The organism is Streptomyces sp. NPDC059695 (assembly GCF_042733785.1).
GTDB lineage: Bacteria > Actinomycetota > Actinomycetes > Streptomycetales > Streptomycetaceae > Streptomyces.
Map to the genome: position 1 here is coordinate 22,730 of NZ_JBHWFF010000004.1, position 55,648 is coordinate 78,377.

The 55,648-nt window shown below is 73.2% G+C and carries 51 protein-coding genes (1 of these 51 only partly in view); 25 read left to right on the forward strand and 26 right to left on the reverse strand.

Annotation, left to right across the window (positions count from 1 at the left end; translation table 11 throughout):
* Nucleotides 1-9 precede the first annotated feature (9 nt).
* The gene (locus ACFV2S_RS06815) at nucleotides 10-3,957 is read right to left on the reverse strand and encodes a peptidase C14 caspase catalytic subunit p20 (RefSeq protein WP_385554907.1); all 3,948 of its coding nucleotides are present in this window, start codon (nucleotides 3,955-3,957) and stop codon (nucleotides 10-12) included.
* 58 nt (nucleotides 3,958-4,015) lie between these two features.
* Here ACFV2S_RS06815 and ACFV2S_RS06820 point away from each other — a divergent pair, with 58 nt between their 5' ends.
* On the forward strand, nucleotides 4,016-5,008 hold the full coding sequence (locus ACFV2S_RS06820) for a translation initiation factor 2 (protein WP_385554909.1): 993 nt from the start codon (nucleotides 4,016-4,018) through the stop codon (nucleotides 5,006-5,008).
* A 96-nt stretch (nucleotides 5,009-5,104) separates the two neighbouring features.
* Here ACFV2S_RS06820 and ACFV2S_RS06825 read toward each other — a convergent pair whose 3' ends face one another.
* Nucleotides 5,105-6,148: a hypothetical protein gene (locus ACFV2S_RS06825; protein WP_385554910.1), complete on the reverse strand. Its 1,044-nt coding sequence runs from the start codon at nucleotides 6,146-6,148 to the stop codon at nucleotides 5,105-5,107.
* A gap of 102 nt (nucleotides 6,149-6,250) precedes the next feature.
* On the opposite strand from ACFV2S_RS06825, the gene ACFV2S_RS06830 reads away from it, so the two are divergent.
* Nucleotides 6,251-6,673: a VOC family protein gene (locus tag ACFV2S_RS06830; protein WP_385554912.1), complete on the forward strand. Its 423-nt coding sequence runs from the start codon at nucleotides 6,251-6,253 to the stop codon at nucleotides 6,671-6,673.
* Here the strand turns inward: ACFV2S_RS06830 and ACFV2S_RS06835 are convergent.
* The gene (locus tag ACFV2S_RS06835) at nucleotides 6,601-7,347 is read right to left on the reverse strand and encodes a DUF6597 domain-containing transcriptional factor (protein ID WP_385554914.1); all 747 of its coding nucleotides are present in this window, start codon (nucleotides 7,345-7,347) and stop codon (nucleotides 6,601-6,603) included. The two genes, ACFV2S_RS06830 and ACFV2S_RS06835, sit on opposite strands and share 73 nt — an antisense overlap.
* 137 nt (nucleotides 7,348-7,484) lie before the next feature.
* Nucleotides 7,485-8,609: a YihY/virulence factor BrkB family protein gene (locus ACFV2S_RS06840; RefSeq protein ID WP_385554916.1), complete on the reverse strand. Its 1,125-nt coding sequence runs from the start codon at nucleotides 8,607-8,609 to the stop codon at nucleotides 7,485-7,487.
* 17 nt (nucleotides 8,610-8,626) lie between these two features.
* On the opposite strand from ACFV2S_RS06840, the gene ACFV2S_RS06845 reads away from it, so the two are divergent.
* Complete coding sequence (locus tag ACFV2S_RS06845) at nucleotides 8,627-10,264, forward strand: acyl-CoA dehydrogenase family protein (RefSeq protein WP_385554918.1); 1,638 nt, start codon at nucleotides 8,627-8,629, stop codon at nucleotides 10,262-10,264.
* 322 nt (nucleotides 10,265-10,586) lie between these two features.
* Nucleotides 10,587-11,879 (forward strand): GAF domain-containing protein, encoded by a 1,293-nt coding sequence (locus ACFV2S_RS06850; protein ID WP_385554920.1) that lies wholly within the window; start codon nucleotides 10,587-10,589, stop codon nucleotides 11,877-11,879.
* Between the two features lie 25 nt (nucleotides 11,880-11,904).
* Here the strand turns inward: ACFV2S_RS06850 and ACFV2S_RS06855 are convergent, their stop codons facing one another.
* Complete coding sequence (locus ACFV2S_RS06855) at nucleotides 11,905-13,008, reverse strand: hypothetical protein (protein ID WP_385554922.1); 1,104 nt, start codon at nucleotides 13,006-13,008, stop codon at nucleotides 11,905-11,907.
* 224 nt (nucleotides 13,009-13,232) lie between these two features.
* On the opposite strand from ACFV2S_RS06855, the gene ACFV2S_RS06860 reads away from it, so the two are divergent.
* From ACFV2S_RS06860 to ACFV2S_RS06915, 12 genes are all read left to right on the forward strand, one after another.
* Nucleotides 13,233-13,802, forward strand: coding sequence for a GNAT family N-acetyltransferase (locus tag ACFV2S_RS06860; RefSeq protein WP_385554923.1), 570 nt, complete (start codon nucleotides 13,233-13,235; stop codon nucleotides 13,800-13,802).
* A gap of 179 nt (nucleotides 13,803-13,981) precedes the next feature.
* The gene (locus tag ACFV2S_RS06865) at nucleotides 13,982-14,065 is read left to right on the forward strand and encodes a putative leader peptide (protein ID WP_310591794.1); all 84 of its coding nucleotides are present in this window, start codon (nucleotides 13,982-13,984) and stop codon (nucleotides 14,063-14,065) included.
* A gap of 136 nt (nucleotides 14,066-14,201) precedes the next feature.
* Entirely contained in the window at nucleotides 14,202-15,899 is a 1,698-nt protein-coding gene (locus tag ACFV2S_RS06870) for a nitrite/sulfite reductase (RefSeq protein ID WP_385554925.1), read from the forward strand.
* Entirely contained in the window at nucleotides 15,896-16,075 is a 180-nt protein-coding gene (locus ACFV2S_RS06875) for a hypothetical protein (protein ID WP_385554927.1), read from the forward strand. The genes ACFV2S_RS06870 and ACFV2S_RS06875 overlap by 4 nt, the downstream gene beginning before the upstream one ends.
* Nucleotides 16,072-16,779, forward strand: a complete 708-nt coding sequence (locus ACFV2S_RS06880; protein ID WP_385554929.1) for a phosphoadenylyl-sulfate reductase — start codon at nucleotides 16,072-16,074, stop codon at nucleotides 16,777-16,779. The genes ACFV2S_RS06875 and ACFV2S_RS06880 overlap by 4 nt, the downstream gene beginning before the upstream one ends.
* Nucleotides 16,776-17,342, forward strand: a complete 567-nt coding sequence (gene cysC / locus ACFV2S_RS06885; RefSeq protein ID WP_385554931.1) for an adenylyl-sulfate kinase — start codon at nucleotides 16,776-16,778, stop codon at nucleotides 17,340-17,342. Before ACFV2S_RS06880 ends, cysC begins: the two co-directional genes overlap by 4 nt.
* The gene (cysD, locus tag ACFV2S_RS06890; RefSeq protein WP_385554933.1) at nucleotides 17,339-18,277 is read left to right on the forward strand and encodes a sulfate adenylyltransferase subunit CysD; all 939 of its coding nucleotides are present in this window, start codon (nucleotides 17,339-17,341) and stop codon (nucleotides 18,275-18,277) included. Before cysC ends, cysD begins: the two co-directional genes overlap by 4 nt.
* On the forward strand, nucleotides 18,277-19,617 hold the full coding sequence (locus tag ACFV2S_RS06895; RefSeq protein WP_385554935.1) for a sulfate adenylyltransferase subunit 1: 1,341 nt from the start codon (nucleotides 18,277-18,279) through the stop codon (nucleotides 19,615-19,617). The genes cysD and ACFV2S_RS06895 overlap by 1 nt, the downstream gene beginning before the upstream one ends.
* Before the next feature lie 212 nt (nucleotides 19,618-19,829).
* Nucleotides 19,830-20,969 carry an aliphatic sulfonate ABC transporter substrate-binding protein gene (locus ACFV2S_RS06900; RefSeq protein ID WP_385554937.1) on the forward strand — a complete coding sequence of 380 codons (1,140 nt, stop codon included), beginning with the start codon at nucleotides 19,830-19,832 and terminating at the stop codon, nucleotides 20,967-20,969.
* 45 nt (nucleotides 20,970-21,014) lie between these two features.
* Entirely contained in the window at nucleotides 21,015-21,809 is a 795-nt protein-coding gene (locus ACFV2S_RS06905) for an ABC transporter ATP-binding protein (RefSeq protein WP_383791199.1), read from the forward strand.
* Complete coding sequence (locus ACFV2S_RS06910; RefSeq protein ID WP_385554940.1) at nucleotides 21,796-22,683, forward strand: ABC transporter permease; 888 nt, start codon at nucleotides 21,796-21,798, stop codon at nucleotides 22,681-22,683. Before ACFV2S_RS06905 ends, ACFV2S_RS06910 begins: the two co-directional genes overlap by 14 nt.
* A gap of 11 nt (nucleotides 22,684-22,694) precedes the next feature.
* On the forward strand, nucleotides 22,695-23,429 hold the full coding sequence (locus ACFV2S_RS06915; protein WP_385554942.1) for a sirohydrochlorin chelatase: 735 nt from the start codon (nucleotides 22,695-22,697) through the stop codon (nucleotides 23,427-23,429).
* 57 nt (nucleotides 23,430-23,486) lie between these two features.
* Here ACFV2S_RS06915 and ACFV2S_RS06920 read toward each other — a convergent pair whose 3' ends face one another.
* From ACFV2S_RS06920 to ACFV2S_RS06945, 6 genes are all read right to left on the reverse strand, one after another.
* Nucleotides 23,487-24,059 carry a TIGR03086 family metal-binding protein gene (locus tag ACFV2S_RS06920; RefSeq protein WP_385554944.1) on the reverse strand — a complete coding sequence of 191 codons (573 nt, stop codon included), beginning with the start codon at nucleotides 24,057-24,059 and terminating at the stop codon, nucleotides 23,487-23,489.
* A 77-nt stretch (nucleotides 24,060-24,136) separates the two neighbouring features.
* Entirely contained in the window at nucleotides 24,137-24,772 is a 636-nt protein-coding gene (locus ACFV2S_RS06925) for a DsbA family protein (protein WP_385554946.1), read from the reverse strand.
* Nucleotides 24,773-24,846: 74 nt separating this feature from the next.
* Nucleotides 24,847-25,407 carry a DUF1697 domain-containing protein gene (locus ACFV2S_RS06930; protein WP_385554948.1) on the reverse strand — a complete coding sequence of 187 codons (561 nt, stop codon included), beginning with the start codon at nucleotides 25,405-25,407 and terminating at the stop codon, nucleotides 24,847-24,849.
* 140 nt (nucleotides 25,408-25,547) lie between these two features.
* Nucleotides 25,548-26,840 (reverse strand): ABC transporter substrate-binding protein, encoded by a 1,293-nt coding sequence (locus ACFV2S_RS06935; RefSeq protein ID WP_385554950.1) that lies wholly within the window; start codon nucleotides 26,838-26,840, stop codon nucleotides 25,548-25,550.
* Entirely contained in the window at nucleotides 26,837-27,679 is an 843-nt protein-coding gene (locus ACFV2S_RS06940; RefSeq protein WP_385554953.1) for a carbohydrate ABC transporter permease, read from the reverse strand. Before ACFV2S_RS06940 ends, ACFV2S_RS06935 begins: the two co-directional genes overlap by 4 nt.
* Nucleotides 27,676-28,662: a carbohydrate ABC transporter permease gene (locus ACFV2S_RS06945; RefSeq protein ID WP_385555277.1), complete on the reverse strand. Its 987-nt coding sequence runs from the start codon at nucleotides 28,660-28,662 to the stop codon at nucleotides 27,676-27,678. The genes ACFV2S_RS06940 and ACFV2S_RS06945 overlap by 4 nt, the downstream gene beginning before the upstream one ends.
* Before the next feature lie 95 nt (nucleotides 28,663-28,757).
* On the opposite strand from ACFV2S_RS06945, the gene ACFV2S_RS06950 reads away from it, so the two are divergent.
* On the forward strand, nucleotides 28,758-29,615 hold the full coding sequence (locus tag ACFV2S_RS06950; protein WP_385554954.1) for a phosphotransferase enzyme family protein: 858 nt from the start codon (nucleotides 28,758-28,760) through the stop codon (nucleotides 29,613-29,615).
* A 46-nt stretch (nucleotides 29,616-29,661) separates the two neighbouring features.
* Complete coding sequence (locus ACFV2S_RS06955) at nucleotides 29,662-30,492, forward strand: alpha/beta fold hydrolase (RefSeq protein WP_385554956.1); 831 nt, start codon at nucleotides 29,662-29,664, stop codon at nucleotides 30,490-30,492.
* On the opposite strand, the gene ACFV2S_RS06960 is transcribed toward ACFV2S_RS06955, so the two are convergent.
* The 4 genes from ACFV2S_RS06960 to ACFV2S_RS06975 form a co-directional block, all read right to left on the reverse strand.
* On the reverse strand, nucleotides 30,489-31,214 hold the full coding sequence (locus ACFV2S_RS06960) for a 3'-5' exonuclease (RefSeq protein ID WP_385554958.1): 726 nt from the start codon (nucleotides 31,212-31,214) through the stop codon (nucleotides 30,489-30,491). The genes ACFV2S_RS06955 and ACFV2S_RS06960 overlap by 4 nt on opposite strands.
* Before the next feature lie 86 nt (nucleotides 31,215-31,300).
* Nucleotides 31,301-32,623, reverse strand: a complete 1,323-nt coding sequence (locus tag ACFV2S_RS06965; protein WP_383791229.1) for an SAV2148 family HEPN domain-containing protein — start codon at nucleotides 32,621-32,623, stop codon at nucleotides 31,301-31,303.
* A gap of 121 nt (nucleotides 32,624-32,744) precedes the next feature.
* On the reverse strand, nucleotides 32,745-34,094 hold the full coding sequence (locus tag ACFV2S_RS06970; protein ID WP_385554961.1) for a copper amine oxidase: 1,350 nt from the start codon (nucleotides 34,092-34,094) through the stop codon (nucleotides 32,745-32,747).
* Nucleotides 34,095-34,147: 53 nt separating this feature from the next.
* Entirely contained in the window at nucleotides 34,148-35,008 is an 861-nt protein-coding gene (locus tag ACFV2S_RS06975; protein ID WP_385554962.1) for a Tat pathway signal sequence domain protein, read from the reverse strand.
* Between the two features lie 138 nt (nucleotides 35,009-35,146).
* Between ACFV2S_RS06975 and glgX the strand changes: the two genes are divergently transcribed.
* On the forward strand, nucleotides 35,147-37,267 hold the full coding sequence (glgX, locus tag ACFV2S_RS06980; protein WP_385554964.1) for a glycogen debranching protein GlgX: 2,121 nt from the start codon (nucleotides 35,147-35,149) through the stop codon (nucleotides 37,265-37,267).
* On the opposite strand, the gene ACFV2S_RS06985 is transcribed toward glgX, so the two are convergent.
* A complete protein-coding gene (locus ACFV2S_RS06985; protein WP_385555279.1) occupies nucleotides 37,242-38,474 on the reverse strand; it encodes an MFS transporter in 1,233 nt (410 codons plus the stop codon). The genes glgX and ACFV2S_RS06985 overlap by 26 nt on opposite strands.
* A 90-nt stretch (nucleotides 38,475-38,564) precedes the next feature.
* Between ACFV2S_RS06985 and treY the strand changes: the two genes are divergently transcribed.
* Both treY and ACFV2S_RS06995 read left to right on the forward strand, forming a co-directional pair.
* Nucleotides 38,565-40,892, forward strand: coding sequence for a malto-oligosyltrehalose synthase (gene treY, locus ACFV2S_RS06990; protein WP_385554966.1), 2,328 nt, complete (start codon nucleotides 38,565-38,567; stop codon nucleotides 40,890-40,892).
* Nucleotides 40,893-40,924: 32 nt separating this feature from the next.
* Nucleotides 40,925-41,494 (forward strand): hypothetical protein, encoded by a 570-nt coding sequence (locus tag ACFV2S_RS06995; RefSeq protein WP_385554968.1) that lies wholly within the window; start codon nucleotides 40,925-40,927, stop codon nucleotides 41,492-41,494.
* Here the strand turns inward: ACFV2S_RS06995 and ACFV2S_RS07000 are convergent.
* From ACFV2S_RS07000 to ACFV2S_RS07010, 3 genes are all read right to left on the reverse strand, one after another.
* Nucleotides 41,472-41,960 (reverse strand): hypothetical protein, encoded by a 489-nt coding sequence (locus ACFV2S_RS07000; RefSeq protein ID WP_383785023.1) that lies wholly within the window; start codon nucleotides 41,958-41,960, stop codon nucleotides 41,472-41,474. The two genes, ACFV2S_RS06995 and ACFV2S_RS07000, sit on opposite strands and share 23 nt — an antisense overlap.
* Before the next feature lie 99 nt (nucleotides 41,961-42,059).
* Complete coding sequence (locus ACFV2S_RS07005; protein ID WP_385554970.1) at nucleotides 42,060-43,100, reverse strand: cytochrome P450; 1,041 nt, start codon at nucleotides 43,098-43,100, stop codon at nucleotides 42,060-42,062.
* A gap of 220 nt (nucleotides 43,101-43,320) precedes the next feature.
* Nucleotides 43,321-43,869: an FHA domain-containing protein gene (locus ACFV2S_RS07010; protein ID WP_383785029.1), complete on the reverse strand. Its 549-nt coding sequence runs from the start codon at nucleotides 43,867-43,869 to the stop codon at nucleotides 43,321-43,323.
* A gap of 213 nt (nucleotides 43,870-44,082) precedes the next feature.
* Here ACFV2S_RS07010 and ACFV2S_RS07015 point away from each other — a divergent pair, with 213 nt between their 5' ends.
* Complete coding sequence (locus tag ACFV2S_RS07015) at nucleotides 44,083-45,072, forward strand: GNAT family N-acetyltransferase (RefSeq protein ID WP_385554973.1); 990 nt, start codon at nucleotides 44,083-44,085, stop codon at nucleotides 45,070-45,072.
* A 60-nt stretch (nucleotides 45,073-45,132) separates the two neighbouring features.
* Complete coding sequence (gene treZ / locus ACFV2S_RS07020) at nucleotides 45,133-46,884, forward strand: malto-oligosyltrehalose trehalohydrolase (RefSeq protein WP_385554975.1); 1,752 nt, start codon at nucleotides 45,133-45,135, stop codon at nucleotides 46,882-46,884.
* 28 nt (nucleotides 46,885-46,912) lie between these two features.
* Here treZ and ACFV2S_RS07025 read toward each other — a convergent pair whose 3' ends face one another.
* From ACFV2S_RS07025 to ACFV2S_RS07040, 4 genes are all read right to left on the reverse strand, one after another.
* Complete coding sequence (locus ACFV2S_RS07025; protein ID WP_385554977.1) at nucleotides 46,913-48,055, reverse strand: aminopeptidase P family protein; 1,143 nt, start codon at nucleotides 48,053-48,055, stop codon at nucleotides 46,913-46,915.
* 93 nt (nucleotides 48,056-48,148) lie between these two features.
* Nucleotides 48,149-49,108, reverse strand: coding sequence for a hypothetical protein (locus ACFV2S_RS07030; protein WP_385554979.1), 960 nt, complete (start codon nucleotides 49,106-49,108; stop codon nucleotides 48,149-48,151).
* A 49-nt stretch (nucleotides 49,109-49,157) separates the two neighbouring features.
* Nucleotides 49,158-50,039: a LysR family transcriptional regulator gene (locus ACFV2S_RS07035; protein WP_385554981.1), complete on the reverse strand. Its 882-nt coding sequence runs from the start codon at nucleotides 50,037-50,039 to the stop codon at nucleotides 49,158-49,160.
* A 4-nt stretch (nucleotides 50,040-50,043) separates the two neighbouring features.
* Complete coding sequence (locus ACFV2S_RS07040; protein WP_385554983.1) at nucleotides 50,044-50,568, reverse strand: tetratricopeptide repeat protein; 525 nt, start codon at nucleotides 50,566-50,568, stop codon at nucleotides 50,044-50,046.
* A gap of 96 nt (nucleotides 50,569-50,664) precedes the next feature.
* Here ACFV2S_RS07040 and ACFV2S_RS07045 point away from each other — a divergent pair, with 96 nt between their 5' ends.
* Nucleotides 50,665-51,396 carry a hypothetical protein gene (locus tag ACFV2S_RS07045; RefSeq protein ID WP_385554985.1) on the forward strand — a complete coding sequence of 244 codons (732 nt, stop codon included), beginning with the start codon at nucleotides 50,665-50,667 and terminating at the stop codon, nucleotides 51,394-51,396.
* 123 nt (nucleotides 51,397-51,519) lie between these two features.
* Here the strand turns inward: ACFV2S_RS07045 and ACFV2S_RS07050 are convergent, their stop codons facing one another.
* The 3 genes from ACFV2S_RS07050 to ACFV2S_RS07060 all read right to left on the reverse strand — a co-directional run bounded on the left by ACFV2S_RS07050 (nucleotide 51,520) and on the right by ACFV2S_RS07060 (nucleotide 55,151).
* Nucleotides 51,520-51,942, reverse strand: a complete 423-nt coding sequence (locus tag ACFV2S_RS07050; protein WP_385554987.1) for a hypothetical protein — start codon at nucleotides 51,940-51,942, stop codon at nucleotides 51,520-51,522.
* A gap of 94 nt (nucleotides 51,943-52,036) precedes the next feature.
* The gene (locus tag ACFV2S_RS07055; RefSeq protein WP_385554989.1) at nucleotides 52,037-54,247 is read right to left on the reverse strand and encodes a hypothetical protein; all 2,211 of its coding nucleotides are present in this window, start codon (nucleotides 54,245-54,247) and stop codon (nucleotides 52,037-52,039) included.
* 268 nt (nucleotides 54,248-54,515) lie between these two features.
* Nucleotides 54,516-55,151, reverse strand: a complete 636-nt coding sequence (locus ACFV2S_RS07060) for a nucleoside/nucleotide kinase family protein (protein ID WP_385554991.1) — start codon at nucleotides 55,149-55,151, stop codon at nucleotides 54,516-54,518.
* Between the two features lie 153 nt (nucleotides 55,152-55,304).
* Between ACFV2S_RS07060 and ACFV2S_RS07065 the strand changes: the two genes are divergently transcribed.
* Nucleotides 55,305-55,648, forward strand: the 5' portion of a protein-coding gene (locus ACFV2S_RS07065; RefSeq protein WP_385554993.1) for a VOC family protein. Its footprint extends 67 nt past the window's final position; the window shows 344 of its 411 coding nt (coding positions 1-344); its start codon is at nucleotides 55,305-55,307; its stop codon lies off the right edge, out of view.

Consider the following 55,648-nt stretch of genomic DNA (forward strand, 5'->3'; position numbering starts at 1 on the left):
CGGGGGCGTTCAGGCACTCCCCCCACCCCGCCCCCCCCGCCGGGGGGGCGGCGCGGCCCGCCCCGCCGCCCCCCCCCCCCCCCCCCCCCCCCCCCCCCCCCGGGGGGGCCCCGCGGCCGGGTCGCCGGCCAGGCTCAGCGCGCGGGCCGGCTGGCCCGCGTCCCCGCCGAGCGGGATGTCGCGGTGGGTGACCACCGACAGGTTGCCGTCGAGCCGCCACAGCCGTACGGTCCGGCCTGCCGCTGCGGCCACGGTCCAGCCGTCCGCGGCCCGCACCGCGGCCACCGCCGTCACCGTGGATCCGTCGTGGCCGAGCTCCACGGCCGGCAGGGCGGCCGGGGCCCCCTGCTTCGGCCGGGAGATCCGTATCCGGTCGTGCCAGGCCCGGCACAGCAGCGGCGGACCGTCCGGCGCGGCGGCCAGGGCGAGGACCGGGCGCTCGTTGCTCGGCCGGCGCTGCGTCCCGTAGCCGGCCTCCAGCGCGGGGACCACGTCCACCACCCGGATGTACGGGCCGTCGGCGACCGCGAGCAGTCCCTGTCCGTCCGGTTCGAACGCCATGGCACCCTCCCGGGGGGCGTTCAGAACGAGCGTGGCCTCGCGTCCGGACCGGCCGACGGACCAGATCCGGACGGCCACCTCCTCGTATCCGGCGAGCAGCGTCTCGTCGCCGTACCGTCCGAAGGCCAGGCCGCGCGCGTTCGACGGGTACGTCCCCGCCTTCTCCACGACCGGCGGGCCGGACACGGCCTCGCACCGCCAGACGTACACCGCCGTCCCGTCGGCCACGGCGAGGAAGCCCTCCGTGGGCGAGACCGCGAACGCCGCCGCGTCCAGCGCCGGTGCCGCCAGGGTCACACCGGGATCGGTCCGGGACGCGCGCAGTCCGCCGTCACCGTTGCGGGCGCGGTCCACCTCGAACAGCTCCACCCTCGCGTCCCCCGCCGCCAGGACGAACATCCGCGGACCCAGCGTGAGGGCCGCGAGCTGCCGGACGTCCGCCGGACGGACCTCCTTCAGCCGCACGTCCAGGTGCGTGCCGCTCTCCCAGAACCACACCCACACCCGGTCGCCGTCCGCCGCCAGGGCCGCACGCCCGCCGTCCAGCTCGGCCACCGACAGGGCGCGCACCGTGCCGCCCCACGCGTACTCCTGATCGGGCGTCCGGGAGCTCCCGCGCCAGAAGTACACGGCCTGATCGTCGTGGGCGACGGTGGCCCAGCCGGCTCCCGCTCCCACTTCTCGTACGGCGCTCAGCGGGCGTCCGCGCTCCCCGCCGGTCCGGGGCAGCCGGCGGGTCAGCAGCCGGGCGCCCGAGCGCGGGTGCAGGACGTGGATCTCCCCCAGTCCGCCGGCGGTCAGGGTGTCCGTGCGGGTCAGCCCCACCGTCCCGGTCCCGGCGCGCCAGCTCAGCGCCCGCGCACCGCCCGAAGGGGCCGCGCGCCGCCACTCCGGGGGGTCCGGCGGGACGTCGGTCCAGTACTCCTGCCAGGGCAGGAAGCCTTCGGTGCGCCGGAGCGTCCGGTACGTCCCGTCGCGGTGGCTGACGAAGGCGGTGGCGCTGAGCAGGGCCTTGCGCTCCAGGAGGACGGACGGCGGCAGCGGGCCGGAGACGCGGGGGAAGGCGTTCGCGACCCTGCCGTACAAGGCGGCGCCGTCGCAGTCCCGGGCCAGGCCCGCCGCGAGCGGCAGCATGACATCGGGGTTCGTGCGCAGGAGGAATCCCACGTCCTCGAAGAGCTCCCGCAGGGCGTCCGGCCCCACCTGGGCGGCGTGGGCGCCCAGGTATTCGAGCGTGTACTCGTCGGCACCCGCCCAGTCGCCGCCGGCCCGGGCGCGCAGCACGTCCAGCACCTTGCGGTGCGCCTCCCGCGCGGGCAGTCCGGCGCCGGAGAGGAAGAACGCGCCGTAACTCGGATGGGCCAGCTGATAGCGGATCCGCCCGGCCGTGCGCCGCGCGCCGTCCTTCTGGGTGGCGACGATGCCGCCGTCGGCACTGCGGCACACCTGGCGCAGATCCTCCGGCGTGAGCTCCGGTGAGCCGGTGTCGCGCAGCCCGTTGGCGAGCGTCAGCCAGGCCGCGTCCGGAGTCAACCCCGGGCCCTGGATCACCGCGAGGGCCCGCAGCACCTCGTGGGCGCGCCGTGCGCCGGGCTGCTCGCTCAGGTGGCGCGTCTCCTCCGCCAGGCGGGTGCGCAGGTCCATGCCGCCGTCACGGGCCGACGCCAGCAGTTCGGCGTCGGCGGCGACCGTGGTCCGCCGGGCGAGTCCGGTCGCGACCAGGCGCGCCAGCAGGAACGAGCCGCCGCTCTGCGCCGCGACGAGCTCCGCCGTCCACTCGCGGTCCTCCCGCCGCGCCTCACCCCGGTACGGGGAACGCCCGGTGTCCAGGACGGACAGCATCATGCCGGTGATGCTCGCGCGTGCCTCGTCGTCGTCCCCGAGGACCACGGGTTCGACACTGAGCTCCAGGGTGTCCAGGAGCGACTCCTCCTCCGCGGGCGCGGTGTTGCGCCTGCGGGGCTGGGTCCTGGTACCGACGATCACCCGCACACCGGGCGTGTTCGCCAGGGGTCCCAGGACGTGCCGGGCGATCGCGTACGCCTGGTCCGGGAGTGCCTCGTCGAGCGCGTCGAACACCAGGTTCACCGAACCCGCCCGGGTGACCAGCTCCCTGAACGCGTCGGTGAACCTCTCCGACGTCACCGGCTCGTGCGGCAGCGGCGGCGCCCCGTCGATGTCCGCCAGCACCTCCCGGAGATGCGCGGCCAGCGAGTGGGCGGACTGCCCCCGGCAGCTCAGCGCCGCGTGCACGGTCCCCGCCCGGGGCAGCGTCGCGGGGTCGAGGTCCTGGCCGAGGGTCTCCCGCCAGCTCGGCAGGGAGGTGAGCGCCAGCCGGCCGAGCAGCGCCGTCTTCCCCGTGCCCGCCAGGCCCGTCACCGCGAGCAGACCCTTCGGGTGGGTGTCCATCCAGCGCACGATGCGGCTCAGCGCGTCCCGTCGGCCTGCGAAGTGCCGGCTCAGATGACTGTCGTCCTCGAGACCGAACTGCTCCGCCTCGATCCAGGGCTTCCGGCGCGAGAGCACGGCCGGCGTGTACACGGGCGGGTCGGACTGGCGGAAGTGGGGGTTGTCGAGGAAGTCGTTGGGGAGTGCCCGGACCTCGCGGCAGTCCGGTCGCTGCGCGGGTTCGTCGAGGCCGTCGTCCGCGGCCCGCGCGTCCACGGCGCGGCAGAGATAGGGCAGCGGCAGATACAGCGCGGACGGCTCGAACGGGCGGGCCTGGTCGTCCGCCACGAAGTCCGGCTTCGCCAGGGCCTCTTCCAGCCATGTCACCCAGCGTCCCGCCGGCACCTGCGCGTCCGCCCCCGACGTGCCGATGACGGCGAACCCCTTCCGCCGGCTCTCCCGTGCCCGGGTCACCGAGGGGTGCCGCTCCAGGTCGACGGCGTGCCGTACGGCCTCGCCCAGGGAGTTGTAGCTCTGCGAGGAGCAGGCGTCGATGATCAGCAGGGTGTCCGACTCGTACTCCGGCCGCAGCAGCGTTCCGACCAGCTCGACGAGGGAGACGGCCCGGGCGGGGTCGAACGTTCCCGACTGCCAGGAGTCGGCGCAGGCGAGGAAGTAGCCCTCGTCGCCGCGCTGGACGCCGTGCCCCGTCCAGTAGAGGGTCTTCCTTCGGGCCCCGTCGGCCAGGAACTCCTGCAGTCCGGACCACAGTTGCTGCCGGGTCGCTCCACCCCTGTCGACCTGGAGGGTCTCCCCGAACCCCAGCCCCTCCCGCATCGTCTCCGTGAAGCGGTCGCGGATCTCGGCCAGTTGCGGGCGGCGCAGCCTCCGCCGCTCCTCCGGGTCCGGATGGAGGTACTCCGGTACGGCGACGGTGCCCACCAGGGAGGAGGATCGCCGCTCGGCCTTCAGTAAGGACAGCCGCCCGTCCGAGCTGTTTCGTACCATGAGACCGGCAGCACCCCCCCGAGTGTCCATCACGGCTTGTTCAACAGTGGAGTTGGCGATGCGCGACAGGTTCACGGTAGTCGGCCGGGCGACGGGCTGTCATCTCTTCGAGGGTGACGGGACCCGGCCCATCGACGAGGAGAACGTCCACGTCAAGCACACGTCGAAGCGGGTGCAGTTCCCCGAGGAGATCGCCGCCTGGCGGCGGTCCATCGAGGCGGAGGAGGAGCGCAAGGAGGCCGGCGGTCTGCCGCACCGGTGGAACAACGCGCGTTTCGCGGTCGAACGGGTCGTGGTCACCCGTACGCATCTGTCCGAGGAGCCCGTGGTGTCGCTCGCCCTGCGGGACGCCGACTACTTCGACTTCCTCACCACCTCGCTGAACCTGGACAGCCGGCCGCAGCGCAACGGCCTCACGCTGCGCCAGCAGTACCTGGACGGCAGGGACCCGGTCGACGCGCCCTCCTGGATGAGCTGCAGCTTCGGCGTCAACGTGGCCCTGGAGACCGGCAGGGACGGCAAGATGCTGTTCTCCCGGCGCAGCGCCCAGGTCGCCGGGCCGAACAGCGCGCGGTGGAACTCCTCCGCCAACGAGGGCCTGGCCAGGCAGCACGACCTGCCCCCGGACGGCAGCCCGATCAGTCTGCACGCGGTGGCGCGCCGCGCCCTCTTCGAGGAGCTCGCCGTGCACGACGGGGACGAGGTCCGGGTGGAGCTGCTCGGGTTCGGGCTCGACCTCGTCAACCACCAGTGGGCGGCGTTCTTCCGCGCGGTGGCACCCGAGCTCGACGAGCCGGAGCTGCGTCTGCGCTGGACGCGCGGCGTCACCGACAAATGGGAGCACGACCGGTTCGCGTTCGTGGACGCGGATCCGGAGGCGGTGCTCGGCTTCCTCGCGGACGAGCCGGAGGAGCGGTGGACGCCCTGCGCGCCGGCCCTCTTCTACCTCGCCCTGGTACGCGGGGCAGTGGAGCGCGCCGGCGGTGACCCGGCCGGCCGGGTCACGGTGGAGCGCGCCGAGCGGAAGGTCATGTCGGACCGCGGTCTGTGAGCGGGGAGAACGCGACGGATCGGTACGGGAAGGGTCGGCACAGGGCGGGTCGGTACAGAACGGGTCGGTACTGGACGGGTCGGGACGCGGCCCTGTTCAGGCCACGGCGAGCAGGGTCACGAGCACCGTCGTGAGCACCCCGGTGACCAGCAGGGCGGGGGTGCCGGGGGCGGGGGCCCGGAGACGCGGGGCGGAGGCCGGGTCCCCGGCGGCGGCGCGGGCGCGGGCCAGTGCGGCGGCCGGCGGGTCCTGGGGCAGGTCGACCAGCCAGGGGCGGCGGGGGTCGTGGCGCACGAGGGCCGCGCGGTGGACACGGACGTCCTGGAGGTCGAGGGGGTGCTCGACCTCGATCCGGTACGGGGCGCCCCGCTCGGGCCGGACGGTCAGGTCGAAGACGAAGGCGGTCCCCCGGGTCCCGAGGGCGTTCAGGAGGGCCGGCGCGTGGGCGGCCCGCCTGGCGGGGACGGGGCCCCCGGCCACCCCGGGGCGGTGGCCCAGCCGTGCCCGGCCGAGGGCGACGAGCAGGGCCACGGTCCCGTTGAGGCCCAGCATCATGATCCAGCGCGGCCCGTCGAGGGCGCCGAGGACGAACCCGGTGGCGGCGAGGGTTCCCGGGACGGCGGCGAGCAGGGTGGCCGGTGCGACGAGCAGGCGCAGCAGAGCGGGGAGCGCGGGGCGGCCCCGCGGGTGCGGGCTCTCCCGGTCCTCGTCCCGGTCCTCTTCCCGGTTCTCGTCCCGGTTCTCGTCCCGGTCCTCTGCGGGCCCGCGGCCGACCGCCCGGACCGCGCCCGTCAGGACGAGAGCGACGCCGAGCGCGGCGAGGCCGTACGCGGCGAGGAGCGCGTGGTCGTCCTCCCGGCGGACGAGGAGCCCGAAGGCGGCGAGGAGCGCGGCGAGACCCGCGCCGCCGACGCCCAGGCGGGGGGCGGCGAACACGGTGGCGAGGACCGCCGAGACCACCGCGAAGGGGATCGCCGGGCCCGCGAGGTCGTTCGTGCCGCAGCCCTCGGAGTCGCAGTCCCAGCGCACGCCGGAGTTCTCGGTGGCGTACACGTGGAAGAGGTACCAGGTCTGCCAGAACAGCAGGACGGCCGCCGCGGCCCAGGGCCAGGACGTCCGTCCGTACGCGCGCGTGGTCATGGGCCCGACCGTAGCCGCCGGGGCGGGCGGTACGGGAGGGGACCGGGCGCCGCGTCCGATTCGTACAAGACCGGCCGTGGCCCCCGTGCCTACCGTGCGGTCATGGACACAGCACCGCGCATCACTCCCCGTTTCGACCTCGTCGGCCTCGTCGTCTCCGACATGGCCGCCTCGCTCGCCTTCTACCGGCGCCTCGGTCTGGACGTCCCGGCCGGGGCCGAGTCCGCCCCGCACGTGGAGGCGGCCCTGCCCGGCGGGCTGCGGATCGCCTGGGACACGGAGGACGTCGTCCGCTCCTTCGACCCCGGGTGGACGCGCCCGTCGGGCGGGAACCGGGTCGAGCTCGCCTTCCGCTGCGGTACGCCGGAGGAGGTGGACGCCGTGTACGAGGAGCTGGTCGCCGCCGGGCACCGGGGGCATCTGAAGCCCTGGGACGCCGTGTGGGGGCAGCGCTACGCGGTGGTCCTCGACCCGGACGGCAGCGGGGTGTCGCTGTTCGCCGACACTCCCGCCGAGAGCGCGTAGGCGCCGAGGGTCGTGCCGGCCAGGGCCCGGGTCTCGCGGGCGAGGTGGGCCTGGTCGGCGCAGCCCGAGCGCAGGGCGGCCTCCGCGTACGGCACCCCGGCCCGGACCAGGGCGAGCGCGCGCTGGAGGCGCAGCACGCGGGCGAGGGTCTTGGGGCCGTAGCCGAAGGCGTCCAGCGAGCGCCGGTGCAGCCGGCGGACGCCGAGCCCGACCTCCTCGGCCGTGTCGGCGACCGTCCGCCCGGCCGCGAGACGGGCCACGACCGCCCGCAGCTGCGGGTCGGGCGCGCGCACGTCGCCGGCCCTGCGCAGGACGAGCTCCTCCAGGGCCGCGGCCGGGTCGGGCGCGTCCGTGATCCGCTCGCCGAGCCGCCGCGCCTGCGCCCCGTCCCACAGCGCGCCGAGGGGGACGCGCCGGTCGCGGAGCTCGTGGGCGGGGACGCCGAAGAAGCGGGGGGCGTCCCCGGGGGCGAAGCGGACGCCCGCGTACCGTGCGGCGAACTCTGCGGGCACGTACGCGCGCGTGTCGGGTCCGGCGACGAGGAGGTGGCCGTCGGCCCAGATCAGGTCCATGCAGCCGTCGGGCAGCACGGACCGCCGCTCCGCGGGTCCGGCGACCGCGGTCCGGGTCCACAGCACGGCTCCGTCGAGCAGGGCGGGGCGCTCCGCGTACATCCTTCGAGCCTACGCGGGGACAGCGAGGCCCTACGCGGGGAGAGGAGGCCCTTGTCCGAGGAGAGGAAGGCCCTGCGCGAGGAGAGGGAGGCCCTGTCCTCGGAGAGGGGCCCCAGCCGTACGCGGGGAGCGTGAGCTCAGTCCTTCTCCCAGCCGGAGTGGAGCCGGGACTTCACGTCGTCGGGCGGGAGGAACCTCGACCAGCGCTCGGGGAACTCGGACGGCATGTCCGGGTCGTCCTCGTCGACGTCCTCCGCCTCGGCGCGCACCCGGGCGACGAGCTCGGCGGCCTGGACGGCACGGGCCCGCTCGTTGGCCTCGCGGGCGGCGGCGGTGGCGACGGACGGCCAGACGCGGTCGATCGCGGCGTTGACCGCGGCCCCGACGAGGACCGCGAAGGCGGAGATGCCGATCCAGAGGAGGACCGCGATGGGGGCGGCGAGGGAGCCGTAGATGGTGGGTCCCTCGACCTGGCTGGTCAGGTAGATCCGCAGCAGGAAGCTGCCGAGGACCCACATCCCGAGCGCGACGAGGGCGCCGGGGATGTCCTCGATCCACGGCGATCTGACGGGCACGGACACGTGGTAGAGCGTGGTGAGGAAGGCGATGGAGAGCAGGATGACGGCCGGCCAGTAGAGGACGGCGACCACCTCGGTGCCCCAGGGGACGAGTTCGACGACGCGGTCGGGGCCGACGACCGCGAGCGGCAGGACGACGGCGCCGAGGAGCAGCGCCACGACGTAGAGCAGCAGGGCGAGGAGCCGGGTCTTGACGATGCCGCGGTGCCCGTCGAGTCCGTACATGACGGTGATGGTGTCGATGAAGACGTTCACCGCGCGCGACCCCGACCAGAGGGCGATGGCGAAGCCGAGCGAGATCAGGTCGGGACGCTTCCCCTGGGTGATGTCGTCGAGGAGGGGTTCGGCGATCTCGTGGACGCCCCGGTCGGAGAGGACCGTGCCGGCCGCGTGGAGGATGTTCTCCTGGATGCTGGCGACGGTGTCGGTGTTGGTCCAGTCGTCGGCGTAGCCGAGGACGGCGATCAGGCCGAGCAGCAGGGGCGGCAGGGACAGCAGGGTGAAGAACGCGGCCTCGGCGGCGAGCCCGAGGATCCGGTACTCGATGCACGAGTTGACGGTGTCCTTGAGGAGCAGCCAGACCATCTTCCGCTTCGAGACGTTGCGGTAGAGGACGCGCGCGCGGTGGAGCCTGCTCCAGGGCCGACGCTCGGGCCGATCGGGTGTTTCTCTTGCTGCCTGCACCTGCTTACCGTATCGGCATGGCAGCGAGCACCCACACCGTGACCAACCAGGCTCCGCCCCTGGTGGGGTACGACGTCTTCACGAGCGACCCGGCGCTGGCGGAGGCGGTCGAACGGCACCTCGCTCCTGACCTCCTCGCGGAGGCGCGCGAGGAGCTCGCGCTGCTCGGGCGGGCGTCCGGTTCGGCGCAGGTCCGGGAGTGGGGTGAGCAGGCGAACGCGCATCCGCCCCGGCTGCGGACCCATGACCGGTACGGGCACCGGATCGACGAGGTCGAGTTCCATCCGGCCTGGCACCGGCTCCTCGGGCGGTCCGTGTCCGCCGGGCTCACGGACGCGTGGGGCCGTCCGGGGGGTCATGTGCGGCGCGCCGCCGGGTTCCTGGTGGCCTCGCAGGCGGAGGCGGGGCACGGCTGTCCGGTGTCGATGACGCACGCCGCCGTGCCCGCGCTGCGCGCCGAGCCGGAGCTCGCGGAGGTCTGGGAGCCGGCGGCCCTCTCCCACGTGTACGAGCGGGAGCTCCGGCCGGTCGCGGAGAAGCCCGGGGCGCTGCTGGGCATGGCGATGACGGAGAAGCAGGGCGGCAGCGACGTCCGGTCGAACACGACGGAGGCCCGCCCCCTCGCGGCCGACGGCGAGTTCGTCCTGACGGGTCACAAGTGGTTCTGTTCGGCGCCGATGTCGGACGCCTTCCTGGTCCTCGCGCAGGCCCCGGCGGGTCTGACGTGCTTCCTGGTGCCGCGGGTGCTCGCGGACGGCTCGCGCAACGCCTTCGCGATCCAGCGGCTCAAGGACAAGCTGGGCAACCGGTCGAACGCCTCCGCGGAGGTGGAGTTCGACGGCACGACCTGGGCGCGCCGCGTCGGCGAGGAGGGGCGCGGGCTCCGGACGATCATGGGCATGGTGGCGGCGACCCGGCTCGACTGCGTGCTCGGTTCGGCGGCGCTGATGCGGCAGGCGGTGGCACAGGCCGTGCACCACGCCTCGTACCGCTCGGCCTTCGGCGGTCCGCTCGTCGACAAGCCCCTGATGCGGAACGTGCTGGCCGATCTCGCCGTGGAGTCGGAGGCGTCGACGGTCCTCGCGATGCGGCTGGCGGCGGCGTACGACGCCGGCACCCCGGAGGAGTCGGCCCTGCTCCGCATCGCCGTTCCGGCGGCGAAGTACTGGGTGACGAAGCGGTGTGTGCCGGTGGTGGCCGAGGCGCTCGAATGCCTGGGCGGCAACGGGTACGTGGAGGAGTCGGGGATGCCCCGGCTGCTGCGGGAGTCGCCGCTCAACTCGGTCTGGGAGGGCTCGGGGAACGTGCAGGCGCTGGACGTGGTGCGGGTGCTGCGGACCGAGCCCGCCGCGCTCGACGCGCTGCTCCGGGAGGTGGGCGCGGCCCGGGGCGCCGATCACCGGCTCGACCGGGCGATCCGGGCCCTGCTCGTCGAACTCGCGGACCTGGAGGGGGTCGAGGCGCGGGCCCGGCGGCTGGCGGAGCGGATCGCTCTGGTGCTCCAGGGCTCGCTGCTGGTGCGGTGGGCTCCGCCGGAGGTGGCCGACGCGTTCTGCGCGGCGCGGCTCGGCGGGGACGGCGGCGCGGCGTTCGGGACCCTGCCGCACACGCTGGACCTGCGGGCGCTGGTGGAGCGGGCGCGCGTCGGGGTCTGAGCCGGCGGCCGGTCCGGCGCGGGGGCGGTGTGCACCGCGGTGAGGCTGAGCCGCGCGTACCAGGGGTGGGCCTGAGGGGTGTTCGTGTCGGTCAGGCCGGTACGCGCGGAAAAGCGGGGGTGGTGCTGCGCCGACACGGCACCACCCGCCGCTCGCACCACCCTCGTGCAGGGGGCGGCCGTTCGCCAGAGTTGCAAAGGGTTGCAGGATTACCCGAACCGGGCCTCGCCGGGCGGTCCCGGACGGCACGATGGGCACCGACACTCCGGACATCTGCCCTGTGCAGAACCGATTCAGCACCCCGGGTGGCTGGGAGAGACCGATGAAGAACACGCAGCTCGACATGAAGCGGCTGGCCGCCATGGACGCCGCTCAGGCCACCCGGCTGCTGCACCGGGTGCGCGAGGAGACCCTGGCGGGCCGCCGGCCCCCGATCGCGCCCCGCCCGGTGATCGACGCGTCCTGGCAGCGGATGGCCCGGCTCGGCCTCGACCCGGACCAGGGCACGAGCACCGTGCTGCTCCGGCGCGACGAGCTGGAGCAGCGGCGCCGGACCACGCTGCTCGCCGAGGTGATGCAGACGCTGAGCGGCGGGCTCGCCGGCATCGCCGACGCCTCGCTCCAGATCATGGTGGTCACCGACGAGTACGGCCGGGTGCTGTGGCGTCAGGGAAACCTCGCCGTGCTGCGACAGGCGAGCTCCATCTGCCTGGAGGAGGGCGCGGCCTGGACCGAGCACGCCACCGGGACCAACGCGGTCGGCACGGCGCTCGCCATGGGCCGGGCCGTGCAGGTGCACTCCGCCGAGCACTACGTGCAGGCCCTGCACAACTGGACCTGCGCCGCCGCTCCCGTGCACGATCCGCGCGACCAGCGGCTCCTGGGCATCCTCGACGTGAGCGGTCCCGCGTCCAGCTTCCATCCGGCGATGCTGGCGCTGGTCGGCTCGGTGGCGCAGCTCGCCGAGGCCGAGATGCGGGAGCGGCACCGCCGATCCGTCGAGCGGCTGCGGGCGGTGGCCGCGCCCATCCTGTGCCGGGTGGGCGGCCGGGCCGTCGCGGTGGACGCGCACGGCTGGACGGCGGCCGTGACCGGACTCGCGCCGGTGGACCGGATCGTGCTGCCCAAGTCCTTCCGGGCCGGGCGGGTCTGGCTGCCCTCGCTGGGCGTGTGCGCGGTGGAGCCCCTGCCGGGCGGCTGGCTGCTGCGGGTCGAGGAGGAGGCACGGCCCGAGGAGCCGGGCGCGCAGGAGCCGAGCCGGGTGGTCCTGGACCTGAGCCGGCCGCGCCGCTGGACGGTCGCCGTCTCGGGGGTGGCGGGCAGCTGGCAGCAGGAGCTCAGCCCGCGGCACGCGGAGCTCCTCTACGTCCTGGCGCTGCACCCCGACGGACGGACGGCCGCGGAGCTGGCGGACGACGTGTTCGGGGACCGTACGAGGACGGTGACCGTACGGGCGGAGATGTCCCGGGTGCGGCGGAACCTGGCGGGGGTCCTGGCCCACCGCCCGTACCGCTTCCGCGAGGAGGTGGCGGTGGAGGTCCTGCGCCCGGACCGCCCGGAGGACCTGCTGCCGCACTCCACCGCCCCCGCGGTCCGCGCCGGGCACCCCGCCTGAGCGGCGGGGCGCGCCCGGACGACCTCTAGGAGGCGAGCTTCCGGAAGAGGAGGCGGATCTCGTCGTCGTCCGCGACCAGCGGCAGGGTGTCGAAGTACAGCTCCCACTCCCCGCCGGGTCCGAAGCGCTCCACGATCCCGAAGGGGATGCCGGTGCGGGTCCGGTCGCCGTCGCGCACGGAGGCGGTCCCGTGCCACTCCACGTAGGCGGTGGTCTCCCCGACGGCGACCTGGCCCGCCCTGAGGTCGAGGTCGGCGGTGGCGAAGAGCCGCTCCAGGTAGGCGCGCTTCCCGGCCTCGGACACGAGCGGCGCGGCGAGTCCGGGCCCGCCGAGCCGCGCGCCCCCGACGCGGGCGAGGAGGGCGTCGGCGTCACCGGCGTTCCAGGCGGCGAGGCGCTCCCGCGTCTCCCCGGCCCGGGCCCGGAAGGCATCCCGGGCCCGCAAGGCGTCCCGGCCCCGGGGCGCGGCGCCCTCGGCCCGGCCGGCGTCGCGGGGCGATCCCGCGTCCGTGACGCCCGCGAAGAGCGGGGCGGGCGCCTCCCCGGGCAGGGTGTCGCGGAAGAGGACGGCCCGGTCGTAGTAGCGGCGGGCCTGGAGGGTGCGCCCCTCGTCGCCGAGGACGTTCCGCGCGATCTGGGGATAGGCGACGGTACGGCCCTTGAGGGTGACCTCGTTCCACTGCCCGAACATCACGGTGCTGCCGTCGGCGACCACGTCCGTGCCCCGGTAGGTCAGGCTGGGCACGAGGCCCAGGGAGCCGGTGATGGAGGTGCCGATCGGGGTGTGGCCGCGCTGCGCGGCGCTCCCGGCCTCCCAGAGGGTGGCCTCGGGGTCGAAGATGTCGAGGTAGGCGCGGACCCGCGGGTGGGTGAGGTCACCGGGCGCGGGCGGCGTGCCGGTGGCCATCTCGCCGAAGGTGATCTGCCTCTCCAGGAAGGCGCAGGCGTTGGGGGTGACGCGGCCTTCGAGCCGCTCGACCTTCTCCCGTGCCGCGGGGCAGTCGCCCCGTGCCGCCGTGGCCGCCCCGCCCGGCAGCGCCTCGGCGGTCGTCACCGTGACCGCCGCCGCTCCCGCGACGATCGCCGTCGCCATCGCGATGCCCGCACGACCGCGCCGCCCCTTACCCATGCCGTACCCCTTGTGTCGTCGCTCGCCGGGTGCGGCCCTGTGCCGTCCCGGTGCGCTCACCCTGCCGGGAGGGCGGTGCGGGGGTCGATTACCTCCGAGGTCATGTGCCCCGGAGGCCGGCCGGCGGGGAGCGGGGCGGGCGGTGCGTGTCCGTATGACGGACAGCGTGTCCGCCGGTACCGAACGGGGTGGGAATCCGGCGCTCCACATGATGCGATGACCCCATGAGCATCACTCTCACCACCTGGTCCCTCGAACAGACCTCGCCGTCCGATCTCCGCCCCTCGCCCGCCCCGGAGGGCGACGACATCACGATCGCGCGGGCCGCGGTCCCCTCGCCGGAGTACAGCCGCTTCCTCTATACGGCGGTCGGCGGCGACATCCGGTGGAACGACCGCCTGCCGCTGACGTACAAGCAGTGGGAGGAGATCGTCGAGAAGCCGGGCGCCGAGATCTGGGTGGCGTACGACCGGGGGACGCCGGCCGGGTACGTGGAGCTCGACCCCCAGCCCGACGGCGTCGTCGAGATCGTCTACTTCGGCCTGATCCCCGCCTTCCGCGGGCGCCGGATCGGCGGCCACCTGCTCTCCTTCGGCACCGCGCGCGCCTGGGACCTGGCCGAGCGCTGGCCCGACCGGGAGGCCACGAAGCGGGTCTGGCTGCACACCTGCTCGCTCGACGGCCCGCACGCGATGGCGAACTACGAGCGGCGCGGCTTCCGCCTCTTCGACACCAAGGTGGAGGAGGTCGAGGAGTCGGAGACCCCCGGCCCGTGGCCCGGCGCCCACGCCTGAGCCACGCACCGCACCACACGCTGCACCACGCCCGGGCCGTGCACCGCGCCCGCCGAAGGGGCCCCGACCGGGGCCCCTTTCGCGTGACCTGGAACACACCGTCTCATTTAGCGAGACATCTATGTCCGCATCCTGGACGATGCTGGACTGGGTCCAAAGTCCCGTGACACGCTTCCGTCATGTCTGGAACTGGAATTGCCTTGGTGAGTCGGCGGCACGTCGACCTCGGCCGCATGTCCAGCGCCATCTGTCCGGCGCGCTGAGAGAACCAGCACCGCCGCGATCTCCTCACAGCCCGACTCTGCCCCATCCTGCTGCGCACTGACGCGCCACCCTCTGACCTGAGCGTGAGTGTGCAGGTCAGAGCCGCCCTCTCGCAGTCCCGAAGGACAAGACGCCATGGCCGCCACCCCGGAAAACCCCACTCCCGCCGCCGCCCGCCGCAAGGCCGGGCGCCACCGTGGCGAGGGTCAGTGGGCCGTGGGGCACTTCACCCCCCTGAACGGCAATGAGCAGTTCAAGAAGGACGACGACGGTCTCAATGTACGGACACGTATTGAGACGGTCTACTCGAAGCGCGGCTTCGACTCCATCGACCCCAACGACCTGCGCGGACGCATGCGCTGGTGGGGCCTCTACACCCAGCGCAAGCAGGGTCTGGACGGCACCAAGACGGGCGTGCTGGAGCCGGAGGAGCTGGACGACGAGTACTTCATGCTCCGCGTCCGCATCGACGGCGGCCGGCTGACCACCGAGCAGCTCCGGGTGATCGGCGAGATCTCCGAGGAGTTCGCCCGTGGCACCGCGGACATCACGGACCGGCAGAACGTCCAGTACCACTGGATCCGCATCGAGGACGTCCCCGAGATCTGGAACCGCCTGGAGGCGGTCGGCCTGTCCACCACCGAGGCCTGCGGCGACACCCCGCGCGTCATCCTCGGCTCCCCCGTGGCCGGCATCGCCGCCGACGAGATCATCGACGGCACCCCCGCCATCGACGAGATCTACCGGCGGATCGTCGGCAACAAGGACTTCTCCAACCTGCCCCGCAAGTTCAAGTCCGCGATCTCCGGCTCGCCGCTGCTCGACGTGGCCCACGAGATCAACGACATCGCCTTCGTCGGCGTGGAGCACCCGGAGCACGGTCCCGGTTTCGACGTCTGGGTCGGCGGCGGTCTGTCCACCAACCCGAAGCTCGGCGTCCGACTCGGCACCTGGGTCTCCCTCGACGAGGTCCCCGACGTGTACGAGGGCGTCATCTCGATCTTCCGCGACTACGGCTACCGCCGGCTGCGCAACCGCGCCCGCCTGAAGTTCCTCGTCGCCGACTGGGGCCCGGAGAAGTTCCGCCAGGTCCTGGAGGACGAGTACCTGAAGCGGAAGCTGACGGACGGCCCCGCCCCCGAGCAGCCCGCGGGCCGCTGGCGCGACCACGTCGGCGTGCACCGGCAGAAGGACGGCCGCTTCTACGTGGGCTTCGCGCCCCGCGTCGGCCGGGTCGACGGCGCCACCCTGACGAAGATCGCCGAGGTCGCCGAGGCGCACGGCTCCGGACGGGTCCGCACCACCGCCGAGCAGAAGATGCTCGTCCTCGACGTCGAGGAGGCGCAGGTCGAGTCGATCGTCTCCGCCCTGGAGGCGCTGGACCTGCGGGTCACCCCCTCGCCGTTCCGTCGCGGCACGATGGCCTGCACCGGCATCGAGTTCTGCAAGCTGGCGATCGTCGAGACGAAGGGGCGCGGCTCCTCGCTCATCGACGAGCTGGAGCGCCGCATCCCGGAGTTCGACGAGCCGCTGACGATCAACATCAACGGCTGCCCGAACGCCTGCGCCCGCATCCAGGTGGCGGACATCGGCCTCAAGGGCCAGCTCGTCCTGGACGACGAGGGCAACCGCGTCGAGGGCTACCAGGTGCACCTGGGCGGCGCGCTGGGCCTGGGGGCCGGCTTCGGCCGCAAGGTCCGCGGCCTCAAGGTCACCGCGGCCGAGCTCCCGGACTACGTGGAGCGGGTCCTCACGCGCTACCAGGCGGAGCGCGAGACCGGCGAGCGCTTCGCGACCTGGGCGGCGCGTGCCTCCGAGGAGGCGCTGTCATGAGCGAGCGAGCCGCACCGTTCCACTGCCCCTACTGCGGCGACGAGGACCTGCGTCCGAACGAGCAGGGTCACGGCGCCTGGGAATGCGCCGCGTGCAGCCGAGCCTTCCAGCTGAAGTTCCTGGGGCTCCTGGCCCCGGCGACTTCGGAGAAATCCCCTGGGAGGGAAGCGATATGACGATCACTCAGGACGCGACCGCGGCCGACCTGAAGGCACTCGCCGAGCAGGCCGGCCGTGATCTGGAGGACGCCTCCGCGCTGGACATCCTCCGCTGGGCCGTGGACACCTTCGGCGACCGCTTCTGCGTCACCTCCTCCATGGAGGACGCGGTCGTCGCCCACCTCGCCTCCCGGGTCCGCCCCGGGGTGGACGTCGTCTTCCTCGACACGGGCTACCACTTCGAGGAGACCATCGGCACCCGCGACGCCGTGGACGCCGTCATGGACGTCAACGTCATCACGCTGACCCCGCGTCGGACCGTGGCCGAGCAGGACGCCGAGCACGGTCCGAGGCTCCACGACCGCGACCCCGACCTGTGCTGCGCGCTGCGCAAGGTCAAGCCGCTGGAGGAGGGGCTCACCGCGTACGGCGCGTGGGCCACCGGCCTGCGCCGCGACGAGTCCCCGACCCGGGCGAACACCCCGGTCGTCGGCTGGGACGAGAAGCGGCGGAAGGTGAAGGTCTCCCCCATCGCCCGCTGGACGCAGGACGACGTCGACGCGTACGTCACGGAGCACGGTGTCCTGACCAACCCGCTGCTCATGGACGGGTACGCCTCCGTCGGCTGCGCCCCCTGCACCCGCCGCGTCGAGGAGGGCGAGGACGCCCGCGCCGGACGCTGGGCCGGACGGGCCAAGACCGAGTGCGGGCTGCACGGATGACGGACACTCAGACACCCCAGGAGAACCACGTGACCGGTGCCACCATCTGGCTCACCGGCCTGCCCAGCGCCGGCAAGACCACCATCGCGTACGAGCTGGCCGGCCGCCTCCGCGACGAGGGCCACTCCGTCGAGATCCTCGACGGCGACGAGATCCGCGAGTTCCTCTCGGCGGGCCTCGGCTTCAGCCGCGAGGACCGGCACACCAACGTGCAGCGGATCGGCTTCGTCGCCGAACTGCTCGCCTCGCACGGCGTGAAGGTCCTGGTCCCGGTCATCGCCCCGTACAACGACAGCCGCGAGGCGGTCCGCAAGCGCCACGGCGCCGAGGGCACCGCCTTCGTCGAGGTGCACGTGGCCACCCCCGTGGACGTCTGCTCCGTCCGTGACGTGAAGGGGCTCTACGCCAAGCAGGCCGCGGGCGAGATCAGCGGCCTCACCGGCGTCGACGACCCGTACGAGGCACCCGAGAACCCCGATCTGCGGATCGAGTCCCAGAACCAGACCGTGCAGGAGTCCGCGGCGCAGCTCCACGCGCTGCTCACCGAGAGGGGTCTGCTGTGACCACCACCGTCGCCCACGCCCACGACGCCACGGACAGTCCGTTCGCGCTGTCGCACCTCGACTCCCTGGAGTCCGAGGCCGTCCACATCTTCCGCGAGGTGGCGGGCGAGTTCGAGCGGCCGGTGATCCTCTTCTCCGGCGGCAAGGACTCCATCGTCATGCTGCACCTGGCGCTGAAGGCCTTCGCCCCGGCGCCGGTCCCCTTCACGCTGCTGCACGTCGACACCGGGCACAACTTCCCCGAGGTCATCGAGTACCGCGACCGGGTCGTCGCCCGGCACGGCCTGCGGCTGCACGTGGCCTCCGTGCAGGAGTACATCGACGCCGGCAAGCTCCGCGAGCGCCCGGACGGCACCCGCAACCCGCTGCAGACCGTCCCGCTGACCGAGGCGATCCAGCAGCACCGCTTCGACGCCGTCTTCGGCGGCGGCCGCCGCGACGAGGAGAAGGCCCGCGCCAAGGAGCGGGTGTTCTCGCTGCGCGACGAGTTCTCGCAGTGGGACCCGCGCCGCCAGCGCCCCGAGCTGTGGCAGCTCTACAACGGCCGGCACGCCCCGGGCGAGCACGTCCGCGTCTTCCCGCTCTCCAACTGGACCGAGCTGGACGTCTGGCAGTACATCGCCCGTGAGGGCATCGAGCTGCCGGAGATCTACTTCGCCCACGAGCGCGAGGTCTTCGCCCGCAGCGGCATGTGGCTGACGGCCGGCGAGTGGGGCGGCCCGAAGGACACCGAGACGGTCGAGAAGCGGCTCATCCGCTACCGCACCGTCGGCGACATGTCCTGCACCGGCGCCGTCGACTCCGACGCCACGACGCTCGACGCCGTCATCGCCGAGATCGCCGCCTCCCGCCTCACCGAGCGGGGCGCGACCCGCGCCGACGACAAGATGTCCGAGGCCGCGATGGAAGACCGCAAGCGCGAAGGGTACTTCTAATGAGCACGTCCACCGAGCAGTTCGCCGACGTCTCGGCCACCACCCTGCTGCGCTTCGCCACCGCGGGGTCCGTCGACGACGGCAAGTCCACCCTGGTGGGGCGTCTCCTGCACGACTCCAAGTCGGTCCTCACGGACCAGCTGGAGGCCGTCGAGGCCGCGTCCCTCAAGCGCGGGCAGGAGGCGCCCGACCTGGCGCTCCTCACCGACGGTCTGCGGGCCGAGCGCGAGCAGGGCATCACGATCGACGTGGCCTACCGCTACTTCGCCACGGCCCGCCGCCGCTTCATCCTCGCCGACACCCCCGGGCACGTGCAGTACACCCGGAACATGGTCACCGGCGCCTCGACCGCCGAGCTGGCCGTGGTCCTGGTCGACGCCCGCAACGGTGTCGTCGAGCAGACCCGCCGGCACGCCGCCGTCGCCGCGCTGCTCCGCGTCCCGCACGTGGTCCTGGCCGTGAACAAGATGGACCTGGTCGAGTACCGGGAGCCCGTCTTCGCCGCGATCGCCGAGGAGTTCACGACGTACGCCTCCGAGCTCGGTGTCCCGGAGATCACCGCGATCCCGATCTCGGCGCTCGCCGGCGACAACGTCGTGGAGCCGTCCGCGAACATGGACTGGTACGGCGGCCCGACGGTCCTGGAGCACCTGGAGACCGTCCCGGTCAGCCACGACCTGACGGCCTGCCACGCCCGTTTCCCGGTGCAGTACGTGATCCGCCCGCAGACCGTGGAGCACCCCGACTACCGGGGCTACGCCGGTCAGATCGCGGCCGGTGCCTTCCGGGTCGGCGAGGAGATCACGGTCCTGCCGTCGGGCAGGACGTCGACGATCGCCGGGATCGACGCGCTGGGCGAGCCCGTGGACATCGCCTGGGCCCCGCAGTCGGTGACGATCCGGCTCGCCGACGACATCGACATCTCGCGCGGCGACCTGCTCGCGCCGAGCGGCGACGCCCCGGCCACCAGCCAGGACGTCGAGGCGACGGTCTGCCACGTGGCGGACCAGCCGCTCGCCGTCGGCCAGCGGGTCCTGCTCAAGCACACCACGCGCACGGTCAAGGCGATCGTCAAGGACATCCCCTCGCGGCTGACCCTGGACGACCTGTCCCAGCACCCGAACCCCGGGCAGCTGGTCGCCAACGACATCGGCCGTGTCGTGGTCCGCACCGCGGAGCCGCTCGCGCTCGACGCGTACGCGGACTCCCGCCGTACGGGTTCGTTCCTGCTGATCGACCCCGCGGACGGCACCACGCTCGCGGCCGGCATGGCGGGCGAGTCCTTCGCCACGACCAGGGCCGTCGCCGCGGTCGACGAGGAAGAAGGGTGGGACTTCTAAATCATGGTCACCGACATCTACTCCACCTTCGCGAAGGAGGGCGGCCGCGTCGGCAGCGGCACGCTCGGCAGCGGCCAGGGAGGGGTGGCGCGATGTGCGCGATGACGTACGCGCACCGCATGCGCGCCCTCACCCCCCACGAGCCGTACCCGCCCCTGCTCCACCGCCGAAGACGTGTGTCATGAGACCACGTACCGAGAGGAAAGCCTCGCGTGTCTGCCAACGGAAACTCCCGCACCACCCGTAACACACTGCGCCGCAGCATCGTCGCCGCCGCCGCGCTGCCGCTCCTGGTCGGTGCCCTCGCCTCCTGCGGCTACGGTTCCGACGCGAAGAAGGACGAGTCCGCGGACAAGAAGGCCCCCGTCGCGGCCGACGCGAAGAAGCTCTCCGCCTCCGAGGTCCGGATCGGCTACTTCCCCAACCTGACGCACGCCACCGCGCTGATCGGCGTCCAGGACGGTCTGATCCAGAAGGAACTGGGCGGCACCACGCTGAAGCCGCAGACCTTCAACGCCGGTCCCTCCGAGATCGAGGCGCTCAACGGCGGCTCTCTCGACATCGGCTTCATCGGCCCCTCGCCGTCCATCAACGCGTACGTCAAGTCCAAGGGCAAGAACCTGCGGATCATCTCCGGCTCCGCCTCCGGCGGCGTGAAGCTGGTCGTGAACAAGGACAAGATCAAGACCCTGGACGACCTCAAGGGCAAGAGGATCGCCACCCCTCAGAAGGGGAACACGCAGGACGTCGCGCTCCTCAACTGGATCGCCGAGAAGGGCTGGAAGGTCGACCCGGAGTCCGGCAAGGGCGACGTCTCCGTCGTCCGCACCGACAACAAGGTCACCCCTGACGCCTTCAAGTCCGGCTCCATCGACGGTGCCTGGGTGCCCGAGCCGACCGCGTCCAAGCTGGTCTCCCAGGGTGGATCCGTCCTCCTGGACGAGACCAGCCTGTGGCCCGACAAGAAGTTCGTCATCACGAACGTCATCGTGTCGCAGAAGTTCCTCTCGGAGCACCCGGACGTGGTCGAGGCCGTGCTGAAGGGCACGGTGAAGACCAACGCGTGGATCACCGCCAACCCGGACAAGGCGAAGGCCTCCGCCAACGCCGCCCTGAAGGCGCTCAGCGGCAAGGCCCTGGGCGACAAGGTCATCGACCCGGCGTGGCCGAGCATCGCGATCACGAACGACCCGCTGGCCGCGACGCTGAAGACCCAGTCCGAGTGGGCGGTCAAGGCCGGACTGATCGAGCAGCCCGACCTGGCCGGCATCTACGACCTGACGCTCCTCAACAAGGTGCTGAAGGCCGAGGGCCAGCCCGAGGTCGCCGACGCCGGCCTCGGCGTCAAGTAACACGCGCCACGTCCGAGAATCCGTAACCCCCAGGAGGTGACGACCATGGCCACCACGCTCGCCAAGGCTGCCGACGGCACCGTAGCGGAGCAGACGCACGCCGCCCGGATCGAGCACGTCTCGAAGTCCTTCTCCGGCCCGGCCGGTACCCAGCTCGTCCTGGACGACGTCACGCTCGACGTCGCGCCCGGCGAGTTCGTCACCATCCTGGGGGCCTCGGGGTGCGGCAAGTCCACCTTGCTGAACCTGGTCGCCGGACTGGACCGGCCGACCCAGGGGTCCATCGCGACCCCGGGCGGCCGGCCGGCCCTGATGTTCCAGGAACACGCCCTCTTCCCCTGGCTCACCGCGGGCAAGAACATCGAACTCGCCCTGCGGCTGCGCGGGGTGCCCCGGGCCGAGCGCCGGGCGGAGGCCGAGCGGCTGCTGGAGCTGGTCCGGCTCGGCGGCGCGTACGGCAAGCGGGTGCACGAGCTGTCCGGCGGCATGCGGCAGCGCGTGGCCCTCGCCCGGGCGCTGGCCCAGGACAGCCAGCTGCTGCTGATGGACGAGCCGTTCGCCGCCCTGGACGCCATCACCCGTGACGTGCTGCACGGCGAGCTCACCCGCATCTGGGCGGAGACCAACCTCTCCGTCCTGTTCGTCACCCACAACGTGCGGGAGGCCGTGCGCCTCGCCCAGCGCGTGGTGCTGCTCTCCTCCCGGCCCGGCCGGGTGGCCAAGGAGTGGACCGTGGACATCCCGCAGCCCCGCCGCATCGAGGACGCGGACGTGGCCGAGCTGTCCCTTGAGATCACTGAACACCTGCGTGGGGAGATCCGCCGCCATGGCCAGCACTGACACCGCCGCGACGGTCAAGAAGGACGACCTCGCCGGTCTGGAGGCCGGACTCGACGCCCTGGACGCGGTCGAGATCCGCCGTACGCCGGTCCGCGAGGTCCTCGTCAAGAAGGTCCTCCCGCCCACCCTGGCCGTCTTCCTGGTCCTCGCCGTCTGGCAGATCCTGGTCTCGGCGAAGATCACCGACGAGACCAAGCTGCCCGCACCCTCCGCGGTGTGGGACGGTCTGGCCGACATGTGGCTCCAGGGCACCCTGATCGAGGTCATCTGGACCAGCGTGTCCCGCGGCCTGGCCGGCTTCCTCCTCGCGCTCGCCATCGGCACCCCGCTGGGTCTGCTGGTGGCCCGGGTGAAGTTCGTGCGCGCCGCGATCGGCCCGATCCTGTCCGGCCTGCAGTCGCTGCCCTCGGTGGCGTGGGTGCCGCCGGCCGTGCTCTGGTTCGGTCTGAACGACGCGATGATGTACACGGTGATCCTGCTGGGCGCCGTCCCGTCCATCGCCAACGGTCTGGTCTCCGGCGTGGACCAGGTTCCGCCGCTGTTCCTGCGGGCGGGCCGCACCATGGGCGCCACCGGCCTCAAGGGCACCTGGCACGTGGTGCTGCCTGCCGCGCTGCCCGGCTACCTGGCGGGCCTGAAGCAGGGCTGGGCCTTCTCCTGGCGCTCGCTGATGGCCGCCGAGATCATCGCCTCCTCGCCCGACCTGGGTCTGGGCCTGGGGCAGCTGCTGGAGAACGGCCGCAACAACATCGACCTGCCCGGCGTGTTCCTGGCGATCCTGCTGATCCTGATCGTCGGCATCGCCATCGACCTGCTGATCTTCAGCCCGCTGGAGCGGTGGGTGCTCCGCAGCCGCGGGCTCCTGGTGAAGTGAGCCGACCGACCATGAACCGCCCCGTCCTCCTCGTGATCGCCCACGGCAGCCGCGACCCGCGGCACGCGGCGACCGTCCAGGCGCTGGTGCGCCGGGCCGGTGCGCTGCGGCCGGGGCTGCGCGTGGAGACGGCGTTCCTGGACTTCAACCTGCCGTCGGTACCGGGGGTGCTCGACCGGCTCGCGGCGGACGGGGTGCGGGACGTGGTGGCGCTGCCGCTGCTGCTGACCCGGGCCTTCCACGCGAAGGCCGACATCCCCGCCGTCCTGCGCCAGGCACCCCCGTCCCTGAGCGTCCGCCAGGCGGAGGTCCTCGGCCCCTCGCCGCTGCTGATCGCGGCGGTGGAGCGGCGGCTGTACGAGGCCGGGCTCACGCCCGGCGACAAGAGCGCGACCGGGGTCGTCCTGGCCTCGGCGGGCTCCACGGACCCGGAGGCGATCGCGGTGATCGCAGAAACGGCGCGGGAGCTGCGGCGCACCGGTTGGTGCTCCGTGCGGCCCGCGTTCGCCTCCGCATCTCTTCCCCGGACGGAGGATGCCGTCCGGGCCCTGCGTGCCGATCCGGGCGTCCACCGGGTGGCGGTCGCCCCGTACGTGATCGCCCCGGGCCGGCTCCCGGACCGCATCGCGGCGGGTGCGGCGGAGGCCGACGTCCTGGCGGACGTCCTGGGCCCCTCCCCCGAGCTGGCCCGTCTGCTCGTGGAGCGGTACGAGGCGGCCCTCCGGCCGGTCGCCCGGACCGCCTAGGGCGTGTCTTGGCGAGCCCGGCCTGATCCACAAGACACCCCCTAGGGGGTGTCGGCCCTAGCTCTTCGGGTTCCGGCCGCTGATCGCCAGGGCCCGGTCGAACGCCGGGGCACCGGCGGGGACGTCGACGACCGGGGCGAAGCCCTCGTACTGGCGGTAGACCTCGGCGTGCTCCTCGACGACGCCGAGGACGAAGACCGCCGTGTCCTCGAGGACCGTGAACTCCTGGCCCGTGGAGCGGGCCAGGTCCCAGCCGTGCAGGGCGAGTTCCTTGACGAGCAGGGAGGCGATGGTGCGGGCCGGCATCGCGACGTGGCCGGTGTCGACCTCGCCGTCCCAGACGCCGGGGCGCTCCCAGGCGGCCAGGGCCCGGTCGAGCTGCGCCGCGTACGCCCCGGCCCAGTCGGTCTCCGCGGTGAAGTCCCGCTCGGTGGTCTCCTCGGGGAGCTTCGTGCGCAGGGCGCGGTGTTCGAGGCCGTGCGCGGAGTACAGGACCAGGTGGTTGGCGAGCTCCCGGACCGTCCAGTCGGCGCAGACGGAGGGGGTGCCGAGCTGCTCGGCGGTGACGGCGCGGGCGACCCGGCGCGCCTCGGCGGCGCAGACGGTGAGGTGGTTGTGGATCTCGTTCATGCCTCGACGGTACGGAGGGCCCCGCGCCCGGTCTTGAACTTTCGCGACAGGGGTCCGGCCTGATCCGAAGGGACGGCCTAGCTGAAGTCGAGCCCGCCCGTGCGGGTGCGCTTGAGCTCGAAGAGGTCGGGGTGGGAGGCGAGGACGCGGAAGCTGTCGAAGAGTTCGGCGGCCTGCTCGCCGCGCGGGATCGCCCGCAGGACGGGGCCGAACCAGACGGTTCCGTCGACGTGGATCGTGGGGGTGCCGACGTATCCCTCGGCCTCGGGGTCCTTGCCCGCGTCGTGGCTGCGGCGGACGGCGTCGTCGTAGGACGGGTCGTGGGCGGCGGCGGCCAGTTCCGGCGGGAGGCCGAGCTCGACGAGCGCCTCGGCGACGACGGCGTCGAAGTCCTTCTGCTTCTTCTCGTGGATGCGGGTGCCGTACGCGGTGTAGAGCGGGCGCAGGATCTCCTCGCCGTGCTGCTCGGCGGCGGCGGCCGCCACCCGGACCGGGCCGATGGAGGCGTCGACGAGCTCGCGGTACCAGTCGGGGAGTTCGTTCCCCTCGTTGTGGAGGTAGAGGCTCATCACCTTGAAGCGGAGGTCGATGTCCCGGTGGCGCTCGACCTCCAGGATCCAGCGGGAGGTGATCCAGGCGAAGGGACAGGCGGGGTCGAAGTAGAAGTCGACGGTGGGGCGGTCCGTGGTGCCGGTGTGCTCGTTGCTCGTCATGGTCATGAATCTATCGGGGAGTTGGCCCGCCGCCACGGGCCATTCGGTGATCCTCAGACTGGGCCACTTCGGGGTCAGTCCTCCCGTGTCATCTCGATGAGCTTGACCACGGTGTTCCAGTTCCGGGCGGTGGTGACGAGGCCCTTCACCACGGACGGCCGGGAGATCGCCGGGGCCAGCTTCGACGTCCCGAGCCCGTCGGGGACGTGCAGATAGAGCACGCGGTCGCCGAGGGCGAACTCCTCCGGCAGGAAGGCCTCGCGGTCGATCGCCGCGAAGCGTCCGGGGTCGACCGGGCCGGAGCAGTAGATGGCGTGGAGCTCCTTGCCCTGCAGCTCGGCGGCCGGGAACGGGCAGGCGTCGGCGACGGCGGCGAGGTAGTCGCCGTCCCGGACGAGGCAGTCGACGCGGAAGCCGAAGCGGGCCTCGATCGCGTCCTCGATCGCGGTCCCGAGCGCGTCCTCGCCGTCGCCGGAGCCGGTGGTGAAGACGGCGTTCCCGCTCTGGAGGTAGGTGCGGACACCCGTGTGCCCGAGGCCTTCGAGGAGGCTCCGCAGCTCCGCCATGGGGACCTTCCGGTGCCCGCTCACGTTGATGCCCCGGAGCAGGAGGGCGTAGGTCTGCGTCTTCGTCATGGGGGTCAATCTAGGGGGCCACCGCGCCTCGTGGGGGGCGGCGCGGTGACCGGTTCGAACGATGTCCGACGGAGGGGGCCCGGAGAAGGCCCTTCACTGATCTGTGACTTATTCAACAAGGTTTCGTAATGACTAATCCGTCATCTGCGCTGATAGCGGGCGAGGACCCGGTTGCCGTCCACGACCAGCCGTCTGCGCAGCTCGGCACCGTCGATGGCGCCGCTGTAGTACTCCTGGAAGGCGGGGGTCGCGACCTTGTCCTTCCACTCCGGATAGCCGCGCACCGACTGCGCGGGCGCCGGCCGCAGGTGCCGCGCGACCGCCGCCCCGGTCGCCCAGCCGTCCCGCGCGGTGTGCAGGGAGGGGTCCGCGAGCGCGGCCGTGCCGGTCGGCAGCATCCAGTCGCCGCGCGCGAGCCGCACCATGTTCGCCGGGCGCAGGAAGAAGTCGAGGAACGCCGCCGCCTCCTTCTTGTGGGGGCTGTCCTCGGCGATCGACAGGGTCTGCGGGGAGACGCCCTGGGCGAGCCCCTCGCCGCCGGCCGGGGCGGGCAGCACGGTCCACTCGAAGCCCTCCGGTGCCTGCTGCGCGATCTGCTGCCGGTAGGCGAAGCCCAGCGGGACCATGGCGTACGTGCCGGCGAAGAACCCGGGCAGGGTGTCGGAGCCTCCGCTGCCGAGGGTGGTCCGCGGGGCGGTCCGGTCGGTGACGACCTGGTCGTGGACGGTGCCGGGGACGATGCCGTCGGCCTCGGTGAAGTCGACGGTGACCCGGCCGTCCGGGCCCCGGCGGAAGAGGCCGCCGCCGGCCGAGACCCCGAGGTTGAGGCTGACGGAGACGGGCTCCTTGAGGGGCCAGGCGACCGCGTACCGGCCGGGGCCCATGCTCCGGGTGAGGTCCTGGGCGATCCGCCGGAACTCGCTCCAGCTCCAGGGCTTCTCCGGGGTGGGGAGGCGGACGCCGGAGGACTCCAGGATCTTCCGGTTGGCGATGATCACCCGGGGTTCCTGGAGGAACGGCACGCCGTGGACGCCCTCGCCGAAGGTGGTGGTCTGCCAGCTGCGGGCCGGGATGTCGGCGCGGAGCCGCGCGGAGAGGAGGGGGCGGAGGTCGGCGAGGTGGCCGCCGTAGGCGAAGTCGGCGAGGTCGTCGGAGGCGTCGTGGATGATGTCGGGCGCCTCGCCGCCCTCGAAGGAGGTGAGGAGCTGGTCGTGGACGGAGTCCCAGCTGCCCTGGACGTACTCGACCTGGACGTCGGGGTGGGCGGCGTTCCACTCGTCCACCAGCCGCCGGTTGGCGTCGACGGACTCCTTCTGCCAGGCGAGGGACTGGAAGCGGAGCCGTACGACGCCGTCGTCGGGGCCGTCGCCGCCCGCGGTGCAGCCGGTGAGCAGGAGCAGCAGCACGGCGGCGAGGGCGAGGAACCGTCTCATGACTTCACCGCCCCCGCCAGCATGCCGCCGGTGATGCGTCTCTGCAGGATGCCGAAGACGACGAGGGACGGCAGGGTGGCGAGGAAGGCCGCGGCGGCCAGCGGGCCGAGGTCGGCGACGCCCTCGGCGCCCAGGAAGTGGGTGAGGACGACCGGCAGGGTCTGCTTCTCGGGGGTCTTGAGGAGGACGAGGGCGAAGAAGAACTCGTTCCAGGCGGTGACGAAGGCGAAGAGCGCGGTGGCGACGATACCCGGGGCGAGCAGCGGCGCGGTGACCGAGACGAGGGTACGGATCCGGCCGGCGCCGTCGACGGCCGCGGCCTCCTCCAGTTCGGCCGGGACGGACCTGACGTAGCCCATGAGCATCCAGAGGGCGAAGGGCAGCGACCACACCACGTAGACCAGGACGAGGCCGGCGACGCTGTTGATCAGGTGCAGGTTCTTGAGGACGAGGAAGAGCGGGATGATCACGAGGACGAAGGGGAACGCCTGGCTGATCACCACCCAGCCGGTCGCGGCCCCGGCGAGCCGGCCCCGGTGGCGGGCGGTCACGTAGGCGAGCGGGGTCGCGACGGCCACCGCGATCACGGCCGCGCAGACCGCGGCGAGCAGGCTGTTGGCGGCGGCCCTGAGCAGCGGCTGTTCGTCGAAGGCCTGCCGGAAGTTGTCGAGGGTGGGGTCCCGCGGGATCCAGGTGGGGTGCAGCGAGGCCAGCTCGGGGGCGGGCTTGAAGGCGGTGGAGACCAGCCAGAGGAAGGGCAGGGCGAGGAACAGCAGGTACGCGAGGAGGGCCAGGTACTGGCCCGCCCGCGCGGGCCCGCTCGTCCGGAGGGCGCTCACCGGTCCCGGTCCCCTTTCAGACGGCGTACGAGGGAGAGGGCGATGAGCACCGAGACGGCGGCGACCATCACGCAGCCCATCGCGGCGGCGTAGCCGAACTGCCCGTACCGGAAGGCCTCTTCGTAGGCGAAGAGCATGGGGAGCCGGGTCCGGCCGCCCGGTCCGCCGTTGGTCAGGACGTAGACCAGGGCGAAGGAGTTGACGTTCCAGATGAGGTTGAGGGCGGTGATGGCGAGGGCCACCGGCCGCAGCGCGGGCCAGGTGACGGTGCAGAAGCGGCGCCAGGCGCCGGCGCCGTCGAGGGCGGCTGCCTCGTGGAGTTCGCGCGGGGTGTTCTGGAGTCCGGCGAGCAGCGCGACGGTGGTCTGCGGCAGGCCGGCCCAGACGCCGACGACGATGACGGCGGGGAGGGCGGTGGCCAGGCCGGAGAGCCAGTCGTGGCCCTCGCCGAGGCCCAGGTCCCGGAGGGTCTCGTTGAGGATGCCGGCGTCGGGGTTGTAGACGAGCCGCCACATGATGCCGACGACGACCTCCGGCATGGCCCACGGGACGATGGCGAGCGCGCGGGCCAGCCAGCGGAGGCGGAGGTTCTGGTCGAGCAGCAGGGCGAGGCCGAGGGCGAGCAGGAACTGCGGGACGGTGACCCCGACGGCCCAGACCGCGCCGATCCGGAACGAGTCCCAGAACAGGGTGTCGTGCAGCAGGTCCTGGAAGTTCAGGGTGCCGACCCACCGGGTGGCCTGCGTGCGGCCCGACTGGGCGTCGGTGAAGGCGAGCGCGATGCCGTACAGCAGCGGGCCGACGCTGAGGACGAGGATCGGAAGGAGCGCCGGGAGCACCAGGAACCAGGCGCCGAGGTCGGGGCCGCGCGGGCGCGCCCCGGGGGCGGCGCGCGGGGTGCGCGTCCGGCCGGGCTGCCTGGTCGCGGTCACCGAGCCCACCTGTCCGCCCCCGTCCACCGCCGCCGTCCGGAATCCCGCCATGGTGCTGACGGCGCGTCGGCGCGTCAAGGCGATGAGCGGGGTGAGCTGCGCGGATGGGAGACTTTGGCGCGAAAGCGCGCTGGAGGGAGAGGTCGATGGACGAGGCGAGAGCACGGGAGATCCTGGCGGCGGCGGGCCTGCCGGCCGGGGAGGCACGGCTCCTTGCCCTGGGCGAGAACGCGGTCTTCGCGGTGGGCGACCTGGTGGTGAAGGCCGGCCGGGACGCGGAGCTGTTCGAGCGGGCCGAGCGGGAGCTCGCGCTGGCGTCCTGGCTGGAGGAGGCCGGGGTCCCCGCGGTCCGGGCCGCCGAGGAGAAGCCGCGTCTGGTGGACGGGCATCCGGTGACCGTCTGGCACCGGCTGCCCGAGGCGGTGCGGCCCACGGAGCCCCGCGATCTGGCCCCGCTGCTGCGGGCCGTCCACGCCCTGCCCGAGCCGACGGGCTTCGCGCTCCCGCGCCGTGAGCTGCTCGGCGGGGTCGAGCGGTGGCTGCGGCTGGCGGGCGACGCGATCGATCCGGCGGACGCGGCGTTCCTGCGGGAGCGGCGCGATTCCTTCGCCCCCGCGGCGGCGGCGCTCACCCCGCATCTGCTCCCGGGCCCGATCCACGGGGACGCCCTCCCCCGGAACGTCCACGTCGGCCCGAACGGCCCGGTCCTGGTGGACCTGGAGACCTTCTCCTCGGACCTGCGCGAGCACGACCTGGTGGTCCTCGCCCTCTCCCGGGACCGGTACGGCCTGGACCCGGCGGCGTACGAGGCCTTCACCGAGGCGTACGGCTGGGACGTCCGGGAGTGGGAGGGCTGCGCGGTCCTGCGCGGCGCGCGGGAGACCGCGAGCTGTGCGTGGGTGGCCCAGCACGCCCCGGCGAACCCGAAGGCCCTGGCCGAATTCGAGCGCCGGGTGGCCTCCCTGCGGGACGGCGACCCCGAGGTCCGCTGGTATCCGTTCTGACATCATGACCCCGTCGCGAACAGGACGATGGGAACGGGGTGTTGAGATGCGGGTCCAGCTGTCCGAGGTGGCCCTCGACGTCGAGGTGAGCGGGGAGGGTCCGGCGGTGCTGCTCCTGCACGGCTTCCCCGACAGCCGTGCGCTGTGGCGGCACCAGGTCCCGGCGCTGAACGACGCCGGCTTCACCACCGTCGCGCCCTCTCTACGGGGCTTCGGCGCCTCGGAGCGGCCCGAGGGCGGGGTCGAGGCGCACCACCCGGCCAAGCACGTCGGCGACGTGATCGAGCTCCTGGCGTACCTCGGGATCGACCGCTTCCACGTGGTCGGTCACGACTGGGGTTCGGGCATCGCGCAGGGTGTGACGCAGTTCCTCCCGGACCGGGTGCAGAGCCTGACCGTCTTGTCCGTGGGCCATCTGGCGTCGATCCGCTCGGCCGGCTGGGAGCAGAAGCAGCGCTCCTGGTACATGCTGCTGTTCCAGCTGACCGGGCTCGCCGAGGACTGGCTCGCGCGGGACGACTTCGCGAACCTGCGGGAGATGCTGGGCGAGCACCCCGACGCGGAGGCCGTGATCGAGCCGCTGCGCGCGCCGGGCGCGCTGACGGCGGCGCTGGACATCTACCGCGCGGGCCTCCCGGCGGAGGTGCAGTTCGGGGCCGACCTGCCGACGGTGCCACTGCCGGAGTCCGTCCCGGTGATGGGCGTGTGGTCGACCGGCGACCGGTTCCTCACGGAGCGCTCGATGTCCGGTACGGCCGAGTTCGTCTCCGGCTCCTGGCGCTACGAACGCGTCGAGGACGCCGGCCACTGGCTCCCCCTCGACCAGCCGGAGAGGGTGAACGAGCTGCTGCTCTCCTTCCTCGAGGAGAACCGCTAGCCGGCCACCGCGACGGCCGGGCGCAGGGGCCACGTGGAGTCGACGACCGCCTCCGCGTCGCCCTTGCGGCGCAGGAAGTCCTGGAAGTTCTCGGCCCAGGCGCGGTACCAGCCGATCTGCCGCTCGTGCAGCTCGGCCGGGTTCAGGCCGGCGACGCCGGGGTGCCGCTCGGCTATCGCGACGGCGACCCGGACGGCGGCGAGCGCGTCGGCGGCGGCCTGGTGGGCGGCTTCGAGGACGACGCCGTACTCACCGCAGACCGCCTCCAGGGTCCGCTTGCCGCGCCGGTAGCGGTCGACGGCCCGGTCGATGGTGTACGGGTCGACGACCGGGCCGATGGCCGTCCCGCCGAGCCGCTCCTCCAGGGAGGGCAGGCCGTGGCGGCGCAGTTCGGCGGCGAGGAGGGTGAGGTCGAAGGAGGCGTTGTACGCGACGACCGGGACGCCGTCCTCCCAGTACGCCGCGAGGGTCTTCGCGATCTCGTCGGCGACCTCGCGGACCGGCCGGCCCTCGGCCGCCGCGCGCTCGGTACTGATGCCGTGGATCGCGGAGGCCTGCTCCGGGATGCGGATGCCCGGGTCGGCGAGCCAGTCCCGCCGCCGTACGACCTGTCCGCTCCCGTCGACCTCGACGATCGAGGCCGTGACGATACGGGCCTCCAGCGGTTCGGTGCCGGTCGTCTCCAGGTCGAAGCCGACCAGCGTGTCGCCGTGCCAAGCCATCGGGTCCTCCTTACGTGATCTCCCCCGTGGTGCTGACCACCCTCGCACGCACCACTGACAACGCCTCCGGCTCCCCCGGCGGAAGGTCAGGAGACGGGGCGGGAGTCGAGCCAGACGGACTCGAATTCCTCCCGATATGTCTCGAAAAGTCCGTGATCTCCGTCACGGGACGGCTGTCCGTGCCGGACCACGTTCCGTCCGCCGCCGCGCAGGACGAGCACCGGGGCCTCCATCCCCCGGGCCCGGCGCAGATAGGACTGGACGACGCCGACCCCGTCCGGCCCGTCGCCGTCGACGAGGTACGCCGTGAAGCGGGGGGTCTCGTCGAAGACGTGGATCTGGAAGGCGCCCGGGTCGCGCAGCTTCGAGCGGACCCGGCGCATGTGCAGGATGTTCATCTCGACCGAGCGGCTCAGCTCGCCCTTCTTGAGGCCGAGTTCCCGCTCGCGGCGCTTGACGGCGCTGCTCGCCGGGTTGAGGAAGAGGAGCCGGGTGCGGCAGCCGGACTCGGCGAGCCGGACCATGCGGCGGCCGGAGAAGTTCTGCACGAGCAGATTGAGGCCTATGCCGGTGGCGTCGAGGCGGCGGGCGCCGCCGAAGAGGTCCTCGGCGGGCAGCTGCCGCTGGAGCCGGACCCGGTCGGGGTGGACGGAGACGACGTCCGCGTACCGGTCGCCGACGAGATCCTCGACCGCGTCCACCGGCAGCCGGTCGGCGGACGGCACCCCGGCCCCGCTGCCGAGGATCTCCAGGATGCGGGCGGACGCCCGCTCGGACTGGGCGAGGACGGTCAGGGAGAGCGCCCGGTTGCGGGAGACCACGTTGCGCGTGACCTCCAGCTCGTCGAGGGCGAGCTCGACCTCGCGCCGGTCGTCGAAGTAGGGCTCGAAGCAGGGCCAGTGCTGGACCATCAGCTCCCGCAGCTGGGGCAGCGTGAGGAAGCTCAGCACGTTGTCGTCGGCCGGGTCGAGCAGGTAGCCCTTGCGCCGGGAGACCTCGCGGACGGCGACCGCCCGCTGGACCCATTCCTGCCCGGCCGGACCGGCCGCGGCCACCACCCACTCCTCGCCGTGCACCGGTTCGTACACGGGCCGCAGGACGGCGGCGACCACGGCCCGCAGCCGCTGTTCGACGAGGTTCAGCCAGATGTAGGCGCGGCCGGCCCGCTGGGCCCGGGTGCGGACCTCGCTCCAGGCCTCGGCGCCCCAGTCGAGCTCCGCGCCGATCTCGACCGGCCGGCCGACGGTGACGGTGCCGGGCGGCACGACCGCGCCCGGCGGCAGGACGACGCCCGGAGGGGCACCCGCGCCCGGCGGGGCGACCGCTCCGGGCTGCGCCTCTGCGGGGTCGGCCGGGCCCCCCTCGTGACCCGCGTCACCTGGGGGCAGCTCCAGACCTCCCGAGCTCACCCGCGCACCGCCTTCTGCTCCCGGACACCCGTTCCGGCGGACAGGATGACCATGTGACAACGATCAAGGAAGGGTACTCCGCGAGCGGGAGGCGGTGCAGCAGGATCGTCAGGCTGCTTCCTCAACTCCCCAGATCGGGCTGTCCGTTCTGGGAGGCGAGATCGGCCGGAGTGAGCGGATTCATAGCGGTTACGTCCCTGGGCGCGAGCTGGAAGCCCTGCCAGTGGACGGGCATCGGCTGCTGGTCCTCGTCCCGGGCGATGTGGTGGAACCCGATGTTGACCCACACGGACGGCTGAGTCAGCGTCTCGCCGTTGACCCACTTGTCGACGCTGTCACCGGCGCCCGCCGCGCAGTTGCCGATGTTGTTGCTCGCGAACTTCTCGCACGCGCGCGCCTGGGTGAAGTACACGTCGTGCTTGGTGAATCCGCGGCCCGCGTGGGTGTCGGTGTGGCCCGGCACGATCTCGTACGAACGGGCGTGGCCGTCGGCGTTCTTGCCGGTGCCGCTGACCACCCGCCACCAGCGCATGTTCTTCGCGTCTCCGGCGAGTTCCTTGGTGACGACGGTGCGCTTGGTCTTCACGGTCGGTCCGCCGCCTCCGGTGGGCGCGGTGACCGTGGAGTCGAACTGCTCGACCCGGTCCTTGGAGCCGTCCAGACCGAAGTCGAGCTTCCAGAAGACGTTGTGGGCGTGGCTGGTGGCGTAGCCGCGGGCGCCCTTGCCGAGGGGCCAGCCGCGTCCGTCGGTGGCGTTGTAGTCGACGGGCGAGAGGCTGCCGGTGGCCCCGACGTTGGCGCCGATGGTGCCGTCGGCGGTGAAGCGCCACTCGGTGATGTACTCGTACCAGCCGACCTTGTTGACGGTGTAGACGAGCAGGTCCTTGGCCTGGGCCTGCCAGACCTTGGAGCCGCCGTCACTGGCCATGCGGTACGCGTGTCCGCGCGCCCGCGTGGTGGTGCACAGGCCCTTGACGTCGCCGACGTCGGCCACCTTGACGGTGGTGAGGGTGCCGCCGGGGCACTCGGCCGGCTTGAGGTTCTGCAGGCCGTAGCCGAACCCGGCGCCGGTGAGGTCGTCGTACTCGGCGCCGCCGTCGTCGTAGGGCACGTGGATCTGGGCGAGCCGGGCGCTGGTGAGCACCTTGATCGGGGCGGTGGCGCCGGGCGGCTGGTAGGTGACCCGGTCGAGCGTGAGCCCGGCGTCGGTGTCGTAGCGCCAGCACATGCGCCAGGTGGTGCCGCCGTCCAGCTTCTGGGTGATGCGGTACGCGGCGGAGCAGTCGGGTGCGGTGGGCGCGGCCGCGCGCGCCGGAGCCGGCGGGGTGGTCGCGGCGGTGGCGCCGGTCGCGGGTCCGGCGGCGGCCGTGGCGGTGCCGAGCAGGACGGCGGCGGTCAGGACGGCGCCCCGCTTGCGGGTGGACCGCCCGCGCGGGGCGAGTGGGTCGCTCGGGTGGGACAGGCTGGGCATGGAGACGTACTCCCTCGTACGTGGCGTGGGGCTGCGAAGGGTCCGGGGCGCGGTCAGCCGACCCGGGTGACGGTCCTCGCGGAGAGGTCGACGATCAGGTTCCGGGTGTCGATCCAGGCCCCGTTGAGGACCTTGGTGACGAGCCGGACGCACCGATGCTCACCGCAACGGGTCAGCTGCGCGGGGACGTTGGCCTCGCGGTAGGTGCGGTAGACGTCGCCGTTGAACCACAGCTGCCCGGTGGAGGTGAGCTCCTTGCCGGTGGCGTCCTTGTAGTCCTCCTTGACGCCCTTGCCGAGCGGGCTCGCGAGGATCAGCTCGAGGGCCGCGCGCAGCTCCTCGGGGTGGGCCGAGGGCTGGACGCCGCGCTGCGCGCCGGACTTCTCGACCTTGCCGGTGTCGAGGTTGACGGTCTTCGTGACGAGCTCGTCGCGCGCGTAGTCGTAGAGGCGGACCTCGGCGCGCCGCGTCCGGTCCCCCGGCAGCGGGTCGGCGAGCCGGGTGCCGAGGCGCTGGGGGCCCCGGCCGCCGGTGACGTCCTGCTGGGCGGAGGCCGCGGGCGGGGTCAGCGCCAGCGACTCGGCCCGTGCGAGTTCGTCGTCGGTGAGCGGGTCGCTGCCGACGCCCTTCTTCCCCTCGGCCGCGACCGGGACCACGGTGGCCGGCTGCGGCGCGGAGCCCTGGGCCCGTGCGTCCGGCTGCCCCTGTCCGGGGGCGCCGGCCGTGCCCCCTCCCGCCGTACCGGCCGCCGCACCGGCCGTTCCGGCGGATCCCCCGGCCCGCGCGGCTCCCGCGGGCCCTTCCGCCCCTGCCTGGCCCGGCAGGGTGATCGCGACGGCGACGGCGGTTCCCGTCACCGCCATGGCCGCTCCGGCCACCACCTTCCCCAGGTGGCGGCGCACTATTTCGTACACACTTCCCCCTCAATCCCCCTCTTGTTCTGCGGTCACCCGGTAGGACGGGCCGAAGTCCTAGGTGGTTGCCCCTCTTTCGGGCAGGATCTGGCCGAAGAAGAGCTATAAAACCCGGACAGAAGAGGAAGAGTCGTATCCATGCAGGTCTGGCCGGGACAGGCGTACCCCCTGGGCGCCACCTATGACGGAGCGGGAACCAACTTCGCGGTCTTCTCGGAGGCCGCCCAACGGATCGAGCTGTGTCTGCTGCACGACGACGGCTCGGAGACGGCGGTGGAGCTGCGCGAGACCGACGCGTTCGTGCGGCACGCCTATCTGCCGGGCGTGATGCCCGGCCAGCGGTACGGGTTCCGCGTGCACGGTCCGTACGCGCCGGAGCGCGGGCTGCGCTGCAACGCGGCGAAGCTGCTGCTCGACCCGTACGCGCGCGCGGTGTCGGGCCGGGTGAGGTGGGGCGAGTCGGTGTACGGATACCCGTTCGGGCGGCCGGACGCGCGCAACGACCTCGACTCCGGCCCGCACACGATGACGTCGGTCGTGGTCAACCCGTACTTCGACTGGGGCGACGACCGGCGGCCGCGCACCGAGTACCACCACACGGTGATCTACGAGGCGCACGTGAAGGGCCTCACGATGCTGCACCCGGACCTTCCGGAGGAGCTGCGCGGGACCTACGCGGGGCTCGCGCACCCGTCGGTGATCGGCCATCTGAAGGAACTGGGCGTCACCGCGCTCGAACTGATGCCCGTTCACCAGTTCGTGAACGACCATCGGCTCGTGGACGCGGGCCTCTCCAACTACTGGGGCTACAACACGATCGGCTTCTTCGCCCCGCACAACGCCTACGCGTCCTGGGGCGACCGCGGCCAGCAGGTCCTGGAGTTCAAGTCGGCGGTGCGGGCGCTGCACCAGGCGGGGATCGAGGTCATCCTCGACGTGGTGTACAACCACACCGCCGAGGGCAACCACCTGGGCCCCACGCTCTCGATGCGGGGCCTGGACAACCCCTCGTACTACCGGCTCGCGGACGACCCCCGGTACTACATGGACACGACCGGCACCGGGAACTCGCTGCTCATGCGCTCCCCGCACGTGCTCCAGCTGATCATGGACAGCCTGCGGTACTGGGTGACCGAGATGCACGTGGACGGTTTCCGCTTCGACCTGGCGGCCACCCTGGCCCGCCAGTTCCACGAGGTGGACCGGCTGTCCTCCTTCTTCGACCTGGTGCAGCAGGACCCCGTGGTGAGCCAGGTGAAGCTGATCGCCGAGCCGTGGGACGTGGGCGAGGGCGGCTACCAGGTGGGCAACTTCCCGCCGCTGTGGACCGAGTGGAACGGCAAGTACCGGGACTGCGTACGGGACCTGTGGCGGGGCGAGCCGCGCACGCTCGCCGAGTTCGCCTCCCGGCTGACCGGCTCCTCCGACCTGTACCAGGACGACGGGCGGCGCCCGCTCGCCTCCGTCAACTTCGTCACCTGCCACGACGGGTTCACCCTGCGCGACCTCGTCTCGTACAACGACAAGCACAACGAGGCGAACGGCGAGGGCAACCGGGACGGCGAGAGCCACAACCGCTCCTGGAACTGCGGGGTCGAGGGCGACACCGAGGACGTCGGGATCACCGAGCTGCGCGCCCGCCAGACGCGCAACTTCCTCGCCACGCTGATGCTCTCGCAGGGCGTGCCGATGCTCAGCCACGGCGACGAGTTCGGCCGGACCCAGGGCGGCAACAACAACGCCTACTGCCAGGACAACGAGGTCTCCTGGGTGCGGTGGCCCAAGGAGAACAGCGAGGCGGAGGCCACGCTGTTGCGCTTCACGCGCGCGATGGTGCGGCTGCGGCGGGACCATCCGGTCTTCCGGCGGCGGCGCTTCTTCCACGGCCGGCCCGTGGAGGGAACCCACGACGAGCTGACGGACATCGCCTGGTTCACGCCCGAGGGCGAGGAGATGACCTCCCGCGACTGGCAGGCGGCGCACGCCCAGGCGCTGACCGTCTTCCTCAACGGCAACGCCATCTCGGAGCCGGGGACGCAGGGCGAGCGGATCGCCGACGACTCGTTCCTGCTGATGTTCAACGCCTCGTCGAAGGAGCTGGAGTTCTCCGTCCCCGACAGCCACGGGCGGTGCTGGCGGATGGTCGTGGACACCTCGGACCCGGAGGGCATGCCGCCGCGGGAGGGCCCGGAGCTCGCGGGCGGGGAGCGGGTGACGCTCGCGCCGCTCAGCCTCACTGTTCTGCGGCGACCGGCTTGAGCCCCGTCTCCGACCGCGCGGGGGCCGTCACCCGCACCGCCCAGGACAGCACCGCGCAGGCCGCGGCCGCCCCCACCGCCACCGCGAAGGCGGCGGGGGCGCCCCGGCCCTCGGCGAGCCGGCCGGAGACGGCCAGGGCGAGGGCCTGACCGCCGACGATCCCGCTGGTGAGGAAGGCCATCGACTCGGCGAGCCGGGAGGCCGGCACGGTCCGCTCGGTGAGGCCGAAGACGGTGATCAGATGCGGGGCGTAGGCGGCGCCGAGGACGATCACGACCGCGTACAGCGCGCCCAGGGAGCCGACGAACAGCAGCGGTGCGGAGAGGACGACGAGGCCGGCGGTCGCGACCCGCCAGCGGGTCGCCAGCCCGATGCGGGCCGGGACGGCGGCCATGGACAGGCCGACGGCGGCGCTCATGATGCCCATGGCCGCGTAGACGAGACCGGCCTGGGCGGGCTTGCCGAGCTCCTCGGTGAGGGCGGTGATGCCGGCCTGCGAGGCGCCGAACATGGCGCCCTGGAGGACCATCGTGAAGCGCAGGGCGTACGCGGATCCCGGCAGCCGCGTCCGTTCGGCGGCACTCGTACGGGTGGAAGCGCCGGAGGCCTCGGGGGTGAGCGCACGCGCCGTCGGGTGCAGGGCGAAGGCCGTTCCGCAGACGGCGAGCAGCAGCGCCGCCAGGAGCAGCGCGGCGGCCGGGTGGGCGACGGACGCGGCGAGGCCGACGAGGGCCGGGCCGAGGACGAAGGAGACCTCGTCGAGGGTGCCCTCGAAGGAGAGCACCGTGCCGACGAGCCGGTCGTCCGCTCCGGAGCGGCGGGCGAGGGCCACGGAGCGGGTCCGGGCGAGCGGCCCGACCTGCGGGACAGTGGCCCCGGCGAGTGCGCCGAGGACCATCAGGAGGGCCGTCGTCGCGCCGTCGAGGGCGGCGAGGACCAGGACGGTGACGGCGACCGCGTTGGCGAGCGAGGCGGCGAGGACGACCCCGCGCTGGCCGTGCCGGTCCGCGAGACGCCCGAGCACGGGCCCGGCGACCGTCTGTCCCGCCGCCAGCGCACCGCCCGTGAGACCGGCGGTGGCGAGGGAGCCGCTCGTCTCGGCGACCAGGAGGAGGCTGCCGAGCTGGCACATGGCGGTGGGCAGCCGGCCGAGGAACGAGACGACCGGCAGAGCCGGTCCGAGCAGGGACAGCGTGTCGCGGTACATCCGAAGCATCACGCGAACGTAACGCGATGCACTCGAACGGGTGCATGGGCCGATGACACAGAAGCCCTCCGGCGGGGTACGTACGTTCGCATGACGCCCAATCCACCCACGTCGACGTACCGGCTCCAGCTCCAGCCCGCGTTCCCGTTCGCGGCCGCCGAGCGCGCCGTGCCGTACCTGGCCGGCCTCGGGGTCTCGCATCTGCACCTCTCCCCCGTCCTGGAGGCGGTGCCCGGCTCGACCCACGGCTACGACGTCACCGACCACCGGTCCGTCCGGGCCGAGCTGGGCGGCGAGGAGGGGCTGCGGGCCCTGGCGGCGACCGCCCGGGCGCACGGCCTCGGGCTCGTCGTGGACCTGGTGCCCAACCACATGGCGGCCTCCCCCCGGCACAACCACGCGCTGCGCGCCGTGCTCCGCGAGGGCCCGGACTCGCCGTACGCCCGCTGGTTCGACATCGACTGGCGGGCCGGGGACGGCCGGCTGCTGCTCCCGGTGCTGCCCGCGCGGCTCCCGGAGGTCCGGGACCGGTTCCGGGTCTCGGGCGGGTCCCTGCATCTGGACGGTCAGGAGTTCCCGCTCCGGGCCGGCACCGAGGACCTGCCGCTCGACGAGCTGCTCGACGCCCAGTGGTACCGGCTCGGCTGGTGGCGGCTCGCCCGCACCGAGCTCGGCTACCGCCGCTTCTTCACCGTCTCGGAGCTCATCGGGGTGCGGGTGGAGGACCCGGAGGTGTTCGCGGCGAGCCACGCGAAGATCGTGGAGCTGGTCGCGGACGGGGTGATCGAGGGGCTGCGCATCGACCACCCGGACGGACTGGCCGACCCGCAGGGCTATCTGGAGGACCTGGCGGCGGCGACCGGCGGGCGCTGCTGGACGGTCGTCGAGAAGATCCTCACCGGGGCGGAGGCGCTGCCCGCGGCCTGGCCGGTCGCGGGCACCACCGGGTACGACGCGCTGCGCCGACTCGACGGCGTCTTCACCGACCCGGTCGGTGCCGACGAACTCACCGACGTGTACCGGGAGTTCGTGGGCCGGACCGCGGACAGGGGCGGCCAGTGGGAGGCCACCGGGCGCCGCGCGGCGTACGAGGTGGTCACCCATGACCTGGCCGCGGAGACGGCCGCGCTGACCCGGATCGCCGCCCGGATCTGCGAAGCCGACCCGGATCTGAGGGACCACGCGCCCTGGGCGCTGCGCACCGCGGTCCGCGAGCTCCTCGTGCGGGTCCCGGTCTACCGCCCCTACCGGACCGGCGGCGAGGAGGTGCTGACCCCGGAGGCGGCGCGCGGAGCGAAGGCGGCGTTCGCGGTGCCGGAGGAGGCGACGGCGGTCGACACCGTGCGGGACCTGGCGCTCGGGGCGCGCGGCGACGGGCCCGAACACCGGGCGTTCCGGGCACGGTTCGCGCAGACCTCGTCCGCGCTGCGGGCGAAGTCCGTGGAGGACACCGCCTTCTACCGGTACACCCCGCTGCTCTCGGCGAACGAGGTCGGCGGGGACGCGGGCCGCCCGGCGGTGCCGGTGGACGAGTTCCACGCGTACTGCCTGCGGATCGCCCGGGACTGGCCGGCCACCGGCACCGTGCTCTCCACCCACGACACCAAGCGCAGCGCGGACGTCCGGGCCGCGATCGCGGTGCTCGCCCAGTGTCCCGAGGTGTGGGCGGGGCTCCTGGCGGAGGTCGCCGGGGTGCCCGCTCCCGACCCGCACGTGGCGTGGACGGCCTGGCAGACGGCCTTCGGCTTCGGCACCCCGGACCCGGAGCGGCTGGTGCCCGCGGTCCTCAAGTCCGTGCGGGAGGCGGGGCTCAGGACCAGCTGGACGGAGCCGGACGCGGAGTACGAGCGGGCGGTGGCCGAGTTCTCGTCGACCGGGCCCGGCCGGATCCCGCTCCGGACGGCCTCGGAGGCGGCCTTCGCCCTGGAGCCGCACATCCGGGCGCACGCGCTGGGCGCCGCGCTCGCGCAGCTGACGATGCCGGGGGTGCCGGAGCTCTACCAGAACACGGAGCGGGAGTACCGGGCACTCGTCGACCCGGACAACCGGGCGCCGTTCGCGGTCGGCCCGGAGGACGAGCGGACGGCGCTCGTGCGGGCGGCGCTCGGACTGCGGCGCGCGCACCCGGAGGCCTTCGGGCCGGGCGGCACCTACGTCCCGCTGGCGGCGGAGGGCCCGGCGGCCGCGCACTGCCTGGCCTTCGCCCGGTCCGGCCGGGTGATCACGGCCGTCACCCGGCTCTCGCTGCGGCTGGCGCAGGCGGGCGGCTGGCAGGACACGGAGCTGGTGCTGCCGGAGGGGCGCTGGACCGACGCGCTGGACGGGGTACGGGAGTTCACGGGCGGCCCGGCCACGGAGGTGAAGCTGGCGGAACTGTTCGCGGAGCGGCCGGTGGCGCTGCTCGCCCGGCTGGAGTGAACGACCGTTCCGCCTGTGAAACGATGATGATCATGACAAAGGATCAGACCGGGCGGATCGTCGGCGCCTCGTTCGGACTCGTGTTCGTCCAGGCCAGTGCGGGCAGCCTGCCCACGGCCGTCGCCGTCCCGCTGCGCGTGCTGGCGCTCGCCGCGTTCCTCCGGGTGGCCGTCCTCGGACGGCGCGGCGGGACGGCGGCCGCGGCCGCGCCGACGGAGCCCGGATCGGGAACCGGGTTCGGCCGCCGCTACTGGTACGTCGTGGCGGCCGAGGTGCTCGGGCTCGTGGCCGGACTCCTGGTGATCGCCCGCGTGCTGCACGTCCCGCAGGCGGCCGTGGGCTGGATCGCCCTCGTCGTCGGGGTGCACTTCTCCGGCCTGGCGGTCGCCTGGCGCAGGCCCGCGCTCCACCGGCTGGGCGCGGCGATCGCGGCCTGCGGCGCCGTGGGCCTGGTGCTCGCGGCGCTCGGGGCCCCGACCGTCGCGGTCCGGGCCGTCGCCGGAATCCTCCCGGGCGTCCTGCTGCTCGCCTCGGTCTGGCGGCCGGGCCGTACGGACCCGGCCGCGCCGACGGCCGAGGTCAGGAGCGGGACACCCGCGTGACCTCGCACCGGGTGTACTCGGAGCCGTCGCCGGATCCCGGGTACGCGGTGGACAGTTCGGCGCTCTTGGACGCGCCCGCGGCGACCGCGATGCCGGACTTCGTCGAGGTCGCGGGGGTGGCGGTGCCCCCCGTGCCGCCGCTGAACCTCATCGTGACGGTGTAGTCGTAGTCGAGCACGCCGTCGTTCTTGACGGTGATCCGGCCGACCAGGTTCCTGGTCGCCGGGTCGAACGCGCAGTCGTCGATCTTCACGTCGCGGATGGCCTTGTCCGCGCCGCTCGAACCGCCGGACACGGAGCCGCCGGAGGTGCTGCCGGAACCGCCGTCGTTGTCACTGTGGTTGCTGCTGCTGTGGCTGCCGCCGGAACTCCCGCCGCAGCTGCCGCCGTGGGAGCCGCGGGCGCCGGTGAGGGCCACCACCGCGATGCCGAACACAGCGATGGCACGGACATGACGCATCTTCATGTTTGAATCCCCGTTGAAAGTGGTACAACAAACGCCCGTTGACGAGCGCACGTCACCCTAACAGCGGTCGGGAGGCCCCCTCCCCGCACCGGATCCGGCTCAGCCGCCCGGGCGGACGATCAGACTCCGGGGGGCGCGCGTGATAAGTCCCGTGGCCACGGGACGGAATCCGTCGGCGAGACGCAGCCGGGGCATGGCCGTGAAGAGGGCGCGCAGCGCGTACTCCGCCTCGAATCCGGCGAGCAGGACCGCCGGGCAGAAGCCCGCGCCGTACGTGAGCTGCCCCGGGTCGTCGCGGAACGGGTCGAAGCGGTCCGGCTCCCGGAACCGCTCCGGGTCACGGCCCGCCGAGCCGACGAGCAGGGCGACGGACGCGCCCGCCGGGACGACCCCGCCGCTCACCGGCACCTCCGCGCTCGTGCGGCGCACGGCGATCTGCACGGGCGGATCCCGGCGCAGCGACTCGGCCCAGGCGCGGGCGACGAGCCCGGCGGGCGCGTCACGGAGGGCGGCGACCTGGTCGGGGTCGTCCAGGACGTTGCCGAGGAAGGAGGCGAGTGCCTTCTCCCGTACGGCGATCTGGCCGCCGCACTCCCCGGCGAGCGCGCCCGCCGCCCGGCCCCGGACGAGCCGCATCATGTCGCGGTAGGGCACGCCGACGGCCGCGGCGACGGTGCCGGCGGGCAGCCAGTGGCAGAAGTCGGCGACCAGGTCCGCCTGGGGCCGTCCGGCGATCCGGCGCGCCAGGACGTAGGCGGTGCGTTCGGTGACCGCGCGCAGGGCCTCGATGTCGACGTCGACGTGGGCCCGCGCGCACGGCGGATCGCCGGGGCGGTGACCATGGGTGAAGCGCGCGTCGGTGAGGGCGGTGGCGACGTCCGCGTACCGGCTGAGGACCCACGCCCGCAGCAGCGGGTCGTACGTGAGCGGGAACTCCTCGCGCAGGGTCCGGTGGATCCGGTGCGGGTCCCACGAGGCTCCGGGGTCGAGGGGGCTCGGCGCGACGGTCCGCCCGCCGGGCGGGGCGGTGCCGGCGGTCGCCGGGTCGACGAGGGTCCGTCCGCGGCCGGGGAACGCGGGGGCGGCGGCCCGGGCGACGGGCCGCCCGGCCGGCGGGGGCGACGGTGTCGCCGGTGCCATCGAGGGCAGCCTCCTCCAGGGATCCCCGGGCTCCTGCGGCCGCTCGCTCCGTATGTCCCGGTCCGGCTCGCGGTTCGGCGCGTCGCTCATCTCGCCCCCAGTCGATCGGCGGTGGGTGCCGCGGCCGGAGATCGTGGCGCGCGTCCGCCCAGCCCATCACCGCTCGGGCCCCACCGCCCGCCGCGTACCGCCGAACGGGTGAAGGCCCACCAGGTGTCGCTCAGTCGTGCGACAGCCGGAACGCCATCTGGCCAAAGCCGACGACGTCGCCCGGCCGCACCACCACGGCGCCGGTGACCCGACGCCCGTTGACGGTCGTGCCGTTCGTCGAGCCGAGGTCGCGCAGCACCCACATCCCGCTCTGCAGCGAGAGTTCGGCGTGCAGCCGGGACGCCGTCTCGTGGCTGAGCCGCAGCCCGTTGACCGGGTCGCGGCCGATCCGCAGCGGATACGGGCCGGGGCGCGGCAGCAGCAGCTTCGGCAGCCGCTCCGCGCTCCAGGCGCGCCCGATCCGCGCCGTGAACGCCGACATCCGCTCGACCGCGCCGACCACCCGCCGGGTCCAGGTGCCCTCGGTCCGCAGGTCGGCGGTGAGGAGGGCGAGTTCGTCGGGCCGGCGGGCCTGGAGGGCGCGCTCCATCCGGAAGAGGAAGGTGTCGTGCGAGAGGCGGCCCTGAGCGGCGCCCTCACGGAGCAGCACCAGCGCGCGGTCCCGCTCGGCGTCCGTCAGCCGAGGGGAGTTCGCCGGAAGCTCGAAAGGGGTCGTCACATCCGAGATTGTCGGCCCGCCGGGCCCGAAGTGTCCAGAAGGGCCCCCGGCAGGCGCCCGCGAACCCCCCGGCCCCGGGCGGCAGAGGCTCCCCGGCCCGGCCGCCGCAGGTCCCCGCCCGGCCCCTGACCTGGAAACTCCTTACCGGCCGCGGCCGGATCACTGTTACGGTCTGCCGTCTTCACAGCCAAGATCCCCAGGGGGAACCCAGACGTGACCACGTCTTCCGCACCGTCCACCACCGACCTCGTCGTCCGGCCGCTCGCCGGGCCCGGGGAACTCGACCTGTTCCTCGGCCTCACGTACTCGCTCGACCACGAGCTCGCCGACGACCTCGCCACCGGCCGCCGCCTCCCCTCCTGGATGTGGGTGGCGCTCGACGGCGAGCGGCTCCTCGGCCGGCTCGCCTGGTGGACCCACGCGGCGGGCGCCGCACCGCAGACGCTCGACTTCTTCGACCTCGCCCCGGACCTCTCGGCCGAGGAGCGCGCCGAGATCGGTCTGCGGCTCCTGGAGACGGCGACGGCCGCCGTGATCCCGGCGGGCACGCGGCGCCCCGAGTTCGGGCGCTTCATGCCGGCGGACTGGCGGGAGGTCCCGGAGACCCGGGCCGTCCTGGAGACCCTGTTCTCCGTCCTGGAGGAGACCGGCGCCCGTCCGCTGGTCGAGCGGCTGCGCCTGGAGTGGCGGCCCGGCACCCCCGTACCGGAGCCGAAGGGGCGTCTGGAGTTCCGTCCCGTGCGGGACCGCGAGGACCTCCTCGCGCTGATGACGCCGGTCATGGAGGGCACGCTCGACGGGCACGGCCAGGCCGACCTGGCCTCGGGCCTGTCGCCGCGGGAGGCGGCCGAGCTGCACTTCGACGAGGAGCTCGCGCACTTCTCCTCGCCGCGCGAGTGGTGGCGGGTCGCCCAGCTGCCGGAGAGCGGCGAGCCGGTCGGCTTCGTCGTCCCCGCGCGGAACAACTACCACCACATCATCGCGTACCTCGGTGTGCTGCCCGCCCACCGCGGGCACGGATACATCGACGACATCCTGGCGGAGGGGACCCGGATCCTGGCCGCCGCCGACGTGCCCCGGATCCGGGCGGCGACGGACCTGGGGAACGTGCCGATGGCGGCGTCCTTCGCCCGCACGGGCTACGTGACGTTCGAGCGCGCGGTCAACTACGTGTGGGACGCGCCGGGCGCGTCGGGGTCCTGACTGCCAGGATGGTCGCGGTAGCCGTGGTGGAGTGACTGGACCGTCGACGAGGGGATTCCCGTGCTCTTCGAGGTGTGGGCGCCGAGCGCCCGTGACCGGGTGACGCTGGAGCTGAACGGCTCCGGCCATCCCCTGGACCGGGACGCCGAGCGGGACGGCTGGTGGTCGGGCGTGGTGCCCGCCGCGGACGGCGACCGGTACGGCTTCTCCCTCGACGGCGGGCACGTGCTCCCCGACCCGCGCTCACGCCGGCTCCCCGACGGGCCCGACGGCCTGAGCGCGGTCGTCGACCACTCGGCGTACGCCTGGCGGCACGAGTCGCCGCGCCTGCGGCTGCGCGGCGCCGTCCTGTACGAGCTGCACGTCGGTACGTTCACCCCGGAGGGCACGCTCGACGCGGCGGCCGCGCGGCTCGGGGAGCTCGCGGGCCTCGGCATCACCCATGTGGAGCTGATGCCGCTGTGCCCGTTCCCCGGGGTGCGGGGCTGGGGGTACGACGGGGTGGCGCCGTGGGCCGTCCACGAGCCGTACGGCGGGCCCGGGGCGCTGAAGCGGTTCACCGACGCGGCGCACGGGCTCGGCATGGGCGTGGTCCTCGACGTGGTGCACAACCACCTGGGCCCGTCCGGGAACCATCTCCCCTCCTTCGGGCCGTACTTCACGGAGACCCACCACACCCCGTGGGGCGCGGCGGTGAACCTGGACGCGCCGGGCTCGGACGAGGTGCGGGCGTACTTCCTGGGCAGCGCGCTGGCCTGGTTGCGGGACTACCGGATCGACGGGCTGCGGCTCGACGCGGTGCACGCCCTGGCGGACACCCGGGCCCTGACGTTCCTGGAGGAACTCTCGGCCGCCGTCGACGAGTTGGCGAGGGAGCAGGGCCGCCAGCACTTCCTGGTCGCCGAGTCCGACCTCGCCGACCCCCGCACCACCACCCCGCGCACGCGCGGCGGCCTCGGCGTCCACGCCCAGTGGAACGACGACTTCCACCACGCGCTGCACACGGCCCTGACCGGCGAGTCCCAGGGCTACTACGCCGACTTCGCGCGGGCGCCCGTGGCGGCGCTCGCCAAGACGCTCACCCACGTCTTCTTCCACGACGGCACGTACTCCGCCTTCCGGGGCCGTCACCACGGTCGCCCGGTGGACCGCGAACGCACCCCCGCCCACCGCTTCCTGGGCTATGCCCAGACCCACGACCAGATCGGCAACCGGGCCCTCGGCGACCGCCTCTCCGCCTCGCTCTCCCCCGGGCTCCTGGCCTGCGCCGCGACGCTCGTCCTCACCGGCCCCTCGGTGCCGATGCTGTTCATGGGCGAGGAGTGGGGTGCGAGCACGCCGTGGATGTACTTCACCGACCACACCGACCCGGAGCTCGCGGAGGCCGTGCGGCGGGGCCGCAAGCGGGAGTTCGCGGCGCACGGCTGGGCGGAGGACGAGGTCCCCGACCCGCAGGAGGAGGCCACCCGGGACCGCTCGGTCCTGGACCGGACCGAACGCGAGCGGGACCCGCACAAGCGGCTCCTCGCCTGGCACCGCCAGCTCATCGCGCTGCGCCGCACCCTGCCCGACCTGACGGACCCGGACCTGGGGAGCGTGAAGGTCGCGTTCGACGAGGAGGCCCGCTGGCTGGTCTTCCGGCGCGGTGACCTGCGGGTGGGCGTCAACCTGGGCAAGGCGCCGGTGGACATCCCCCTCGGGTCCAACGGCCGCGACCGGGTCCTGGCGTCCTGGGACCCGGTCGACGCCCCGGCGGCGGACGGCCTGCTCCGCCTCCCGGCCGAGTCGGCGGTCGTCCTGACGGACGGCTGAGGGACGGCTGAGGGCGCCGGGGCCGCCGCTACTCGACGAGGGCCATCTCGTGCGGGGTGTTGTTGAAGCGGCGCCCCGCGCCGTCCTCGGTGGCCGTGACGATGTCCTCGATGCGGACGCCGAAGCGACCCGGGAGGTAGACGCCCGGCTCGATGGAGAAGCACATGCCGGGGACGACGGGGAGCTCCTCGCCCTCGATCATGTACGGCGGCTCGTGGGTGGTGACGCCGATGCCGTGGCCGGTGCGGTGGATGAAGTACTCGCCGTATCCGGCGTCCGTGATGACCTTGCGGGCCGCGCGGTCGACCTCCTGGCAGGCCACCCCGGGGCGTACCGCCTCGAAGCCGGCCTGCTGGGCCTCGCGGACCAGGTCGTGCACCCGGCGCTCCTCGTCGGTGGGCTCGCCGACGTGGACGGTGCGGGTGGTGTCGGAGCCGTAGCCGTGCTTGAGGCCGCCGAAGTCGAGGACGACCATGTCGCCGCGCTCGATGACCCGGTCGCCCGCCTCGTGGTGCGGGTTGGCGCCGTTGGGGCCGGAGCCGACGACGGTGAAGTCGACCTGGGAGTGGCCGAACTCGATGAGCAGCCGGGCGAGGTCGGCGGCGACGTCGGTCTCCTTGCGGCCCGCGAAGCGGACCTTGAGGATCTCGCCGTACGCCTGGTCGGCGGCGGCTCCGGCGGCCGCGATCCGGGCCAGTTCATGGGCGTCCTTGACGCCCCTGAGCATCGGCAGGGCCTCGGTGAGGGAGACGTACGTGGTCTCGGGGAGGGCCTTCTGGAGGCCGAGGAGGTGCATGGCCCAGGCGTTGTCACTGACGCCGAAGCGGCCGTCGACGTCGAGGAGCGGCGCGGTGACGGCGTACGGGTCCTTGCCGTCCTTCCAGTCGCGCAGCGTGAGCGCGGCGGCTCCGGTGGCCTTCTCGGCGTCGGGGGCCTCCAGGGTGGGGACGACGAGGACCGGTTCCTGTCCTGCGGCGAGGACGAGGACGGTGAGGCGCTCGGTGATCGCGGTCGGCTGGTAGCCGGTCAGGTAGACCAGGTCGGGTCCGGGGGCGACGAGCACGCCCGCGAGTCCGGCATCGGCGGCGGACTCGGCGGCGCGGGCCATCCGGGCCCGGTAGTCGTCCGCGGTGAAGGGCACGACGTCGTCGGTCGCGTGGGTGCTCGACATGGGGGCCTCTCCTCGGCGTCCTCGTCCGGTGCGTCGTACAGCATCCTGCCGGGCGGGGGCGCGGCCCGCGACCGGATGGAGCCCCCGTCGGCGTCAGCGGCGGTCGGGCCCCTGGGCGATGAGGCGTTCCAGGAGGTCGTGGAAGTCGTCGCCGACGACGATCCGCAGGTCGCCCCGCTCCTCGTCGTGCTCGCTGAGCTGCGTGAGGGTGCCGTCGCGCCACCAGAAGACGTACGGGCTGATGGCGCCCGGCACGTCCTCGTACCCGGCGGCGGCGAAGGAGGCCATCCCGCCGAGGGCCGGGATGATCGAGGTGTCCCGGATCGGGTGGAAGGCCAGCTGGTGCCGGAAGGGCAGGGCGACGAGGGCGCCGTGCTCGCCGAGCGGGAGGCCGGTGACCCGCCGGACGACGCCGTCGAGGTCGAGGACGCGGCTGGCGGTGTAGAAGGAGTCGCCGACGATGACCTCGAAGCACATGCCGTCGGCGTCGCGGACGGTCTCGTGCTCCTCGACGGGCAACCCGCGCAGATTGCGCAGGGCCCGGTCCCGGAGCTGCCGGTGGTCGCCGAGGCGTTCGAGGGCCTCGTCGGTGAGCATCATGACGCTCTCCGGCAGGTCCAGGGCGAGGACCTCGTAGAGCCCGGGGGCGACGGTCCTGGCGTACCCGAAGGCCGCGGCGTCGATGCCGTCGCCGCTGACGACCCGGGGGTAGAGCTGGGCACGGATCTGCTCGGGCGGCAGGGTGTCGAGCGCGGAGGGTCCGTCCAGGGCGCGGACGACGAGACCGATGTGGCGGTGGATCATGCCGGGCCAGACGCGGGGGCCGCGCCGGTCCTGGTGGCAGACGGCGGCGAGGTTGCCGAGGCCGAAGCGGCGGCCCTTGTCGTCGATGACGTGGCCGGCGTAGACGGTGACCTCCAGGCCGAGCTCGGCGAAGGTCTCACGGACGCGGCCGCGGAAGAGCGCGGCCTCGCGCTGGGAGAAGTACGCGAACTCGGGATCCCTCGGTGCGTCGTCGCCGTCCCGCCTGGGTCCTCGTCGCAGCCACCCCACGCCCGTCCGCCTTCCGTCGCCGTTGCGCACAGGGTAGCGAGTGCGGGTGTCAGCTCTTGAGTCGTCGGGTGAACTCGGCCACCGGGCCGGACGGTTCGCCGCCCGCGCCGGCCGTGAGGAGGAGTTCGACGCGGTGGACGAGGCGGGGCGCGACCAGCGGGACGACCACCGCGCCGTGGGCGTCCGACGCCGCGGACCGGGGCAGCAGGCACAGGCCCCGGCCGGCGGCGGCGAGGGCGGCGAGGGTACGGGTGTCGGTGCCGTCGTAGCGCAGGCCGGTGCGGAAGCCGCGCCCGGCGGGGCCGCCGTGGACGGCCCGGAGCCGGTCGAGGGGGATGCCGGCGGCGGGCGCGTCGAGCCAGCGGGCGTCGACGAGGTCGTCGAGGCGAAGCCCGGTGCGGGCGGCGAGCGGATGGTGGGCGGGCAGGACCACGGCGAGCGGCTCCTCGGCGACGCCGGTCGCGGCGAGCGGGGCGACGTCGGGCAGCCGCAGCGGGTCGCTGGGGGCGGCGATCCCGTCGACGAGCCCGGCGTCGGCCTCGCCGGTGGCGACCGCGACGGGCACCCGCTCGCGGGGCAGGGCGCGCAGGGTGACGCCGGTGGCGGGCAGCGCGGCGAGGGTACGGGCGGTGAGGGCGAGCGGGGAGGCGGCGACGTCCAGGGTCGCGCGGGGCGCGGCGGCGAACCGGTCGAGGTCGGCGCGGGCCGCGTCCAGGCGGAGCAGCAGCGCCCCGGCGTGTTCGAGGAGCCGTTCCCCGGCCGGGGTGGGGGCGACGGGCCGCCGGGTGAGCAGGGGAAGCGCGAGGTCGGTCTCCAGGGCGGCGATGTGCTGGGAGACGGCGGACTGGGTGTAGCCGAGCTCGCGCGCCGCCCCGGAGAAGGACGCGAGCCGGGCGACGGTCACGTACGTCCGGAGGAGGTGCGGGTCCACCGGTTCAGGACCCGAGGGGGGTCTTCAGCAGGTCCTTGGCGTAGTACGCGAGGGAGCGGTTGTAGCGCGGCAGCAGGGGCGCGAGGGCGCCGAGCGCGAGGGAGGCGGCCTCGCGGTCACGGCCGGTGTCGGCGAGGGCGAGCGCGAGGAACGCGTCGACGGCGCCGGCCAGCGCCCGCTCGTCGGCGTCGAGCCGGTCGGCGGGGATGTCCCGCTCGGCGGTGAGGAGCTCGACGCTGCGGTCGGGGCGGCCGAGGTTGCGCAGGCTGCTGGCGAGCTGGATGACGGCGCGGCGGCGGCGCAGCCCGGTGAGGCCCAGGTCCAGGGCGCGCCGGTAGCGGGCGACGGCCTCCTCGGGCATGCCGGTGGAGTCGTGGGCGGCGGCCTGCTCGAAGACGGCGGCCGGGTCGTCGGCGGGGCGCTCGGCGGCGAGGTCGGCGACGCGGGCGCGGAAGTCGTCGGGCTCGTGGTCGTCGAGGCGCTCCCAGAGCGCGGCGACGCGGGTCTCCCAGTCGTGATCGTTCGTCATGCGGTCACCCTAGCCAAGCCGGGATAAGCATCCGCGATGGAGGAAGCAGGAATCATCGTTGGACGTGAACGAGCGCCCCGGACCAGCATGAACGCCATGACGACGCACACGACTCCGCACACGCCCCGGATCGCCCTGGTGGGCGACCGCTCCCCGCACGTCCGCTCCCACGTCCGGATCCCGGTGCTCCTGGACGCGCTCGCCGAGCGCGACGGGCTCGCGCTCGACGCGTACTGGATCCCGACGGCCGACGCGGAGGCCCCGGGCGCGGTGAAGGGCTTCGACGCGGTGTGGGTGCTGCCGGGGAGCCCGTACGCGAGCGAGGCGGGCGCCCTCGTGGCGATCCGTACGGCCCGCGAGGACGGCATCCCCTTCCTGGGCACCTGCGCCGGCTTCCAGCACGCCCTGATCGAGTACGCGCGGGACGTCTGCGGCCTGGAGCGGGCGGCGCACGCCGAGAACGACCCGTCGGCCGACCCGGACGACCTGCTGATCGCACCGCTCGCCTGCTCGCTCGTCGGCCACGAGGGCGTCGTACGGGTCGTCCCCGGCTCCCTCGCCGCGAGGGCGCTCGGCACGGAGCGGACGACGGAGCGGTACCACTGCGACTACGGCGCGGACAGCCGCCACCTGGACACCCTGCGGGCCCACGGCCTCCGCTTCACGGGCACGGACGAGGAGGGCGGCATCCGCATCGCCGAACTCCCCTCGCACCCCTTCTTCCTGGCGACCCTGTTCCAGCCGGAACTGTCGGGCGACGGCACCCACCCCCACCCGCTGGTCCGGGCACTGGCGGTGGCGGCGGGGGAGCACGCGGCACGAGGGTGAAGATCGTGATCTGCACCTGGAGTACGGGGCGGGCAACGCCACCCGGGCTCCAGGGCTCACGGAAGGTCAGGGTGGCAGCCGAGGGCTGCCACCCGGAGGGGTTGGTCGGAGGGAACTCCGGACCTACGGTTTCGTTCCTTCCAGTCGCAGCGATGCCTCGAAAGGCAGCGACTGCGTATAGGTGTTCTCCCCGGACTTGTACGTGAAGGTGGCACCCGTGATGTTCTCGGTGATGTTCTCCGTGATCTCCACCTTGACCACGTAGTAGACATCCGATTCGGTCCCGGGCTCTATCGGTATCGCTCGGGTCGCGTGATTCTCCAGTGCGTCGAGGTCCGGCATGCCGGACGATCCGACCCGGGAGATGAGCGCGACCCCCTCGGTGTCGTTCCTGTCGTAGGCGCCGTACCCGAGGATCTTGATCCCCTTGGGCGCGTGGTCCACTTCCGCCGCCGTCACCTGGATCTTCTCGGGCGACTTGTTGTACATCAGCGGCAGGGCGATGTTCCATTTCTGGCCGACCCGGGCGAGATCGTTTCCGATCACGCCCGATGACTGCGTTCCTTCTCCGAGCGCGTCACCCGAAGCCCCCTGGACGCTCGTGCAGGCGAGGAGGGAGAAGAGCAGAAGGGCGAGGGCGCTACCACGAGAAGAACAGGCCCGGATTCCCCGAGACGCGGTCATTCTGCCCCCAGATGTCGTGTCGGCCAGTCTTTCGTCCAGCGGTGATCCGCTGCTTGTGGTCGCGGTCGTATGTCGTGGCCGCGCCGAGGCTGACACCGAAGACCGAGGCGGCCCCGTTCCACTTCACGCTCTTTCCCCTGGAGAGCTGGAAGTAGCTTCCCGGCTCGACGTACGCGCGGCGGCTCTTCGGCGAGGCGTTGAACTTGCTGTAGCCGTCCTTGTAGCGGACGTCCGCGCCCATCTTGCCGACCGCTCCCCCTGCCGGGACGCTGTAGCGGCCCGCGATGATCTTCTGGTAGGAGCTCTTCGCGATTCCTCCGCAGTAGTACGTGTACTTGTACTTCGTGTACTGGATCGGGATCTGGTACTGGCGGGCGAAGTACGGGCCCTGATTGGTGTATCCGGTGGCCTGCCCGACGCTGCTGCCCAGGGACACTCCGCCGCTGGCCTTCCAGGTGCTGCCGCTGCTCACCGCGACGTCGACGGTCGTCGACAGCTTGCTGTCGTAGTCGACGGTGGCGTAGGCATCCCAATTGGCGTGGCCTTCACCGACCGTGGTGTAGGCGATGCGGCTGGAGAGGGCGGTGCGCAGCGTTTCGCACGTGCCGGAGCTGTACGGGGTCACGGCCTGGCCGCTGACATCGGTCCCGTTGACGACGTACGGGGTGTAGCCGCTCTCCAGAGCGCGGTTGTCCGCCTGCCAGGTCGGGGCGGTCGAAGCCGCGCCGGTGGAGCTCGCCTCCTGCTCGGCGGCGTAGGTGGTGGCTTCCTGCGCGGCCGTGGGCCGGGAGAACGTGGTGTCCGGGGCGGCCGCGGGGATCATGGCCGTCGTGTGCTGCTCACCGCTCACCTCAGCCGCGAACGCCGTCGGCCGGGCGGTTGCGGGATCCTCGGGCGCGGCGACGGTGTGGTCCAGGCCGATCATGGGAACGCCCGAGCTGGTGGTTCCGGCGACGGTGGCGCTGACGTTGAGCGCTCCGCCGTTGTCGGCTGCCACTGCGGCCACGTCTGCGGGCAGCTCTCCGGGAAGGGTGAGGGACCAGCTGCCGTCTGCTGCCGTGGTCGTGGTTCCCAGGACCGGGGGCTTCTGGGAGCCGGGTTGTTCCGCGGCGACGTCCGAGGCCTCGATGAGGACGTTCATCCCGGCTGCGGGCCGGCCGTCGCCGAGCGTGAAGACTCCTCGGACCACTCGCGGGCCGACGGGCGCGGGGACCGGGTCGGGGTCGGGTTCGACGGGGGCGGGAGGCAGATCCGAGTCATCCGCAGGGGTGCCGACGACCGGCTTCGCCTCCGAGGCGGGGGCCAGGCAGGTGGCCGTGTCGCTGAGCACATCACCGAAGAGACCGGACATCACACTCGGGTTCGCGGACAGGAGGGTACCGGTCCCGGTGTATCCCCTGACGAGACCGGAGTAGTCCGCACTCGCGGTGGCCGTGTAGACGGTTCCGGCGCCGGGGCTCCACGCCTGGACCGCGTCGTCGAGTCCGGTGGCGACGACCGTCGGTGCGTTGAACGCCGATCCGAACCGGGCCATCGTGTACTTCCTGATGGTTCCCGCGTCCAGCGTGTAGATTGCGCCACCCGCGGACCACACGTCCTGCGCAGCACGGATTTCCTTCACTCTGGGGTCGCTCGGACCCGGAAATCCTGGGGCCGGAGCAAACGTCTTCTGCCCGTTGGGCATCACGTGCCCGCCGTCGAAGTAGGCTTCGAAGGCGCCCTGGTTGTTGATCGTCAAGATGTAGGACCCGAAGGACCATATCTTCTCGAAGCTGAGCCAGGGAATGCCTGTATCGACGAACGTCTCCACCGGTGTGAGGAGTGATCCGCCCTCGGCTGTCGCATCCCGGTAGGACTTCACGCCGTCCCTGCCGAAAATGTAGAACTTTCCGCCCTGTGTGGCGACGATCCTGGAGCTCCAGGGCACTTTGGCGGTGAAGCCGGTGGAGACCAGCGGTGCGTTCGCTCCGCCACCCATCGGGTCGAAGTCCACGTACTTTCGCAGCGTCTTGTCGGTGTAGGTGTCAGCTTTGGGGTTTCCCGGCTGACGCTCCAATACGTACGTGTTCGACGTGTTGGGGCAGGCTTCGGCAGCGGATGCCGCAGTCGGGACCGCGAGCACCGGGACCACCAGTGTGCCGGACAGCAAAGCGATGACGGACGCCATGGTCGAGCAGCGTCTTACGCCTGCCCTGCGGACAGGATGGTTCATGTTTCCCCCCTGGGAATTCCGGATCCCGCTCGGGAGCCGGAAGATCGCGATACTAGGCAGTCGCCAGTGGCATATGTCAACGACACATGCCCAGCTCCGTCACCTTCCCGGCCGGCGAGGAGGTGTCACCGGTGGGCCGCTCCTGATGTCGGCGCGACACGCGCAACGAACAGGCCACGTGCGGAGCCGTGGCACCCGCAAGGCCCCGCTCTCCCGTGTCCGCTCAGTCCGCCCTCACGACCAGGTCCGCGCGGTCCCGGCCCGTGGCCGCTAGGCGGGCGTTCGGTTCGTCGGAGTCGTGGACCCAGCGTTCGGCGTGGGCGCGGTCCTTGCCGAAGCGGACGTGGCGGTCGACCAGCCGGGGGACGCGGACGGCGGCGTCCAGGTCCAGGAACCAGGCCTCGTCGAGCAGGGGCCGGACGTCCGCCCAGGCGCCCTCGTCGTGCAGCAGGTAGTTCCCCTCGGTGACGACGAGCGGGACCTCGGGCGCGACGGGGATCGCTCCGGCGACCGGCTCCTCCAGGGTGCGGTCGAACGCGGGCGCGTACACGGTCGTGCCGGGCACGGGGGCCCTCAGCCGGGCGAGGAGCGCGGTGTACCCGGCGGCGTCGAACGTGTCCGGCGCGCCCTTGCGCCCGGCACGTCCCAGCCGCTCCAGTTCCGCCTGCGCCAGGTGGAACCCGTCCATCGGGACCAGCACGGCCGCCCCGTCCAGCCGGTCGACCAGTCGCCCGGCCAGCGTGGACTTCCCGGCCCCCGGGGCCCCCGCGATCCCGAGGATCCGCCGCTCCCCCGCCACGGCGAGCCCCCGTGCCCGGGCGACGAGCCGATCGAACTCCCGCACGTCCATGCGGGGCATTCTCGCACCGGCACGGCACCCGTCCCCGGGGCCGCCCCTCCCCCACCCCTCTTCCGGACCCTCGTTCGCCCCCTTACCCCGCAAGGGTCGCCCCTGTCACGACGCGGGTCGACGCGGGTCGAATCCACCGCTTCCTCGCATTACGTTGGAGTAATGCCGTCCATCGCACTCGTCACCCTCGTCGTCCGTGACTACGACGAGGCCATCGCCTTCTACACCGACGCCCTCGGCTTCGACCTCGTCGAGGACACCGACCGCGGCGACGGAAACCGCTGGGTCGTCGTCCGCCCGCGCGGCGCCGCCGGCGTCGGCGGTCTCGGCAACGCCGGACTGCTCCTGGCCCGCGCCAGGAACGAGGAGCAGGAGGCCTCGGTCGGCCATCAGACCGGCGGCCGGGTCGGCTTCTTCCTCCACACCGAGGACTTCGCCCGCGACCACGAGCGCATGGCCGCGGCCGGCGTGAAGTTCCTGGAGGAACCCCGCCACGAGCCGTACGG

Coding starts and splice junctions, on each gene's coding strand:
- ACFV2S_RS06920 (WP_385554944.1), bottom strand. CDS start 24,059: ATGAACGAGATCCACAACCACCTCACCGTCTGCGCCGCCGAGGCGCGC.
- ACFV2S_RS07045 (WP_385554985.1), top strand. CDS start 50,665: ATGACGACGCACACGACTCCGCACACGCCCCGGATCGCCCTGGTGGGC.
- glgX (WP_385554964.1), top strand. CDS start 35,147: ATGCAGGTCTGGCCGGGACAGGCGTACCCCCTGGGCGCCACCTATGAC.
- ACFV2S_RS06945 (WP_385555277.1), bottom strand. CDS start 28,662: ATGGCGGGATTCCGGACGGCGGCGGTGGACGGGGGCGGACAGGTGGGC.
- ACFV2S_RS06960 (WP_385554958.1), bottom strand. CDS start 31,214: ATGGCTTGGCACGGCGACACGCTGGTCGGCTTCGACCTGGAGACGACC.
- ACFV2S_RS06970 (WP_385554961.1), bottom strand. CDS start 34,094: ATGCCCAGCCTGTCCCACCCGAGCGACCCACTCGCCCCGCGCGGGCGG.
- ACFV2S_RS06915 (WP_385554942.1), top strand. CDS start 22,695: ATGAACCGCCCCGTCCTCCTCGTGATCGCCCACGGCAGCCGCGACCCG.
- ACFV2S_RS06860 (WP_385554923.1), top strand. CDS start 13,233: ATGAGCATCACTCTCACCACCTGGTCCCTCGAACAGACCTCGCCGTCC.
- ACFV2S_RS06825 (WP_385554910.1), bottom strand. CDS start 6,148: ATGACCACGCGCGCGTACGGACGGACGTCCTGGCCCTGGGCCGCGGCG.
- ACFV2S_RS06880 (WP_385554929.1), top strand. CDS start 16,072: ATGACGATCACTCAGGACGCGACCGCGGCCGACCTGAAGGCACTCGCC.
- ACFV2S_RS07040 (WP_385554983.1), bottom strand. CDS start 50,568: ATGACGAACGATCACGACTGGGAGACCCGCGTCGCCGCGCTCTGGGAG.
- ACFV2S_RS06955 (WP_385554956.1), top strand. CDS start 29,662: ATGCGGGTCCAGCTGTCCGAGGTGGCCCTCGACGTCGAGGTGAGCGGG.
- ACFV2S_RS06905 (WP_383791199.1), top strand. CDS start 21,015: ATGGCCACCACGCTCGCCAAGGCTGCCGACGGCACCGTAGCGGAGCAG.
- ACFV2S_RS06950 (WP_385554954.1), top strand. CDS start 28,758: ATGGACGAGGCGAGAGCACGGGAGATCCTGGCGGCGGCGGGCCTGCCG.
- ACFV2S_RS07060 (WP_385554991.1), bottom strand. CDS start 55,151: ATGCCCCGCATGGACGTGCGGGAGTTCGATCGGCTCGTCGCCCGGGCA.
- ACFV2S_RS07005 (WP_385554970.1), bottom strand. CDS start 43,100: ATGGCACCGGCGACACCGTCGCCCCCGCCGGCCGGGCGGCCCGTCGCC.
- ACFV2S_RS06985 (WP_385555279.1), bottom strand. CDS start 38,474: ATGTACCGCGACACGCTGTCCCTGCTCGGACCGGCTCTGCCGGTCGTC.
- ACFV2S_RS07055 (WP_385554989.1), bottom strand. CDS start 54,247: ATGGCGTCCGTCATCGCTTTGCTGTCCGGCACACTGGTGGTCCCGGTG.
- ACFV2S_RS06925 (WP_385554946.1), bottom strand. CDS start 24,772: ATGACGAGCAACGAGCACACCGGCACCACGGACCGCCCCACCGTCGAC.
- cysC (WP_385554931.1), top strand. CDS start 16,776: ATGACGGACACTCAGACACCCCAGGAGAACCACGTGACCGGTGCCACC.
- ACFV2S_RS06855 (WP_385554922.1), bottom strand. CDS start 13,008: ATGGGTAAGGGGCGGCGCGGTCGTGCGGGCATCGCGATGGCGACGGCG.
- ACFV2S_RS07000 (WP_383785023.1), bottom strand. CDS start 41,960: ATGAAGATGCGTCATGTCCGTGCCATCGCTGTGTTCGGCATCGCGGTG.
- ACFV2S_RS06935 (WP_385554950.1), bottom strand. CDS start 26,840: ATGAGACGGTTCCTCGCCCTCGCCGCCGTGCTGCTGCTCCTGCTCACC.
- ACFV2S_RS06870 (WP_385554925.1), top strand. CDS start 14,202: ATGGCCGCCACCCCGGAAAACCCCACTCCCGCCGCCGCCCGCCGCAAG.
- ACFV2S_RS06815 (WP_385554907.1), bottom strand. CDS start 3,957: ATGGTACGAAACAGCTCGGACGGGCGGCTGTCCTTACTGAAGGCCGAG.
- ACFV2S_RS06865 (WP_310591794.1), top strand. CDS start 13,982: ATGTCTGGAACTGGAATTGCCTTGGTGAGTCGGCGGCACGTCGACCTC.
- ACFV2S_RS06845 (WP_385554918.1), top strand. CDS start 8,627: ATGGCAGCGAGCACCCACACCGTGACCAACCAGGCTCCGCCCCTGGTG.
- ACFV2S_RS06995 (WP_385554968.1), top strand. CDS start 40,925: ATGACAAAGGATCAGACCGGGCGGATCGTCGGCGCCTCGTTCGGACTC.
- ACFV2S_RS06850 (WP_385554920.1), top strand. CDS start 10,587: ATGAAGAACACGCAGCTCGACATGAAGCGGCTGGCCGCCATGGACGCC.
- ACFV2S_RS06895 (WP_385554935.1), top strand. CDS start 18,277: ATGAGCACGTCCACCGAGCAGTTCGCCGACGTCTCGGCCACCACCCTG.
- ACFV2S_RS06910 (WP_385554940.1), top strand. CDS start 21,796: ATGGCCAGCACTGACACCGCCGCGACGGTCAAGAAGGACGACCTCGCC.
- treY (WP_385554966.1), top strand. CDS start 38,565: ATGACGCCCAATCCACCCACGTCGACGTACCGGCTCCAGCTCCAGCCC.
- ACFV2S_RS07025 (WP_385554977.1), bottom strand. CDS start 48,055: ATGTCGAGCACCCACGCGACCGACGACGTCGTGCCCTTCACCGCGGAC.
- ACFV2S_RS06830 (WP_385554912.1), top strand. CDS start 6,251: ATGGACACAGCACCGCGCATCACTCCCCGTTTCGACCTCGTCGGCCTC.
- ACFV2S_RS06835 (WP_385554914.1), bottom strand. CDS start 7,347: ATGTACGCGGAGCGCCCCGCCCTGCTCGACGGAGCCGTGCTGTGGACC.
- ACFV2S_RS06930 (WP_385554948.1), bottom strand. CDS start 25,407: ATGACGAAGACGCAGACCTACGCCCTCCTGCTCCGGGGCATCAACGTG.
- ACFV2S_RS06875 (WP_385554927.1), top strand. CDS start 15,896: ATGAGCGAGCGAGCCGCACCGTTCCACTGCCCCTACTGCGGCGACGAG.
- ACFV2S_RS06820 (WP_385554909.1), top strand. CDS start 4,016: ATGCGCGACAGGTTCACGGTAGTCGGCCGGGCGACGGGCTGTCATCTC.